The sequence below is a fragment of the Gemmatimonadota bacterium genome (genome assembly GCA_009692115.1).
Taxonomy (GTDB): Bacteria; Gemmatimonadota; Gemmatimonadetes; order Gemmatimonadales; family GWC2-71-9; genus SHZU01.
In genome coordinates this window covers 1-57671 of record SHZU01000002.1, presented here as the reverse complement: position 1 = coordinate 57671, position 57671 = coordinate 1, and the positions used below count along the sequence as shown (strand labels likewise).

General features: G+C 65.9%; 47 protein-coding genes and 1 pseudogene (1 of these 48 running past the window's edge). 22 read left to right on the top strand and 26 right to left on the bottom strand.

The features are described 5' to 3' along the window. The 6 genes from EXR94_02725 to EXR94_02700 all read right to left on the bottom strand — a co-directional run. Nucleotides 1-36 carry the 5' end (the start) of a translation initiation factor IF-1 gene (locus EXR94_02725; GenBank protein ID MSR01644.1) on the bottom strand. It extends 183 nt beyond the left edge of the window, so 36 of the gene's 219 nt are visible here — the first part of the coding sequence; it begins with the start codon at nt 34-36; its stop codon lies off the left edge, out of view. Between the two features lie 89 nt (nt 37-125). After that, on the bottom strand, nt 126-1817 hold the full coding sequence (locus tag EXR94_02720; protein ID MSR01643.1) for a M3 family oligoendopeptidase: 1692 nt from the start codon (nt 1815-1817) through the stop codon (nt 126-128). A gap of 7 nt (nt 1818-1824) precedes the next feature. After that, nucleotides 1825-3060 (bottom strand): MFS transporter, encoded by a 1236-nt coding sequence (locus EXR94_02715; protein ID MSR01642.1) that lies wholly within the window; start codon nt 3058-3060, stop codon nt 1825-1827. Nucleotides 3061-3063: 3 nt separating this feature from the next. After that, a complete protein-coding gene (locus EXR94_02710) occupies nt 3064-5511 on the bottom strand; it encodes a hypothetical protein (protein MSR01641.1) in 2448 nt (815 codons plus the stop codon). Beyond that, a complete protein-coding gene (locus EXR94_02705) occupies nt 5459-5770 on the bottom strand; it encodes a hypothetical protein (GenBank protein MSR01640.1) in 312 nt (103 codons plus the stop codon). The genes EXR94_02710 and EXR94_02705 overlap by 53 nt, the downstream gene beginning before the upstream one ends. After that, complete coding sequence (locus tag EXR94_02700) at nt 5767-6156, bottom strand: DUF971 domain-containing protein (protein MSR01639.1); 390 nt, start codon at nt 6154-6156, stop codon at nt 5767-5769. The genes EXR94_02705 and EXR94_02700 overlap by 4 nt, the downstream gene beginning before the upstream one ends. Nucleotides 6157-6180: 24 nt before the next feature. Between EXR94_02700 and acnA the strand changes: the two genes are divergently transcribed. Continuing rightward, nucleotides 6181-8847, top strand: coding sequence for an aconitate hydratase AcnA (acnA, locus tag EXR94_02695; GenBank protein ID MSR01638.1), 2667 nt, complete (start codon nt 6181-6183; stop codon nt 8845-8847). An 87-nt stretch (nt 8848-8934) separates the two neighbouring features. On the opposite strand, the gene EXR94_02690 is transcribed toward acnA, so the two are convergent. Together EXR94_02690 and EXR94_02685 are read right to left on the bottom strand one after the other, a co-directional pair. Next, nucleotides 8935-9825, bottom strand: coding sequence for a sigma-70 family RNA polymerase sigma factor (locus tag EXR94_02690; protein ID MSR01637.1), 891 nt, complete (start codon nt 9823-9825; stop codon nt 8935-8937). A 295-nt stretch (nt 9826-10120) separates the two neighbouring features. Continuing rightward, nucleotides 10121-11227, bottom strand: a complete 1107-nt coding sequence (locus EXR94_02685) for a Re/Si-specific NAD(P)(+) transhydrogenase subunit alpha (GenBank protein MSR01636.1) — start codon at nt 11225-11227, stop codon at nt 10121-10123. Nucleotides 11228-11367: 140 nt separating this feature from the next. Between EXR94_02685 and EXR94_02680 the strand changes: the two genes are divergently transcribed. Together EXR94_02680 and EXR94_02675 are read left to right on the top strand one after the other, a co-directional pair. After that, nucleotides 11368-12324: a homoserine kinase gene (locus EXR94_02680; protein MSR01635.1), complete on the top strand. Its 957-nt coding sequence runs from the start codon at nt 11368-11370 to the stop codon at nt 12322-12324. Next, on the top strand, nt 12321-13568 hold the full coding sequence (locus EXR94_02675) for a threonine synthase (GenBank protein MSR01634.1): 1248 nt from the start codon (nt 12321-12323) through the stop codon (nt 13566-13568). The genes EXR94_02680 and EXR94_02675 overlap by 4 nt, the downstream gene beginning before the upstream one ends. A 66-nt stretch (nt 13569-13634) precedes the next feature. On the opposite strand, the gene EXR94_02670 is transcribed toward EXR94_02675, so the two are convergent. Together EXR94_02670 and EXR94_02665 are read right to left on the bottom strand one after the other, a co-directional pair. Beyond that, entirely contained in the window at nt 13635-13970 is a 336-nt protein-coding gene (locus EXR94_02670; protein MSR01633.1) for a redoxin domain-containing protein, read from the bottom strand. Nucleotides 13971-13979: 9 nt separating this feature from the next. Further along, complete coding sequence (locus EXR94_02665) at nt 13980-14204, bottom strand: hypothetical protein (protein MSR01632.1); 225 nt, start codon at nt 14202-14204, stop codon at nt 13980-13982. Nucleotides 14205-14331: 127 nt separating this feature from the next. On the opposite strand from EXR94_02665, the gene ettA reads away from it, so the two are divergent. Further along, nucleotides 14332-16011, top strand: coding sequence for an energy-dependent translational throttle protein EttA (gene ettA / locus EXR94_02660; protein ID MSR01631.1), 1680 nt, complete (start codon nt 14332-14334; stop codon nt 16009-16011). Nucleotides 16012-16045: 34 nt separating this feature from the next. Then, nucleotides 16046-17176, top strand: a complete 1131-nt coding sequence (glgP, locus tag EXR94_02655; protein ID MSR01630.1) for an alpha-glucan family phosphorylase — start codon at nt 16046-16048, stop codon at nt 17174-17176. On the opposite strand, the gene EXR94_02650 is transcribed toward glgP, so the two are convergent. Both EXR94_02650 and EXR94_02645 read right to left on the bottom strand, forming a co-directional pair. After that, nucleotides 17107-19062 (bottom strand): hypothetical protein, encoded by a 1956-nt coding sequence (locus tag EXR94_02650; protein MSR01629.1) that lies wholly within the window; start codon nt 19060-19062, stop codon nt 17107-17109. The two genes, glgP and EXR94_02650, sit on opposite strands and share 70 nt — an antisense overlap. 9 nt (nt 19063-19071) lie before the next feature. Next, nucleotides 19072-20151, bottom strand: a complete 1080-nt coding sequence (locus tag EXR94_02645) for a hypothetical protein (protein MSR01628.1) — start codon at nt 20149-20151, stop codon at nt 19072-19074. 67 nt (nt 20152-20218) lie between these two features. Here EXR94_02645 and EXR94_02640 point away from each other — a divergent pair, with 67 nt between their 5' ends. The 4 genes and pseudogenes from EXR94_02640 (at nt 20219) to EXR94_02625 (ending at nt 23463) form a co-directional block, all read left to right on the top strand. Beyond that, nucleotides 20219-21106 carry a carbon-nitrogen hydrolase gene (locus EXR94_02640; protein ID MSR01627.1) on the top strand — a complete coding sequence of 296 codons (888 nt, stop codon included), beginning with the start codon at nt 20219-20221 and terminating at the stop codon, nt 21104-21106. A 52-nt stretch (nt 21107-21158) separates the two neighbouring features. Further along, entirely contained in the window at nt 21159-22169 is a 1011-nt protein-coding gene (locus EXR94_02635; protein MSR01626.1) for an agmatine deiminase family protein, read from the top strand. Further along, nucleotides 22157-23195 (top strand): annotated as a pseudogene (locus tag EXR94_02630) (proline racemase). The gene EXR94_02635 and the pseudogene EXR94_02630 overlap by 13 nt, the downstream one beginning before the upstream one ends. A gap of 10 nt (nt 23196-23205) precedes the next feature. Then, nucleotides 23206-23463: a CPXCG motif-containing cysteine-rich protein gene (locus EXR94_02625; GenBank protein MSR01625.1), complete on the top strand. Its 258-nt coding sequence runs from the start codon at nt 23206-23208 to the stop codon at nt 23461-23463. 10 nt (nt 23464-23473) lie between these two features. Here EXR94_02625 and EXR94_02620 read toward each other — a convergent pair whose 3' ends face one another. Further along, nucleotides 23474-25216, bottom strand: a complete 1743-nt coding sequence (locus EXR94_02620) for an amidase (protein ID MSR01624.1) — start codon at nt 25214-25216, stop codon at nt 23474-23476. Between the two features lie 49 nt (nt 25217-25265). On the opposite strand from EXR94_02620, the gene ftcD reads away from it, so the two are divergent. Next, nucleotides 25266-26891 (top strand): glutamate formimidoyltransferase, encoded by a 1626-nt coding sequence (gene ftcD / locus EXR94_02615; GenBank protein MSR01623.1) that lies wholly within the window; start codon nt 25266-25268, stop codon nt 26889-26891. A 102-nt stretch (nt 26892-26993) separates the two neighbouring features. Here ftcD and EXR94_02610 read toward each other — a convergent pair whose 3' ends face one another. The 3 genes from EXR94_02610 to EXR94_02600 all read right to left on the bottom strand — a co-directional run bounded on the left by EXR94_02610 (nt 26994) and on the right by EXR94_02600 (nt 32963). After that, the gene (locus tag EXR94_02610; protein ID MSR01622.1) at nt 26994-28421 is read right to left on the bottom strand and encodes a RagB/SusD family nutrient uptake outer membrane protein; all 1428 of its coding nucleotides are present in this window, start codon (nt 28419-28421) and stop codon (nt 26994-26996) included. Between the two features lie 18 nt (nt 28422-28439). Next, the gene (locus EXR94_02605) at nt 28440-31388 is read right to left on the bottom strand and encodes a SusC/RagA family TonB-linked outer membrane protein (GenBank protein MSR01621.1); all 2949 of its coding nucleotides are present in this window, start codon (nt 31386-31388) and stop codon (nt 28440-28442) included. 375 nt (nt 31389-31763) lie between these two features. Continuing rightward, entirely contained in the window at nt 31764-32963 is a 1200-nt protein-coding gene (locus tag EXR94_02600) for an imidazolonepropionase (protein ID MSR01620.1), read from the bottom strand. Nucleotides 32964-32990: 27 nt separating this feature from the next. Between EXR94_02600 and EXR94_02595 the strand changes: the two genes are divergently transcribed. Both EXR94_02595 and EXR94_02590 read left to right on the top strand, forming a co-directional pair. Then, nucleotides 32991-33566, top strand: a complete 576-nt coding sequence (locus EXR94_02595; protein MSR01619.1) for a hypothetical protein — start codon at nt 32991-32993, stop codon at nt 33564-33566. A 164-nt stretch (nt 33567-33730) separates the two neighbouring features. After that, nucleotides 33731-33985, top strand: a complete 255-nt coding sequence (locus EXR94_02590) for a hypothetical protein (protein MSR01618.1) — start codon at nt 33731-33733, stop codon at nt 33983-33985. Nucleotides 33986-34023: 38 nt separating this feature from the next. Here EXR94_02590 and EXR94_02585 read toward each other — a convergent pair whose 3' ends face one another. Next, nucleotides 34024-35688, bottom strand: coding sequence for a sodium:solute symporter (locus EXR94_02585; protein ID MSR01617.1), 1665 nt, complete (start codon nt 35686-35688; stop codon nt 34024-34026). A 224-nt stretch (nt 35689-35912) separates the two neighbouring features. Between EXR94_02585 and EXR94_02580 the strand changes: the two genes are divergently transcribed. After that, nucleotides 35913-38594 carry a peptidase gene (locus tag EXR94_02580; GenBank protein MSR01616.1) on the top strand — a complete coding sequence of 894 codons (2682 nt, stop codon included), beginning with the start codon at nt 35913-35915 and terminating at the stop codon, nt 38592-38594. Between the two features lie 2 nt (nt 38595-38596). After that, the gene (locus tag EXR94_02575; protein ID MSR01615.1) at nt 38597-38989 is read left to right on the top strand and encodes a carboxymuconolactone decarboxylase family protein; all 393 of its coding nucleotides are present in this window, start codon (nt 38597-38599) and stop codon (nt 38987-38989) included. 84 nt (nt 38990-39073) lie between these two features. On the opposite strand, the gene EXR94_02570 is transcribed toward EXR94_02575, so the two are convergent. After that, the gene (locus tag EXR94_02570) at nt 39074-39268 is read right to left on the bottom strand and encodes a hypothetical protein (protein ID MSR01614.1); all 195 of its coding nucleotides are present in this window, start codon (nt 39266-39268) and stop codon (nt 39074-39076) included. Between the two features lie 195 nt (nt 39269-39463). Between EXR94_02570 and EXR94_02565 the strand changes: the two genes are divergently transcribed. Continuing rightward, complete coding sequence (locus EXR94_02565) at nt 39464-40354, top strand: glycerophosphodiester phosphodiesterase (protein ID MSR01613.1); 891 nt, start codon at nt 39464-39466, stop codon at nt 40352-40354. A gap of 4 nt (nt 40355-40358) precedes the next feature. Next, a complete protein-coding gene (locus EXR94_02560) occupies nt 40359-41054 on the top strand; it encodes a hypothetical protein (protein MSR01612.1) in 696 nt (231 codons plus the stop codon). 92 nt (nt 41055-41146) lie between these two features. Here EXR94_02560 and EXR94_02555 read toward each other — a convergent pair whose 3' ends face one another. From EXR94_02555 to EXR94_02535, 5 genes are read right to left on the bottom strand one after another with little or no spacing between them, the layout of a single operon-like run. Then, nucleotides 41147-43246: a xanthine dehydrogenase family protein molybdopterin-binding subunit gene (locus tag EXR94_02555; GenBank protein ID MSR01611.1), complete on the bottom strand. Its 2100-nt coding sequence runs from the start codon at nt 43244-43246 to the stop codon at nt 41147-41149. Then, the gene (locus EXR94_02550; protein MSR01610.1) at nt 43243-44202 is read right to left on the bottom strand and encodes a xanthine dehydrogenase family protein subunit M; all 960 of its coding nucleotides are present in this window, start codon (nt 44200-44202) and stop codon (nt 43243-43245) included. Before EXR94_02550 ends, EXR94_02555 begins: the two co-directional genes overlap by 4 nt. Continuing rightward, nucleotides 44203-44664 carry a (2Fe-2S)-binding protein gene (locus EXR94_02545; protein ID MSR01609.1) on the bottom strand — a complete coding sequence of 154 codons (462 nt, stop codon included), beginning with the start codon at nt 44662-44664 and terminating at the stop codon, nt 44203-44205. 2 nt (nt 44665-44666) lie between these two features. Continuing rightward, the gene (locus tag EXR94_02540; GenBank protein ID MSR01608.1) at nt 44667-46856 is read right to left on the bottom strand and encodes a xanthine dehydrogenase family protein molybdopterin-binding subunit; all 2190 of its coding nucleotides are present in this window, start codon (nt 46854-46856) and stop codon (nt 44667-44669) included. Further along, the gene (locus EXR94_02535; GenBank protein MSR01607.1) at nt 46853-47320 is read right to left on the bottom strand and encodes a (2Fe-2S)-binding protein; all 468 of its coding nucleotides are present in this window, start codon (nt 47318-47320) and stop codon (nt 46853-46855) included. The genes EXR94_02540 and EXR94_02535 overlap by 4 nt, the downstream gene beginning before the upstream one ends. A gap of 157 nt (nt 47321-47477) precedes the next feature. Between EXR94_02535 and EXR94_02530 the strand changes: the two genes are divergently transcribed. Then, the gene (locus EXR94_02530) at nt 47478-47675 is read left to right on the top strand and encodes a hypothetical protein (GenBank protein ID MSR01606.1); all 198 of its coding nucleotides are present in this window, start codon (nt 47478-47480) and stop codon (nt 47673-47675) included. A gap of 6 nt (nt 47676-47681) precedes the next feature. On the opposite strand, the gene EXR94_02525 is transcribed toward EXR94_02530, so the two are convergent. Continuing rightward, nucleotides 47682-49418 (bottom strand): amidohydrolase, encoded by a 1737-nt coding sequence (locus tag EXR94_02525; protein ID MSR01605.1) that lies wholly within the window; start codon nt 49416-49418, stop codon nt 47682-47684. Nucleotides 49419-49512: 94 nt separating this feature from the next. Here EXR94_02525 and EXR94_02520 point away from each other — a divergent pair, with 94 nt between their 5' ends. Both EXR94_02520 and EXR94_02515 read left to right on the top strand, forming a co-directional pair. Then, on the top strand, nt 49513-50253 hold the full coding sequence (locus tag EXR94_02520; GenBank protein MSR01604.1) for a DUF1295 domain-containing protein: 741 nt from the start codon (nt 49513-49515) through the stop codon (nt 50251-50253). After that, a complete protein-coding gene (locus tag EXR94_02515; protein MSR01603.1) occupies nt 50237-50959 on the top strand; it encodes a phosphatase PAP2 family protein in 723 nt (240 codons plus the stop codon). Before EXR94_02520 ends, EXR94_02515 begins: the two co-directional genes overlap by 17 nt. On the opposite strand, the gene EXR94_02510 is transcribed toward EXR94_02515, so the two are convergent. Next, on the bottom strand, nt 50956-51468 hold the full coding sequence (locus EXR94_02510; protein MSR01602.1) for a prolyl-tRNA synthetase associated domain-containing protein: 513 nt from the start codon (nt 51466-51468) through the stop codon (nt 50956-50958). The genes EXR94_02515 and EXR94_02510 overlap by 4 nt on opposite strands. A 77-nt stretch (nt 51469-51545) precedes the next feature. Here EXR94_02510 and EXR94_02505 point away from each other — a divergent pair, with 77 nt between their 5' ends. From EXR94_02505 to EXR94_02495, 3 genes are all read left to right on the top strand, one after another. Continuing rightward, nucleotides 51546-53861 (top strand): CocE/NonD family hydrolase, encoded by a 2316-nt coding sequence (locus EXR94_02505; protein MSR01601.1) that lies wholly within the window; start codon nt 51546-51548, stop codon nt 53859-53861. 119 nt (nt 53862-53980) lie between these two features. After that, a complete protein-coding gene (locus EXR94_02500) occupies nt 53981-54982 on the top strand; it encodes an NAD-dependent epimerase/dehydratase family protein (GenBank protein MSR01600.1) in 1002 nt (333 codons plus the stop codon). Nucleotides 54983-55101: 119 nt separating this feature from the next. Further along, nucleotides 55102-56268: an MFS transporter gene (locus tag EXR94_02495; GenBank protein MSR01599.1), complete on the top strand. Its 1167-nt coding sequence runs from the start codon at nt 55102-55104 to the stop codon at nt 56266-56268. A 12-nt stretch (nt 56269-56280) separates the two neighbouring features. On the opposite strand, the gene EXR94_02490 is transcribed toward EXR94_02495, so the two are convergent. After that, nucleotides 56281-57671 (bottom strand): amidohydrolase (locus tag EXR94_02490; GenBank protein ID MSR01598.1); only part of this gene is annotated, 1391 nt, incomplete at its 5' end.

Sequence of the window (57671 nt, the reverse complement as noted above, 5' to 3'; positions counted from 1 at the left end):
CACGCCTTCCATCTCAATGCCTTCTTCCTTCGCCATCCGGGACGCCTAGCCCTTTCTTGTTCTTCGCCTGAGAAACCTACGAGATTGCCTGAAATGTGGCCCCGAAAGCCCTTTCGGGCAACAGCTTAGCCTACGACGGCCCGAAGTCGGGCCAGTTCCTCCTCGACGGCGGCCACCAGCGGCCGCATCCGATCGGCATCGAACATCAGTTCCGCCCCAGCGGCCCGGTACAACTCGGGCAGGCCGGCCGTGGCGCCAAGCGCGAGGAAATCCCGATACTGCCCCAGCGCGTCGGCCGGGTCGCGCTGGTAGTTCTGCCAGACTTGGAGGGCTCCGAGTTGGGCGATGCCGTACTCGATGTAGTAGAACGGATAAAGGAACACGTGGAGTTGCCGGTACCAGCGCCCAATCCGCTCGGCCTCGAGCCCCGTCCAGTCGACCGCCCGCTCGAACCGGGAACGAATCGTTAGCCAAGCCCGGTCGCGGGCCACTCCGTCTTGGCCCGCGGGATCGGTGTAGATCCAGGTTTGGAAGGCATCGATCGACGCCACGTGGGCAAGCGTGATCAACGCATCCTCCAGATGTTCGAGCCGGGCGATGGCCGCATCGCGGTGCGAAAGGAACGCCCCCGGGGAATCCAGGAGCGGCGCCGCGAGCAACTCCATCGACATCGAGGCCAATTCCGCCGCCTCCGCTGTCGGGTGGCGCTGCCAGATCAGGGGTTTGGCGTCCGAGGCAAACGCATGGAAAGCATGCCCGGCCTCATGGAGGAGAGTTTGCACATCCTCCATGACGCCGGCCGCGTTCATGAAAATGAAGGGCCGGCCCCGGAAGTGGAGCGTGTCGCAATACCCGCCCGGCGCTTTGCCCTTCCGGCTGTCGAGATCCAACAACCCTTCGCGGACCATGACGCCGAATTGATCAGCCAGCACCGGATCGAGCCGGTCAAAAAGCCGCCCCGCCTTGGCCGCCAACTCGGTCCCGGTTTGGAAGGGCCGGAGCGGCTCATCGCGGTACAACGTGACGTTCAGATCCCAGGGGCGGAGCCGGCCGAGACCCAACGTCGTCCGCCGTACGGCATGCAACCGCTCAATCGCCGGCATCACCACCTCGTCGACCGACCGGTGAAACTGGGTGCAATCGGCGGGGGTGTAGTCAAACCGGCATTTGGAAGCGAACGCGTACGCCTGGTAGTCCGCAAATCCGGCATTGGCGGCAACCCGTTGGCGGAGCGCATACTGGCGATCAAACAGCGCCGCCATCTGATCCCGGGCCGCCACGTAGGGGCCGACCATTCCATGAAAGGCGCGTTCCCGGACTGCCCGGTCCGGGCTCTGGAGAAAGGGAGCGAGGTGCGGCAGCGGTTTCTTCTCGCCGTCCCAATCCGCCATGAAGCCCCCGGTCAAACCCTGGTACTCGGTCCCGGCCTCCTCGAGGGCCGACGTCAGGGAGACGTTCTCCTCGCGGAAGATCTCGATCGCCCGGCGAAACCGGGCCGTCATCTGTTCGAGTCCCGGCCGAGTCCAGCCCAATCGGGCGAACTTGGCGGCGAGCGCCACGCTCTTCTCTTCGGCCTTTGGGGCAATCTCGATGACCAGCCGCCGCTGAATCGCCTGCTTCGCTGCGTCGGCCGTGTCCCGGGTGTATTCAATCATGGCGCTCGAAATCGCCTCGGACACGGCCTCCTCGAGCCGGGACCACGCCTCAAGCCAGGCCTCGACCGTGGTGGCGTCGATGGGGCGGGCCATCAGGTCGTCATAGCACGCCGCGATCTCTTCCCAGGTTGCCGCCGTCACGGCGGCGGGGGTCTCGAGCATGGGACTCCTAGTTCTTGGCCTGGGCTAGGCGCCCGGCCGATTCGGGGAGCCGAAAGGCCAGCAGGCCGACGCCCGCGACAATGCCGGCCGCCAAATAGAACGGCATTGAGGCGCCGTACCGTTGAAACACGGCTGTCGAGATCAAAGGCGCCAGAACCCGGGCCCCGCCCGCAAAGGACTGCGCGACCCCCATGGTCGTCCCGAGGATCAACGGATCGGACGCTTTCGAAATCATGGCCGTCGTGGACGGAAATATCAGGGCGGTCCCGATCGGAATCAGCGGCATGACCAACGGCAGGATGAGGAGGCTCGGAACCAGGGGGTACAAGACGAGACCCGTGACGAGCGCCACCGTGCCCAGCCGGATGGCTCCCACCTCGCCGAGACGCCTAACGATGGGACCCAAGGCCACCGCCCGCATCAGGAAATTGAGCGCGCCGGTGTAGGCGAAGAAGTACCCGACATTGGCCGACGTCACCCCGAAACGATCGCCAAGGAACAGGGCAAAGACCGACGTCATGGCCGAGAAGCCGAGCATCCCCGCGCCGTAGACCCACACCAGTCGCGAGACCAACGTCCGAGGGTGGGTGACCACCGACAGGAGCGCCCCGGCCACGGCCGGGCGCGGGCGCGGCACGCCGCTGGCCGGCGTGAACGACCGGGACTCCGGCAACCACCGCCAGGTAAACAAGAGATTGAGGAAGCAGAGCGCTGCCGCAACAACCCCCGGCACCGCCGTTCCAAATTTGAAGGCAAACGACCCGATGATCGGCCCCACCGCCACCCCGACGTTGGTGGCCGCGGAAATCCACCCCAGCGCCTGGGCCCGCCGCTCCGGTGGGATGGCGTCGCCGACATAGGCGTGGAGGACACCCGTGGTGCCCCCGCCGGCGCCCTGGATCACCCGCGACAGGAGTAGGACCCAGACCGAGGTGGCAAACCCAAAGACCAGAAAGGCGATCCCCGACGCGAACATCCCCACCAAGAGGGCAGGCCGGCGGCCCCGCCGGTCCGAGAACTTGCCCCAGATCGGCGCGGAGGCAATCTGCGCTAGTGAAAACGCCGCGATGATCCAACCAACCGCCACCGGCGGCGCCTTGAGCTGCAACGTATAGAACGGCAACAGCGGAAAGACGATCGCGAAGCCGAGCATATCGATCAGCGCGGTTGCGATCAGTACCGAGAGCTTCTTGAACTCCGGATCCCTGAGGGTGGTGAACCCCCGTCCCGAGGCCTCGCTCACCCGCTATGGAACGGCGGCACGCGACTCCACGGCCACGAGGTTGAGAAAGAGCCGCAAGGCCCCACTGACACCCGCGGTCAGCTGGCGGAAGAAGGCCAATCCGCTGTAGACATAGGTTCCCTTGCCCACTTGAGCCACCAGGAGCCCGCCGCGCAGCGGCACCTCGCCGGGATCGCCGGTCTCAATCAACGACTGATACCGAGCATCCCAGGTGCGCGGAAAATAAAGCCCCCGCTCTTGGACCCAGCCATCCCAATCCGCCGGCCCCAGGCGGTTCGGACCCCGAAAGATCGGATCGGCTGGCACCAGGACCCGCACCGGGGCCCGCTCGTCGGTCACCCGGTCGTGCTGGAGCGCCACGGTCATGGGATAGGGGGCGTACCCCCCGCTGAAGAAGGCGTGCTGCTGGTACTGAACGATCAAGTGGCCACCCAACCGGACATAGTCCAGGAGCCGGCCGTTGTTCAGAACCAACGCCGGATCGATCTCATAGGCCCGGCTCCCAACCACGATGGTGCGGAAGCGGCTGAGGTCCCCTTGCTCCAAGGCCGCGGCGTCCAGGATTTCAACCCCAACTCCGGCGCTCCGGAGGGCCTCCGGGACCTTGTCAGCCGCCCCCAGGACGTAGCCGATGAGTCGATCGGCTGGCAGCGATAACGCCTTGACTCGTATAGTCACTATGGCTGCCACCTGGAATGACCGAGCGCGAATGTGTGGATAAGTGACAGACACTGCACCCTCTTCATAGCGGTTGCCGGCCTGGTCCCGGACCACCGCCCGAACCACGTAGTCGCCCGGCTCGAGGGACGATGGGGCCTTGAGCAAAAAGGTGTAGGTTCGACGCTCTTCCGGGTGAACCAGACTGAACGATTGCGGCTCCACCGGTGGCCAGCCCAGCGGCAGGTCAAGGGCCACGGTGCCGAAGGTTGAATCAGCCCCGGCATGATGGAGTGCCACGGTCAGAGCCTGGGGACCGATCCGGTCGACCGGCCAAACCTTGATTGACGGCGCCACCTGGACGTCGACTCGGGGCACGACCCCAATCGGGCGCCGGACCTCGCCGATCGCTTGATCCCGAAACCGATGGAAGACCTCCCGGCGCAGGGTGATCTGCCGGCCGTCCTCAAGCACCAGGTCGAATTGGCCGACGAGGTCCGGCGGATCAAACGGATCCCCGAATCCCGTCGCCGGTCCAGCCCACCGATGCCAAGCCCCCAGCCGAGCTTCGCGGAGGAAGTACGGCGCCGTCGGAGGGGTGCCCAGGCCCACCACGAGGTCAATCGAGCAATGGCTCACCTGACCCGGCAGAATCGCCTGCTCCGCCCCGAGACACGGGCCGGTGGCCAACCATCCGGCCGGCGCCCGGAGCCCGGAGCGAACCCGAACCGGCCTAGTGCCAGCGTTCCACGTTGAGAGCCGGAGCCGAACCGACTGTCCCCCCACCAGGCGCGACTCCTCGGCAATCGCGTCGACCACCACCCCGGCGTTCGCGGCCGCGGCGACGGCGGCAAACGGTTCGAGCTCGCGGCTTTCTTGAGTTCCCGAGCGGGGAGGCAGCGTATCGATCCCGGCAAACAGCTCTGGGCCGGTTTTAGTGCGATCCTCAACCAAGGCCAGCCGGATCGGGCTCGGCCCAACTTCCTGGAGCACTCCCATGTCCTGGGAACGGTGGAGACTCCGCCCCCGCATCGCGATCTGATGGACCGACTGGCCGACCTCTGGGTCGAGGGTGCCCCCCTCGAGCATCAACGCGGTGCCGGTGGTGTCGAATCGGGCCGAGCGATAGAGCTTGAGAGGCCGCCAAGGGCGGAGCCCCTCGTGCTCGAGCTCGGGAAACCAGGTGGGGTCTGCGGCGGCCCTGAAGGCCTCCTGGGCCGCCCAGCCGGCTGCTTGATGTTGACCGTGGCCGTCCCTCTGAGTGCCCGAGAAGATCGAGACCATGATCTGAGGACGGAATCGACGAACGATCCGGACCACGTCCTTGAGCAGGCTATCCCGAGGCCAGAAGGTCAGCGCCTCGCCGAGGGTCTTCGAGTACCCGAAGTCGAAGGCCCGGGTGAAGTACTGGCGAGCCCCGTCAAGACCGCGGGCCGCCAAGAGTTCTTCCGAACGGAGCAAGCCCAACGCTTCCCCGAGCTCGGGACCGATCAGGTTCTGCCCGCCCTCGCCTCGGGTCAAGGAGAGGTAGGCGGCGACCGCCCCCTCCCGTCGGACCAGATAGGTGAGCAGCTCGGTGTCCTCATCGTCGGGGTGGGCCGCGATCATCAAGACCCGCTTGGTGTGGCCAAGCATTCGAACGGCCTGCGCCACGCCGGCGGTTCCCCCGGTCGAGGGGCCGACGATCTGAGCCGACGATGATTGGATCCAGCCGATGACCAGCAAGGCCAGGAGCGGCCCCTTACTCCGCATCTTCGTCGCCGCCGGGATTGTCTTCTGGGAGAGGAAGTTCACGACGACGGCCGACGATGAAGGCCAGCACGAAACTCACCAAGGCCGCCAGCAGCAGGGTCTGGGCAGCCCCGCCAGCCATTCGGTTGAGCAGGAGAAGCATACCCAGGGAAATCGTGGTCGTTCCGATGACCCAAAGAATCTCGTCGAGATTCTTGCCCCGGGTCCGGCGACCCCAATAGAGGGCGGCTAACAACCCGACCACGCCGAGGGTCAGGATGCCGTACCAGATCAAGATCCAGTAACTCCGGCCGATGTTCATGGGGTTGCCGCGGCGGCCTCCGGGTGACGACGGAGGAAGTCGAAGGTATAAATGCCGGTGGCGTGCCCGTCGCTCCAATTGATCCTGAGCCCATAGGCCCCCACCAAGGCCAGATGGACCGGCCGAACATCGTCGGGGACGACCGTGGGATCGAGGATCGGGCGACCGGACATTTCATCCACGCACTGCGCGCACGGGCACGCCAGCCGGAGCCCCCGGGCAGCGAGCCTGGCAACGGCGCCACCCCGTACCCATTGGAGCAGGATTCCATCATCACGCCGAGTGATCGCGGCGGGGACCGGCGTCGTTCCGCTCGTACGGCCCTCCTTGGCTATCTTTCGCTCGGACAGATATCGAGTACGGCCGGCTCCACTGTCCCTGACAATTGATCGCTACCACCAGGTTTCCAAATGACTAACGCCCATCCCAATCCGTTCGGCACCCGAAGCCAGCTTGACCTCGGACCGACTCGCGCCGTCATGTTCCGGCTCCAGGAACTCGCCCGACAAGGGCTGACCGACTTGGATCAACTGCCCTTTTCGATCCGCATCCTGGTGGAGAACGCCCTCCGCCACGCGGGTCGGGGTATCGTCACCGAAGACCATGTCCTTCAGATTGCCCGATGGACCGGCCAGCCGGCCAGCGGCGAGATCCCCTTCATGCCGGCCCGGGTCGTTCTCCAGGATTTTACCGGCGTGCCCTGTGTCGTCGACCTGGCGGCCATGCGGGACGCCATGGCCAGGATCGGGGGCGACCCTCAACGCATCAACCCGGTGGTACCCTGCGACCTGGTGATCGATCACTCGGTCCAAGTCGACCACTATGGAACGGCCGAGGCATACAAACAGAATGTAGCGCTAGAATTTGACCGAAATAAGGAGCGCTATCAACTTCTCAAGTTTGCCCAACGCGCCTTCCAGAACTTCCGGGTGGTCCCGCCCGGCACCGGCATCGTCCACCAGGTCAACCTCGAGTACCTCTCGCCGGCCGTGCAACTGCGGGACCAGCACGGTGATCTGACGGTCTATCCCGACAGCTTGGTCGGCACCGACTCCCATACGACCATGATCAACGGCCTCGGCGTCATGGGGTGGGGTGTCGGCGGCATCGAAGCCGAAGCGGTCATGCTCGGCCAGCCGTACTTCATGCTGATCCCCGAAGTCGTGGGAATGAAATTAGTCGGTGCCCTGCCCGTTGGCACTACGGCAACCGATCTGGTGCTTCAGGCCACCCAGATCCTTCGGAAGGCCGGCGTGGTCGACAAGTTCGTCGAGTTCTACGGCCCAGGCCTCTCAACCCTCGGCCTGGCTGACCGGGCCACCATCGCCAACATGGCCCCGGAATACGGCGCCACGATGGGTTTCTTCCCCGTCGACGCCGAAACCATCAACTATCTCCGCCGGACCGGCCGCCCCGCCGACGTCGTCGAGCGAGCCGAGCGGTACTGCAAGGAGAACGCGCTCTTTCGCACCGATGCCACGCCCGACCCGGTCTTTACCAGTACCCTGACCCTCGACCTGTCGACCGTGGCCCCAAGCCTCGCCGGGCCGAAGCGACCCCAAGACTTGGTACGACTGGTGGACATGGCCAAGAACTTCACCTCCAACCTGGCCAGCCTCCGGGCCGCCGGCGGCGCCGAAACGGCCCCGGCCTCGGGTGAGGTCCGGGATGGCTCGGTGGTCATCGCCGCGATTACCAGCTGCACCAACACCTCGAACCCGTCGGTGATGGTGGGGGCCGGCCTGTTGGCCAAAAAAGCCGTCGAGAAGGGCCTGACCACCAAGCCATGGGTCAAGACCAGCCTGGCGCCCGGCTCCCGGGTCGTGACCGACTATCTGAATGCGGCCGGCCTGAGCCCCTACCTCGACCAGCTCGGCTTCCAGACGGTTGGCTATGGCTGCACGACTTGTATCGGAAATAGCGGCCCCCTGCCCGACCCGATCGCCGAGGCCATCGAACAGCAGCGACTGGTGGCGGTGGCGGTGCTCTCGGGAAACCGGAATTTCGAGGCCCGGGTCCATCCGTTGGTCCGGGCCAACTACCTGGCCTCGCCGGTATTGGTCGTCGCCTACGCGCTGGCCGGCCGGGCCGACTTGGACCTGTCGACCGAACCGCTCGGCACCGACCGGTCCGGACAGCCGGTGTACCTGGCCGATATCTGGCCGAGCGCCAAGGAGATTTCGGCTGTCCTGGCCACCTCCCTGACCGCCCAGATGTTCCGCCAGAGCTACGCCCGGGTCTTCGAGGGCGACGCCGAATGGCAGCGGCTCGAAGTCCCCGGCGGAAGCCGGTTTGCCTGGGACCGGGCCTCCACCTACGTCCAGGAGCCCCCGTTCTTCCAGGACCTCCCGGTCACCCCGGGTGCCTTTCAAGACGTCGTTGCCGCGCGGGTGCTGGCCACCCTCGGCGATTCGGTGACCACGGACCACATCTCGCCGGCCGGTTCGATCCCGAAGAACGGTCCCGCCGCCCGATTCCTGCTCGAGAAAGGCGTGGCCGCGGCGGATTGGAACACCTTCGGCGCCCGCCGCGGCAATCATGAGGTCATGATGCGCGGCACCTTCGGCAACGTCCGGATCAAGAATGGACTGGTGCCCGAGAAAGAGGGCAACTGGACTTTGGACTTCAAGACCGGCGAGGTCGTTTCGATCTACGATGCCGCGATGCGCTACCTCGAGCGCGGCACCCCGCTCGTCCTCTTGGTGGGCAAGGAGTACGGCACCGGCTCGAGCCGGGACTGGGCCGCCAAGGGCACTACTCTGCTCGGCGTGAAAGCGGTGATCGCCGAGAGCTACGAACGGATCCATCGGAGCAACTTGGTGGGGATGGGCGTGCTGCCCCTCTGTTACGAGCCGGGCCAGACCCGCGAGTCACTGGGCCTGACGGGACGGGAGAGTTTCACGATTACCGGGATCGCGAGCGGCCCAGTGCCTGGGGGACGGGTCGATGTGACGGCAACGGCCGAAGACGGCACCGTGAAGAAGTTCAGGGCTGTGGTACGGCTCAACTCAAACGTTGAGGTCGACTACTACCGGCATGGGGGCATTCTGCCGCGGGTGCTTCGGATGTTTAGCTAGAGCTCGGCACTCGGCACTCGGCGGAAAGACAGTGAGGGGAGCGTTTCGGCTCCCCTCACTGTCTTTTGCTTGATGGACTCGGGTCGGTTAGGCGACGAGGTCCTTGAGGCGGTCTCCGGTTTCGCCTTCGCGAAGCCGTTGGAGGGCCCGGTCGCGGAGTTGACGAATCCGCTCGCGAGTGACTCCCATCATCCGACCGATTTCCTCGAGGGTCCGGCTGTTGCCGTCTTCGAGGCCGAAATAGAGCCGCAGTACTTTGGCATCGCGCGGTGGCAACGTCGCCAAGGCCGCCTCGATGTCGTTGCTCTGGCTGTTGGCCAACGTGGAGCTGTCAGTGCCTTCCTGATCGGTGGCCGCGAACCGCTCCATCCGCTCGTTGCCATCGCCGTCCCGGGTGGGGTGGTCGAGGCGAACGGCTTCGGAATTGAGCGCGCTCAGGCTCCGAACCGCTTCCGGCGTCAAGCCGGTGGCGCGGGCCAATTCTTCGGTGGTCGGCATCCGGCCGAGACGTTCCTTGAGGAGCGTCGTGGTCCGGCCGAGCCGCGAGAGATCCGCGGTTCGGTTGAGCGGCACCCGAACCGGCCGCCCATGACGGGCGATCGCGGCTTGGACCGCCTGACGAATCCACCACACCGCATACGAAATGAACTTGACGCCGCGATCCGGATCGAACTTCCGGGCCGCAGTCATCAGCCCGAGGTTGCCCTCGCCGATCAAGTCGACGAGCGGAACTCCCCGGTTCTGGAATTTTTTAGCGACCGACACGACGAACCGCACGTTATGACGAGCCAACTTTTCCTGGGCGACGATATTACCCCGAAACGCCTTGCGAGCGAGTTCCATTTCCTCGTCTCGGCTGAGCAGCGGTACTCGGGAAATTTCGTCCAGGTAGAGGTCGAGGCTCTCGCGGCCCTCGTCCACCGCACGGGCGATCTGAGCAGGACGAGCCGCTCGGCGCTTCGCACGAGGAAGAGTCACTAGGTCCTCCACACAGTAAAAGGAAACTGCCCCCGAAGATCCCGAAAACCATCCGAAAACGTTCGTCCTCTTCGGCGCGCCAATATACTACCTAAAGCCAAAAAATTCAATCACTTAGGTAAACCGTCCAGGGACATGGGGTTGCAGAAAGGCCCGGCAACTCAGAATATCTTAGTCGGCATTGCCAAATGGCCGCCCGACCCTCCCAACTACGCCGTGACCCCGCCCGGGATTCGACGAAAAGGAGACGTCGGCTGGCCGGGCGGTAACCCACGCTCCAGTCTGGGGGCCAGGCTTAGCGGCCCCCATAGCGCACGGCGCCCGCGTGGGTCACGCACATGGGGCCGACGATGGTGTCCTCGAGATCGACGGTGAGACCGCCGTCCTTAATGGCATATTCGAGGAGGGACTGGATGTTCTTGCTGAACATGAAACTGGCGTGATTCGGCAACATGCCGGCGACGTTTTTCGGTCCAAGAATGGTAACGCCGTGAACCGACACCTTCTCGCCCAGTCGAGTCAATTCACAGTTCCCCCCGCTTTCCGCCGACAGATCGACGATGACCGACCCCGGCTTCATCGACTCCACCATGGCCCTGGTGATCAAGCGCGGCGCCGGCTTGCCCGGAATGGCCGCGGTGGCGATGACCAAGTCCATGCTCGTGATGTGCCCACCGATGGTTGCCAAAACGAGGGCCTGCTGGTCGGCGGCCAGCTCTTTGGCGTACCCGCCGGCTCCCTCCGCCTTGGCCTCGGTCTCGACGAAACTGGCACCCAAGCTCTGGACTTGCTCTTTGACGACGGCCCGGACGTCAAAGGCGGAGACCACCGCACCCAATCGCCGGGCCGTCGCGATGGCCTGCAGGCCGGCCACGCCGGCTCCGAGCACAAAGGCCTTGCCGGGGGTCAGCGTCCCAGCGGCGGTGGTCAGCATGGGCAGCATCCGGCCCATGCGGGAGGCTCCGATCAGGACGGCCTGATACCCGGCCACCGTTGCCTGCGAGGACAGGACGTCCATGGATTGGGCTTTGGTGGTCCGCGGGACCAACTCGAGACAGAGGGCCGACACCCCGGCAACCGCAAGTTGATCGAGCAGCGGCCCGTTCGCATGGGGTGCCAGGAGCGAGATCAGGACCGATCCGCTTCGGAAACCCTTGACCTGATCGGCGGTCGGGGGCTGGACCTTGATGACGAGATCGGCCCCGTCTGATGCGGCACTGGGACCATCGGCGATGGTGGCGCCCGCCTCGCGATACAACTGATCGGGAAAGAAGGCAGCCGATCCGGCCTCGCGTTCGACCACGACGTCATGCTGCCACTGAACGAGCTTCTGAACCGTTGCGGGAATCAGGGCCACGCGCCGCTCACTGCCGGCCGTTTCCCGGAGGACACCAATTCGCATCAGACCTCACTCGACGTCGGTGCAACGGAGCCCCGGTCTTTGCATGCTGGGGCCGGGGTAGACCTTCGGTCGCGAATGTACACTCCAAGCGGCCCGCCCGAAAGTGGACTTTCCGCTGGCCGATCCATTAACATCGGGCGGTGCGAACCTCCTCCCGATTGCGGCCTCCACCGACCCGCGTGCGCGTCTTCGTCCCCGGTTCGATCGGCAACGTCGGGCCCGGGTTGGACATTCTCGGCTTGGCGGTTCGCGGGCTGGGCGACACCGTCCGGGCAGAACGAATCCCCGGCCGGCGAGTCGAGATTCGCGACCCGGGCCACCCCGACCTCCCGAAGGCCGCCAGTCACCACGCCTCGGCGATTGCGGCCCGGGCGGCGATCCGGTTGGCCGGACAGGGGGGCGAGGTCGGGATGGCCATTTGGCTCGAGAAGGGCCTGCCGCTTTCCGGAGGCCAGGGAGGCAGCGCGGCGTCAGCGGTGGCGGGGGCGGTCGCCGCCAACGTCCTGATGGGATCGCCGCTCGGAGCTGACGGCCTGCTGCTGGCCGCGTTGGCGGCCGAATCGAAACTGGCCGGCCGGCACCTCGACAACATCGCCCCGGCCCTGCTGGGTGGTTTAGTTCTGATTCGGGCGCTCGACCCGCTCGATGTCGTGTGCCTTCCCACTCCCACCCGGATGCACATCGTGCTGGCCAAGCCCGACTACCAACTCGCCACCAAACGGGGGCGGGCCTTGCTGCCTAACGACATTGACCGGGCCACGGCGCTCCATCAGGCGGCCACGGTGGCGGCGATGGTCGCCGCCGCCTACCGAAACGACCTCCCGTTGTTCGGCCGCTCGATCGACGACCGGATCGCCGAACCAGCCCGGGCCCCGTCGCTCCCCGGTTTCGTCGCGGCCAAGCGGGCCGCCCTCCGGGCCGGGGCCCTTGGGTGTTCGATCTCGGGGAGCGGGCCGACGTTGTTCGCCATCGCATCGAGCCGCCGGACAGCCGCGGCCGTGGGCGTCGCGATCCGGGGTGCCTACGCCAGGGCCGGGTACCGGACCGAGATCCGGCTGACGGTGCCCGACTTGGCCGGCGCCCGGGTGCTTCGATGAGCGGCTGGCTCCAGTGTGACGACTGCGACGCCCGGTTCGATCTGTTCGCTCCGATCACCCGATGCGACCGGTGTCAGGGACTGCTGGCCGTCGGGCGGGACGATGAATCGGACGACGTGGCGGCCCGATTTGCCGATGGACGCCGGCATCCGGGTCCCCTCAGCCGGTCCGGGGTGTGGCGGTTTCGCGAGTTGGTGTTCCCCGAGATGCGGGACGAAGATGTCGTCTCATTTCCCGAGGGGAATACGCCGCTGGTGTCCCGCGAGCGGGTGGCGGAGTGGGCCGGTTGTCGGCGGCTGGTCCTCAAGCATGAGGGCATGAACCCGACCGGGTCCTTCAAGGACCGCGGCATGACGGTTGCCGTCAGCCACGCCCGCCGGCTCGGAATGCAGGGGGTGGCTTGTGCCTCGACCGGCAATACCTCGGCCTCCTTGGCCGCCTATGCCGCCCAGGCCGGGATGACTGGCGTCGTGTTGATCCCGGCCGGGAAGACGGCGCTAGGCAAGCTGGCCCAGACGGTAGCCTATGGCGCCACGATCCTGGCGGTCCGGGACGATTTCGATGCTTGCCTAACGCTGATCGATCAGGCCAGCCGGCGGCTCGGGCTCTACTTGGTCAACAGCATCAACCCATTCCGGCTGGCCGGTCAGAAATCGATCGTCTTCGAGCTGCTCGAGGACCTCGGGTGGCGGGCCCCGGATTGGATCGTCCTCCCGGCCGGCAACCTCGGGAATACCTCAGCGTTCGGGGCCGCCCTCGTGCAGGCCAAGGCCCTGGGGCTGATCGACCGGATTCCGCGGCTCGCGGCAATCCAGGCCGAGGGGGCAGCGCCGTTTGCGGAGAGTTTCCGGGGCGACTTTGCCACTCGGTACCAGGTCGAGGCGGAAACCGTTGCCACGGCGATTCGGATCGGGAACCCCGCCTCGCATTTCCGGGCGGTGGCGGCCATGCGGGCCACCCGGGGGGTGGTCGCCACCGTCAGCGACGAGGAGATTCTCGCGGCCAAACGGGTCATCGATCGGGCCGGGGTCGGGTGCGAACCGGCCAGTGCCGCCTCGGTGGCCGGGGTCCAGCGGCTGGTAGCCGAAGGGGTAATCGGAGCCAACGACGAGGTGGCCGCCGTCCTCACAGGTAACATCCTCAAGGACCCGGAAATCCTGCTCAAGAACCAGCAAACCGATATCCGGGAGGTCGAGCCGACTCTGTCGAGCATCGAGGCAGCCCTCGCGGAGCGCGGCGGATAGGCCGGTCGGAAACGAAGAAGGGCGGGCTCTCGCCCGCCCTTCCGGTCTCACCGCGGCCCCTGGTCGCTACCGGCGACCGCCGCTTGCCGTCGCGACCGCCTGCCCCAACTCGGTATACTGGGTCGGATCGGTTTCCCGAAACGGCGATATCACGTGGGCAATCTTGCCGGTTCCGTCAATCACGTACACGGTCCGATGATCCAACATGCCAATCCGCGTCTGGATCGCCACGCCGTACTTCTTCCCGACCTCGGCACCAAGATCGCTCAAGAAGGTCACCGGGTAATTCTTGTCCTTGGCCCAACTCGCCAGCGCCGTATCGGCATCGACACTGACCCCAAAAACCTTCACGCCTTTGCCATCTTTGAAGAGCGTCGCGTACTGATCACGGTACGCGTCCATTTGAGCTGTTCAGCCACCGGTCCGGGCTTTGTAAAAGAAAGCCAGCACGACGGTTTGGCCCCGGAAATCCAACAAACTCACGGCTTTCGGCGAGACACCGTCCTTGGTGGCGGCGCTCAGGGTAAATTCCGGGGCAGCAGCGCCGATCGCCAGCGGCGTCGGTTTGTCTTGGGCGCCTGACGCCGACGCGACTCCAACGGCGAGCGCGGCGGCCCAGACCAGGGTACTCCTCAAGGCGACCTCCTTCGGGGGGGGTTCGAGGTGAGCGGACCCCGGCAATATCGCCGGGCCGGAAGGTTCCGCGAAACCCCGAGGGAACGGCCTACCCTCCCAGGTGGTCCGGGCCTAAGTTGCCCGGGCTATGGCTAACTATCAATACATCTTTACGATGACGAACCTCCGGAAGGTGGTTCCCCCAAGCCGTGAGATCCTCAAGGGGATCTACATCTCGATGTACCCCGGCGTCAAGATCGGGGTCCTGGGCTCCAACGGGGCCGGGAAATCGACCCTGCTCAAGATCATGGCGGGGGTCGACCACGACTTCCTCGGCCAGGCCAAGCCGGCGGACGGGGTTCGGATCGGCTACCTGTCGCAGGAGCCCTCCCTCGATCCCACCAAGGACGTCCGGGGCAACGTCGAAGTGGCGGTGAGCCACACCCGGGCGTTGCTGACTCAGTTTGAAGAAATCAGCCTGAAATTCGCTGAGCCGATGTCCGACGACGCCATGAACGCGTTGCTCGAGAAACAGGGCGATCTGCAAACCACGATCGACGCCCTGGGGGCCTGGGAGCTCGACCGCAAGCTCGACATTGCGATGGACGCGTTGCGCTGCCCGCCGGGGGACGCCGACGTGACCAAGCTGTCCGGGGGCGAACGGCGCCGGGTGGCGCTCTGCCGCGTCCTGCTCGAGCAGCCGGACCTCTTGTTACTGGACGAGCCGACCAACCATCTCGACGCCGAGTCGGTGGCTTGGCTGGAGCGGCACTTGGCGGAGTTCCCTGGCACTGTGGTTGCGGTCACTCACGACCGATACTTCCTCGATAACGTGGCCGGGTGGATCCTCGAGCTCGACCGCGGCGAGGGGATCCCGTGGGAAGGCAACTACTCGAGCTGGCTCAGCCAGAAGCAGAAGCGGCTTCAGCACGAAGAACGGGCGGCGTCGGCGCGGCAACGAACCTTGGCCCGGGAACTCGAGTGGATCAACCTCTCGCCCAAGGCCAGGCAATCGAAAGGCAAGGCCCGGCTCAACGCCTATGAGACGTTGCTGGCCGAAGGGGAAAAAGAGCAAGAGGGCGTGGCCGAAATTTCGATCCCGGTGCCGCCGCGGCTTGGCGATGAGGTGGTGATTGCCAAGGGTGTCAAGAAGGGCTTCGGCGACACGCTGTTGTTCGACAACCTCAACTTTGCCTTGCCGAAGGGCGGCATCGTCGGGGTGATCGGGCCGAACGGCGCGGGTAAAACGACGTTATTCCGGATGATCACGGGCCAGGAGCAGCCCGATGGCGGCGAACTGGTGGTCGGCTCGACGGTCAAGGTGGCGTACGTCGACCAATCGCGCGATTCGCTGGATCCGAACAAGTCGGTGTATGAGGAGATTTCGGGGGGTCAGGACCAGCTCGACTTCGGGAGGCGTCAGGTGAACGCCCGAGCTTATTGCGCCGGCTTCAACTTCAAGGGCGCCGACCAGCAGAAGAAGGTGGGCTTGTTGTCGGGCGGCGAACGCAACCGGGTCCATCTGGCGAAGGTGATCAAGAGGGGCGGGAATCTCCTGCTCCTCGACGAGCCGACCAACGATCTCGACGTCGACACCCTCCGAGCGCTGGAGGACGCACTGCTTCGGTTTGCCGGCTGCGCCGTGGTCATCAGCCACGATCGGTGGTTCCTCGACCGGGTCGCGACCCATATTCTGGCGTTCGAAGGGGAAAGCGAAGCGTACTGGTACGAGGGCAACTACCAGGACTACGCGGCGGACTACAAGAAGCGGAAGGGCGTGGCCGTCGATCAGCCGCACCGGATTCGGTATCGGAAGTTGGTACACTAGCTCGGTACTCGGCGCTCGGCATTTGGGGAAAGGGATGGGGGGGCGACAGAAGGTTTCGGTATTGCCTCCGCGGCTTGAGGGGCTTTCGGCGGTTGCGACCAATCTCTCCTGGAGTTGGAATCGGGACGCGCGGGAGTTGCTTCGGATGATCGACCCGCCGTTGTGGCGGGAGACTCGGAACAATCCGATCGCGATGTTGCGCGAGGTGTCGCACACCCGGCTCGAGCGGTTGGCCAAAGATCCCGATTTCCTGGCCCGGTACGACCGGGTCATGGAGTGGGTTTCGAGCGATCAGCAGCCGGACCGGACCTGGTTTGCCCGGCGACACCCCGACCTGAGGACTCGGCCGGTGGCGTATTTCTGCGCCGAATTCGGCCTCCATAGCTCAGTACCGATCTCCAGCGGCGGCCTCGGGATTCTGGCCGGCGATCATTGCAAGACCGCGTCGGATCTTGGCCTGCCGTTCGTCGGCGTCGGACTGTCGTACATGAAGAGCTACTTCGACCAGCGGTTGCGGGCCGACGGGTGGCAGGAGGATAGCGACGAGTGCGTTGACCCCGGGCTGACCCCATTGATGCCGCTCCGGAGCGCGAAGGGTGAGCCCTACTTTGCGGTGGTCGACACCTTTGGGCGGCCGGTCCACGTCCAGGTGTGGACCATGAAAGTCGGCCGGATCCCCTTGTACCTGCTCGACACCAACCTCGAGGAAAATCACCCCGACGATCGGACGCTCCTCAACAAGCTGTACGCGGGCGGGCCGGATCTCCGGCTTCGCCAGGAGTGGCTGTTAGGCGTGGGCGGGGTCCGGGTGCTGCGGGCGGTTGGCCTCGATCCCGGCGTCTGGCATGCGAACGAGGGCCATGCGTCATTCATGTTGGTTGAGCGGCTTCGCGAGCCGACCAAGCCGGCGGGGCGGCCGCCGGGCGCCTCGCGTTGGCCATCGAGGATTTGCCGATCTCCTTCGACGCCCAGACCCGGTTCTTCCGTTTCATGTCGACCGCGCCCCTGGCGGCCACCCAACCCTACCGGACCTTGGGGGTCCGATTCGGCTTCGCGCGCGACGCCTTCGACCCCGCGTCGCGCGAATGACGCCGGTCAGGGGATCGGGCGTTCCTTTTTCTCCAACCGAGTAATCCAGAGGCCGGTGTTGATGTCGTTGAAATAGATCAGGCCGTCTTTGACCACCGCACCCCAGGTGAAGGTGGCGCGCGGCCGATTACCAACCGAGTCGGCGGTGAACAACCACGCCATTTCCCGGCCCTGGCGGAGGAGATCGCCCTTGAGCTCACCGGAGATGTCCACCACCCGTCCCCCGCCCTGATACGCCCCCATGTATAGTGAGTCGCCCTCGACCCAGAGATTGTGGACCCCGCCGTCGGTCGGCTCGTACCACGCCACGATCTTGGGTTTCAGGATGTCGGCGACATCGACGACCTGGAGCCGGCCCCACGTCAGATCGTTCCCCTGATCGTGGCCCTTGGCGGCCTTGGCGGCATACACTTCATCGGCGATGAAGATGTAATTCTTGTGGCGCCAGGCCGTGTGGGTACCCCGGGCGCCCAGACCGTACATATCGTCGACTCGCCGATAGAGGTGGTCGAGGTCGTACTTGAGTTGGGACACGAAGACCGGCTTTTCCGGGGTGCCGCCCTTGATGCCGTTGCCGACATCGAGAATAATGAGACCGTCATTCCAGTAGGAGAGGTACGCCATCCCGCCCCGGACGTCGATGTCGTGCACATACCGGCCGGCTTCGGTCTGGGTGGTCTGCCAGCGGCCAACCTCGCGCGGTTTGTAAGGATCCTTGATGCTGATGACCCGCATCGAACCGGTGGCGTCATCGGTCAAGTAGACGTGACCCTCCGACACGTAGGCCGAGTGGACCCCGCCAGACACGGTCTCGGTGTAGTCCGAAATGACCCTGGGATGACAGGCATCACTGGCATCAAAGATGGCGATGCCGTTCTTCCGGTTCGATGCGTTTTCCCTGGAGAACACGCCGTACTTTCCGTCCTCGGTTGTCATGACGTCGTTGATGTGGCGGGCGTCGATCATCACCGAATCGACGATCTTTGGATCGCTCGGCGTCGTCACGTCGATGGCGTAGAAGCGGTCGCCGATCGTCGTGTAATAGACGCACTTCCCGTTCGGATGGGCCCAGACTTCACCGCCGCGGAAGTTGACCGGCACCCGGCCCACCACTTCGATGCCCCGCCCAACCGCCCGGGGGGCCGCATGCACGGCGGCGTCGGCCGAGGCGGTCCCCACGGTGGCGGACACGGTATAGCTGCCGCGCTCCTCGGCGACAAACGCGCCATCGGAGTCGATTTGACCAACCCCGTCGGCCGTCAGCGCGGCCACGGACCATCGGGGTGTCAGCCCCTCGATCGCCTTGCCGAGCCGGTCCTTGACCGCCACCGTGAACCGAACGACGTCACCGGTGCGGACCGAGGTCGTTCCCGGCGTAATCGAGATCGTGGCGGGGACGGCGGCCACGACCTCCACCGAGACCGAGGCCCGGGCATTCCCGGCGCTGGCCGTTACCACCGCGGTGCCGGCCTTGAGTGCCTGCAACCGGCCATCGGGGGTCGTCGCGACGACCCTCGGGCTGCTCGAGGCGAACGTGATGGTGTCGTACCGAATGTCATTCTCCGCGCTCTTCGGAGTGCCGGTAATCGTGACCCGGGATCCGACCGCGAGTTTGACCGAACTCGCGCTCAGTTCGAGCTTGGCCGCGGGAGCTGGGGTAACCCGGATTCGCATCTCCTGCGTCACCCGCTTGGCCCCCGGAGCGGTCGCCATCGCGACGACCTGGATGTAGCCTCGGAACCCGCCGCGAACTACCCCGGTCGAGTCGACGCTGCCATCACCGCCGCCGAACCACATCACCCGCGCGTTCGGGACGGGCGTGCCTGCGGCATCCAGGACCTTGGCCGATAACTTGATCGTCTGTCCGACCTGAATTTCAGCCTGGGGCGGGGAGATCTCGACCCTGGCGATCTGGGGAGCCTGTTGCTGCACTAGCGCGACCATCAGCCATCCGAAAACCATACCTGCTCCTTAGGAACGATCGAGTGAGCGCAAGACAAATTGAAACGGGGTCCGCACGACGAGCCGGTACGAGTACTCCCACGAGGTGCCACGAATCGCGATGCTCGGCTCGGCATCGATCCGGTGAAAGCGGAGTTCGGCGTCGAGTTCGACGCCGCCGTCGAGGCGCCCCCGCCGGAGGAGGCCGAGTTCCAAGTAGCGACGGTCGGATCGGTAGACATCGCGGAGCCAGCCGACGGAGTTATAGTTGTTGTCGCCCTCTTGCGACAGGAAGTCCTTCCCCCGCCAATAGATCCCAAAGAGTTCGAGGCCCCGGCGAGGAGCCAGCCCGCCCCGCACCCAGGTCCCCCGCCCTCGTCTGGGCCGATTGGCCGGGGGGTCGGGATCGATGTTCCCCGAGCTGGTGAGCCGGTACAACTGAATTGAGCCGAATCCGAGCTTCGGGATCGTATCCGACAGCGTAACCCCGAACCCGCCGCCGGCATTGTTGGTGACCGGTACCCCGGCGGAGAAAAGTTGGCCTCCGTGGTGGAGCCCATGGAACTGGGCCTCCAACGAAACCTGCCGCACGGGCCGGGCCCGGAGAACCCACCCATAGTCAAACACTTCGCGCTGAGTGGGGGTATTGAGCGCCTGCCAGTTGATGAAGACCTCGGCGTCCCAATGAGGCCGCTGTTCCCTCCACTGGAGGCCGTACTCGATCGGCCGGGTGAGTTCGAGGGTGCTGACCGCCAGGGGCTCGAGCAGTCCGTGACGCCGGGAGGTTTCGAGAGTGCCGATGACTCCGAGGGAATGGCCGGTTTGGTAGCGGAACGCGAGTACCGGGCGGACTCGGTCGAGAAACTCAGCCGAACCCCACCGAACGTCCCCGAACACCCCGACTTGAATGGTGTATGGCCGCGCCGGTCTGACCGCCAGGGTTGAGAAGAATTGACCGCCGAGAATCGTCTCACCCTCGCGATAGGGCGTGAAAAACTCGGTGTTGTCCCCGTAGACGGTGACGAGATTCTTCCACATGACCTCTTGACCGGCCAGGGTTCCAGGGCACCAGAGAAGCGACAACAGCACGAAGAGCGGGCGGGCCGGCATGGCGACGATGATACACGGGTGCGATGGGCACTGGGAGGGCAGGAGCCCACCCTTTTAGATTCCAGCCATGACAACTCCAAGCCGAACCGTCACGGTGGGCCTCCCCCAGATGACCTGTGGTAACGATGCCCAAGCCAACCTGAAGACGGCCATCGACCGAACCCGTGACGCCGCCGCCCGGGGCGCCCAGGTCGTGTGCCTCCAGGAGCTCTTCATGGGGCCGTACTTCTGCCAGGTCGAAGACCATCGCTTCTTCCAGTTGGCGGAGACGATTCCCGGCCCGACCACCCAGATCCTGTCGGACCTGGCCCGCGATCTCGGGATCGTGCTGGTGGCCTCGCTCTTCGAGAAACGGGCCGAGGGGCTCTACCACAATACCGCGGCGATCATCGACGCCGATGGAACCTATCTCGGGAAGTACCGGAAGATGCACATTCCGGACGACCCGCAGTACTACGAGAAGTTCTACTTCACACCAGGAGATCTCGGTTTCAAAACTTGGCCCACCCGCTTCGGCAAGATCGGGGTCTTGATCTGCTGGGATCAGTGGTATCCCGAAGCCGCCCGACTGACCGCCATGTCCGGCGCCGAGATCCTGTTCTATCCGACCGCGATCGGCTGGCTGCCGCCGGAAAAAGCCGAGTATGGAGAGCGGCAGCAGGCGGCTTGGGAAACAATCCAGCGATCCCATGCGGTCGCCAATGGCGCGTTCGTGGCCTCCGTCAACCGGATCGGGCTCGAGCAGGCGGGGACCGACGGGATCGAGTTTTGGGGTGGAAGCTTCGTGGCCGACCCGAACGGCCGGATCCTGGCCAAGGCCGGCCAAACCGAGGAGACGCTGATCGTCCCGTGCGACCTGGCCCAGGTCGATATTGTCCGGACCCATTGGCCGTTCCTTCGGGACCGGCGGATCGATGCCTACGGCGATTTGACGAAGCGGTATCTCGATGACTGATCTCGGCACTCGGCGCTCGGCGCTCGGTGCTCGGGGGGAGGCGGGGTTTCGGATGCCGGCGGAGTGGGAGCGGCACCGGGGGACTTGGCTCAGTTGGCCGCATCGGGAGTCGTCGTGGCCGGGGAAATTTGGGCCGGTGCCGGGGGTGTTTGCGGCGATCGTGGGGCATCTGGCCCGGGGCGAGGAGGTCCATATCAACGTTGGGAGCGCGGAGCTTCACGAGTCCGCGCGGGCGGTGTTGGAGCAGGCGGGGGTCGCGATGGCAACCGTGTTCTTTCATCGCCATGTCACCAACGACGCGTGGTGCCGGGATCACGGGCCGATTTTCGTTCAGCGGGAGCGGAACGGGCGGCGGGACAGCTTGATCCTCGATTGGGGCTACAACGCCTGGGGCGGCAAGTATCCGCCATTTGAGGATGACGACCGGATTCCGACGTTGGTGGGCCAGGCGTTCGACATCCCGGTGGTCCATCCCGGCATCGTGATGGAGGGCGGGTCGATCGAGGTGAATGGCGCCGGGACGGTGCTGACGACCGAGGCCTGCCTGCTCAACCCGAACCGGAATCCCACGCTGTCTCGGGAGGAGATCGAGCAGTACCTCACGAGCTATCTCGGGGTCACCAAGGTGCTCTGGCTCGGCGAGGGGATCGAGGGCGACGACACCGACGGGCATGTCGACGACCTGACCCGGTTCGTCAACCCGACGACGGTGGTCACGGTGGTCGAGGAAGACGCCCGCGACAACAACTACGCCCCGTTGCGCGAGAACCTCGAGCGCCTGCGGCACATGACCGACCAAGACGGCCGGCCCCTCGACGTGGTCACTCTTCCGATGCCGCGGCCAATGTATCAGGACGCTCAACGGCTTCCGGCCAGTTACGCGAATTTCTACGTGGCCAACGGAGTCGTCTTGATGCCGGCCTACGACCCCGAGCGAGACGAGATCGCCCGGGCCACCCTGTCCCGCTGCTTTCCGGATCGGGTCGTCGTTCCCATCGACTGCACCGACCTGGTGTGGGGGCTCGGCGCCCTCCACTGCGTGACCCAACAATGGCCGGCATGATCCCCCCGCCCCTCACGGTGGTCGAGTCGCACACCGGCGGCGAGCCCTTTCGGGTCGTGACCGGCGGGGCGCCTCCGATACCCGGCGCGACAATGATCGCCAAGCGAGCCTATGCCGAGGCTCATCTCGATGACGTCCGCCGGCTGTTGATGCTTGAGCCGAGGGGCCATGCCGACATGTACGGGTGCTTCGTGACCGAGCCGGTTTCGCCCGGAGCGGACCTCGGTGTGCTGTTCATGCACAACGCCGGGTTCAGCACGATGTGCGGGCACGGGATCATCGCGCTGGCCACGGTGGCCGTCGAAACCGGCATGGTCAAGGCCTCCGAACCGGTCACCCAGATCGGCATCGACTCGCCGGCCGGGCTGATTCGGGCGTCCGTCCAGGTGGTGTCCGGGCGGGTGGAATCGGTGTCCTTTCCTCAACGTCCCGTCGTTTGCGCTGGCCCTCGACCAAACCATCACCGTGCCCGGCATCGGCCCGGTGAGCTACGATCTTGGTTTCGGCGGAGCCTTCTATGCCTACGTCGACGCCCCGTCGCTCGGGCCCGCATTGATTCCGGCCCTGGTGGACGACCTGATTCAAGCCGGGCAAGCGATCAAGGTGGCCGTGGCCCGGGCCCGGCCGATTCCCCACCCGTTTGAACCCGCGTTGAGCTTCCTCTACGGGACCATCCTGACCGGCCCGGCGGAGGGCCCGGGGGGACATAGCCGGCACGTGTGTGTCTTTGCGGACGGGGAGGTCGACCGGTCGCCGACCGGCACCGGGGTGGCCGGCCGACTGGCAATCCTCTCCGCCCGAGGGCAACTTGCCGAGAGCGAGCGAATCCTGATCGAGAGCATTGTGGGCAGCGTTTTCGGCGGATCAATCGTCGAACGGACCAGATTCGGCCCTCATGCCGCGGTCATCCCGCGGGTTGACGGTCGAGCCTTTGTGACGGGGCGGGCGGAGTATTGGCTGGATCCGGATGATTCGTTGGGTAAAGGATTCGTGCTCGGGGCACGAATGGCTGAACGAACCGACTGAAAGGCGTTGGATGGCAAAGAAGGAAGATGATTCCGAAGGCGATTGGAGGCCGCGGGAAAATGACGACCCCGAGGACCAGTCACATGACACCGAGGCCGAGGTGACGTGCCCCTATTGCGGCGAAACCATGTCGATCACGATCGATCCGGACGGTGGCAACGACCAGGAGTACGTCGAGGACTGCCAAGTCTGTTGCCGGCCCTGGAAGGTCCAGGTGCAGTACGACGACCAAGGCCAAGCGCGAGTTTGGGCCGAGGGAGGCGACTGACCCCGGACCCTCAGACCTTGAAGGCGTCGGGGTGTTTCCGGTGGAACCCCGTCGCGTCCTGAAAGGCCTTGCCCACCGCCAACAGGTCCGCCTCGCCGAAGAGCTTCCCGACGAACGAAATACTGACCGGAGTGCCATCGTCACGCCAGCCGTTCGGCACCGTCAGGGACGGATGCCCGGTCAGGTTGGTGGCCATCAGCATGTTTCCGCCGAAGCTCGGCATCACGAACACATCCAGCGGTTCCATGAACCGGTCCATATCGCGCATCAGGATCGTCCGGGCCCGGTTGGCGTTGATGTATTCGACGGCCGGAATGAAGCGGGATGCCCGGAAGTTGCCGGGCCAGCTGCCCCGCCCCTGCCGGGTCATCAGGTCATCGCGATTGGAACGGGTGAGATCGTCGAAGGCGGCCGCCGACTCAGCCTGGAGGATGATCCGGAGGGAGCCGACTGGAATTTCGGTGACCAATTCGACCGGCACGAGCTCGATCCCGAGGGCACGAAGGGCGGTGAGCGCCTCGGTATCCCACCGTTTGGTGGGATGCTCTGCGTCGAACGCCGATTTCAAATAGCCGATTCGGAGGCCGGCGATCTTCCGGTCCGCCCGCCACCCATAGGGCCGGTCGACGGCGCTCGGGTCCTTGCCATCGGCCCCGTGAATCGCGTCGAGCACCAAGCCGCAGTCTTCCGCCGAGCGGCACATCGGGCCGGCCTTGTCCATGGTCCAGGAGAGCGCCATCGCCCCGTGCCGGCTGACCCGGCCGTAGGTTGGCCGGAGCCCGGCAACGCCGTTCCGGTCCGAGGGTGACACGATCGAGCCTAACGTTTCGGTCCCGACGCTGAAACCGACCAGCCCGGCGGCGGTGGCCGACCCGGGACCGGCTGACGAACCACTGGCGCCCTGATCGAGCTTCCACGGATTCTTGGTGGTGCCGCCGAACCAGACATCGCCCATCGCCAACTCGCCCAACGTCAACTTGGCCACCAAGATCGCCCCGGCCCGATCAAGGCGTTCGACCACGGTGGCGGTGTCACCCAAGACCTGATCGCGGAACGGTCCCGTGCCCCAGGTGGTGGGGTAGCCCGGGACGGAAAAAAGGTCCTTGGCGCCCCAGGGAATCCCGTGCAGCGGGCCCCGATACCGGCCGGCCTTGATCTCCTCATCGGCCTGACGGGCCTGGCTCACGGCGCGATCCTCCGTCAGCGTCACGACGCATTGGAGGGTGGGCCCGTGGCGCCGAAGCCGGCCGAGGTAGAGCTGGGTCAACTCCGTAGCCGTCAGTTGGCGGGACCGAACCAGATCGGCCAGTTCGGTGACGGTGAGAAACGCCAGATCCGGATCGGCGGCGGGCCGGGTTGCCGGAGGAGCCCGCCGTTTGTCATCGGCTACCCGGAGTCTCGGCGTGGACTTGACCGCCTTTCCGGGGAGTTCGGGATCGAACCGAAGGGCCGGCCCCACCGAGTTCGGGAGGGTGACGGTCCGCGATTGGACCACCAAGCCCAGGGTTCCCCCAAGGGTCTGCACCAATTCGTCTTTCTCGGCGTCGGAGAACTCGAGCCCGATCATGGCGGCGGCGGCCGTCACCATGTCCTTCGTGACTACGATGCCCTGCCCTGGCGATCCGGTCGGGGGCAACCCCGCGGCCTCGGCCTTCCGCCAGAGCGCCTCGGCGAACACCGGATGGCCAACGCCCGCCACCGAGCAGAAGGCGAGAAAGGAGCGGCGGTCAACGCCGAGATCAGCGCGGTTCATCATGACGGGTTCCAGAGGTAGATTTAGGGAAACAAGCCACCCACGGTCTATGCGTCAACTGATCGAATGCGTTCCCAATTTCAGCGAAGGCCGAGACCTCGGCATTATCCGGCAGATCACCGACGAGATCGAGCGAGTCGAGGGGGTGTCCCTGCTCCACGTTGACCCGGGCAAGTCGACCAACCGAACCGTGGTCACCCTGGCAGGGGCGCCGGACCGGGTGACCGAGGCCGCGTTCCGGGCCATCAAGCTCGCCGGCCAGCTGATCGACATGCGCCGCCACACGGGGGAGCATCCGCGAATGGGAGCCACCGACGTCTGCCCGTTGATTCCGATTGCCGGGATCTCGATGGAGGAGACGGCGCGCCACGCGGTGGCGTTGGCCCGGCGGGTCGGGACCGAACTCGGGATCCCGGTCTACCTCTACGAGGATGCCCAGACCAACCCGGCGCGAAAGAACCTGGCGGCGATCCGGGCCGGCGAATACGAGGGGTTCTTCAAGAAAATCCAGGATCCGGCCTGGCAACCCGATTTCGGCCCCGCCGTGTTCAACCCCCACACCGGGGCGACGGTCATCGGGGCCCGCGATTTTCTGGTGGCGTTCAACCTCAATCTCAGCACCACGTCGACTCGGCGGGCCAACGCCATTGCGTTCGATGTCCGGGAAGCCGGGCGCCCGGGCTTGCCCGGGACCCTGAAAGCAGTCAAGGCCATCGGGTGGTACATCGACGAGTACGGGGTGGCGCAGGTCTCGATGAACCTGACCAACCTGGCGGTCACGCCGTTGCACGTGGCGTTTGACGAGGTGTGCCGGGCGGCCGGGCAGCGGGGCATCCGGGTGACCGGTTCCGAGTTGGTAGGACTGGTCCCGCTCGAGACGATGCTCGCGGCCGGGCGCTACTTCCTCCGGAAGCAGCAACGCTCGTTGGGGGTGTCGGAATCCGATTTGATCCACATCGCGGTCAAATCTCTGGGTCTCGACGAGCTCGGGCCGTTCCTGCCCGAGAAGCGGATCATCGAGTACAAGCTCCGAGCCACCACCGCCACCAAACGGCTGATTGACCGGTCCGTTACCGGGTTCGTCAACGAGACGGCCAGTGAATCCGTCGCCCCAGGCGGCGGGTCGGTTGCGGCGCTCCTGGGCGCCCTTGGCGCCGGCCTAGGCACTATGGTGGCCAATCTTTCCTCCCACAAGCGGGGCTGGGATGCCCGGTGGGAGGAGTTTTCGGAGTGGGCCGTCCGCGGCCAGGCCCTGAAGGACGAACTACTTCGGTTGGTCGACGAGGATACCCAGGCCTTCAACCGGGTCATGGCGGCGCTCGGCCTGCCAAAGGGGACGTCAGAGGAACAAGCGACGCGGGCGGAGGCGCTCGAGACGGCCAATCGGGGAGCCATTGAGGTCCCCTACCGAGTCATGGAGGCCGCCTTTGCCAGCTTCCCGCTGCTCAAAGCCATGGCGGAGCACGGCAATCCGGCCTCGGCCTCCGACGCGGGCGTGGGTGCCCTTTGTGCCCGGAGCGCCGTCCTGGGGGCCTGGCTCAACGTGCGGACCAATCTTGCCGGGCTCAAGGATCCTGAAGCGGTTGAGGCGTGGGTTCGAGCGGGTGAGGGAATGGCGGCTGAGGTGGGCGGGTTGGAGCAGGAGATTCGGGTGCTGGTGGATTTGAGGATCTAGAACTCGGCACTCGGGGCTCGGCGCTCGGCTGGGGGGGGAAGGAAAAGGAGGCCGGGGCGTGAGCCCCGACCTCCTTTTTTCGTTCAGGTACCGCCGGGTTGGTTACTGAACCGGCGGGGTGCACGGGACGGCGAGGCCGCGAGCATCGCACTCGGCGGCCAGGATCAGCATGTTCGGGAAGATCACGTCGCCGGCCCGGTCGATTGGGAGCGTGGCGTTCTTGCCGAACCGGCGGGCATCAACCCACCGGGTTCCCTGTTCCCACAACAACGAGTAGAGCCGCTCGTACATCAACGCGGCGACGAACTGATCGTTGGTGCTGGCGGGGGTCAACGACACCGGTCCAAGGCCACCGGCCCGGGTCCGAATGGTGTTGATGTCATCGATAGCCGACTGCTTCGAACCCGCAAACCAGTTGGCTTCGGCGCGAAGGAGGATCAACTCCTCGTTCCGGATGATGGCCACGTCGGCTCCCAAGTCAGGATTGCCCGCGGACGTGTTGTACGTCGTGGGCTTATGAGTTCCGGTCAGCCCGCCGGTCACCCGGTTGGCGCCGGCGCCGATGGCAAGGGCCGTCTTCGAAGTCAGCCGGTTGTCCGGCTGGCCGTTGTCCTTCAACTGGGCGCCCGTGAGGATCGACGGGTGGACGTAAAACCGCTGGGCGGCCAGACCTTCGGTGATCGGATTGTTCGGCTCACCGGAAGCCGTGGAGAAGGCGTAGTAGGCTCCGTCGTTCAAACTACCCGCCGAGTTGACGAATGACTCGCCAAGAGCGGTGAGGGCAGCGGTGTAGGACGAGTTTCCGGCGTTGGCCAGGGTGGCCCGATGAACGTGGACCTTGGCCGCCAATGCCCGATTGAACTTGAGGAAGTTCGCCGGGGTTTGGGTCGTTTCGAAGCCCGGAGGGGTACCAAACGGGAAGGCCGAGCCGCCGGCCAACAAGTTGGTCTTGGCGGAGTCGAGCAAGGCCACCAGATAGGCGTAGGTGTTGGCTTGACTCACGAACGGAGCCGGGGCCGCGTCGAGGTCGGCATCGACCCGGATCGGCGTACCCAGCGACCCATTGCGGACGATCAAGCGGTGGAACAGCACCGCCTTCAACGTCTGCCCGAAGCCCTTGGAGGCGGCCTTTTCCGCCGCAGTCATGTCGGCGGCCGCGTCGATCGAGGCCAAATACGTGTTGATGGTTCGCAGGGCAATGAACTTGCCCTGCCAATTGGCTCCGCCAAACCCGCCGGCCTCGAGCGGACCCCGGAGCATCTCCTGGGTCAACCGGGGATCGTTCCCGAGGAGATTGTAGCCCTCCCGGCCAAAGATCGCGTAGAACGACATTTCGCCGCCGAGGTCCCCATTGATCCGCGCAACGGCCCCTAACGCGGCCCGGGCCAGAATAGCCTTGCTCGGGGCGCCGGTCAGCTGTTCGACCGTCGGGGCGTTGGTGTTGAGGATGTCGTAGTGCTTGTCGGAGCAGGCCGCCGTGAACACCAGCGCACCGAAACCCAACGTCGTCACAATTCGAGTGTTAGTCATGGCTCGTTAGGTTCCCCGTTAGAAGCTGATGGCAACGTTGAAAAACACGCTGCGGCTGGGCGGGTATGGAGTGACGTCCACGGCGCTTCGGATCGCGGCGGAGCCGAAGTTCGACACCTCCGGATCCAGGCCCGTGTACGGGGTAGACCAGAACAGATCACGGCCCGTGAGACCCAACCGGGCCTCCCGTGCGCCGATACCCAGCGCCTGGGCCACGCTCTTGGGCAAGCCCCAGTTGACCGACAGTTCCCGCAGCTTCAGGAAGCTGGCCGATTCAATGTAGGGCCCCACGGAGCCGGCGCCCGCGAAGCTCCGCGGACCAGTCCACCGGTCGACGTACGCCGGAGTCCCGAAGTCGCTGGCCGTCTGACCGTCGTCATAGAGCAACTGGGACAGGTTGGTCACCACGCCGCCGGACTGCCAGTCGACGGTCATCGCGAAGTTGACGCTCTTGTACGTCACGCTGTTCGTGAAGCCGAGGCGGAAGTCGGGGTTGGTGTCGCCGAGATCGGTCTGCTCCAGGACGCCAGCCTCGTTGAACGTCGGGCCGAACTTCCGGGTGAGCGACTTGCCCTGCTCGATGAACAACACGCCCAAGCCGCCGAACCCGGAGCCCGGCGGACGGAACGGAGGCACCGGGAGCGAATCGACATTGGACCGGACGACGCTCAGTGAAGTCGACGACGTCCAGCTCAGGTTGCGCCCCTGAATCGGCACCAAGCCAAGCACCACCTCGATGCCCTTGTTGCTGATCTGGCCACCGTTGATGATCTGGCTGGTGAAACCGGTCGAAGGGGCCGGTGTCCGCGACAGCAGCAGGTTCGTGGTCCGGCGGCGGAAGGCCGTCACGTCCAAGTTGACCCGGCCACTGGCGAGGTTGAGGTCAAACCCGGCCTCGACCTCTTTGACCCGTTCCGGCTCGATGGTCGGATCGCCGGCCACGGTGCCGACGGCAAACCCGTTCTGGCCGCCGAACTGCGGCGTCCCAAGCACCGTGAACTTGTTGCCGAAGTTCGGCTGGTTCCCAAGCTCACCGTAGCTGGCGCGGAGCTTGAACTCGCTGCCCGCTCCCACCAGGTCGCGGAAGCTGTACTTACCGGACACCCTGGGGTACACGAAGTACTTCCCGATGTCACCGTTGGCGCTCGACCGCTCGGCCCGGGCCCCGAAGGTGACCAAGAGCCGGTCATCGAACATCTGAATGTCTTCTTGACCGTAGAACGCGAAGGTCCGTTCCGGGGTCAGGGTCTGTCCGACGACGACGTTGGTGCCTTGGTTCACGTTCTGCTGGCCGGGAACCAAGTTGTCGGTTGTGATCCGGCTGGTGAGCAACCGGCGGTCTTCATACTGGATGCCGGCCGAGGTGGTGAGGCCGAGTCCGCCGGAGCGGAAGTTGTGAATGCCGCTCACGTTCCAGTTCATTTGTCGGCTCTTGCCGTTGTTCTGGATCGAAGTGCCGGGGCGCGACTGGGACGCCTCGTAGAACAGATCGTTCGGCGACCACAACTCGTCGTTCTGGTTGAACAAGTCGGCACCGCCCGAGGCGATGAACCGGAGGCTTTGCTTCTCGTTCGTGAACGCCTTATAGGTGATCGTGGTGCCGCCCGTGAACCGATACGTTTCCGCCTGGTTCCGGGAGAACTCGGCCGTCTGGAGCGGATTCGACGCGACGCCGCCGCCGGTGGACGGGTTGACGTAGCTGCCGTCGGCCCGCTTCCGGAGGTCGATGAAGCTCGGAATGTAGGCCAGCGCATAGCCGTAGCACGCGTAGTTGTTGCAGTTGTTGCCCCAACCGCGGGCGTGATCGGCGCGGTTGAACACGCTCGACACCGAGATCTCGACCTTCGAACCCAGGCTCTGGTCGATGTTGACCCGGAGCGCCTGACGGCTGAAGCCGGTGCCCGGCTCGATCGCGTTGTCGCGCTTGGTGGTGGCAGACATGAAGTACTTAGTGGTTTCGGTCCCGCCGCTCACGTCCGCAACGGTTTCGTACGACACCCGCTTTTTGCCCCAGACCTGCTCGTAGTGGTTGTAGGGGGTCAAGGGGTTGCTCGCGATGTAGGTGCCCGCGTTGGCGCCGTGTGAGGTGACCGCCGCCGCGACATTGGCGTACACCCGGGCCTCATACTTCCGCATCAGATCGAACGTGCCCAGGCGCTGCGACACGTTGACCCGGGTAGCCCCCGCGGCACCGCGGATCGTCTTGATGATGACCACGCCGCTCGCAGCCTTGGCACCGTAGATCGACGCGGCCGCGGCGCCTTTCAGCACCTCGATGCTCGCAATGTCGGCTGGGTTGATGTCGGCCAAGCGGTTCGCCGGGTCGTCCTCAAGCACACTGGCCCCGTCGTCGACGGTCGAACGGCCGCCGAGAATTCGGGCGTTGGAGTAGATGACCCCGTCGACGACGAACAGCGGATCGAAGGCACCCAGAATGGTGTTGTTGCCCCGGATCTGCATCTGCATCCCGCCGCCCGGCGCGCCACCGTTGCCCTGGATGTTCACGCCGGCCAGCTTGCCGTAGAGGGCACCTTCGATGGTGGGCGAGGCGACTTTGGTCAGGTCTTCACCCGAAACGTAGCCGATCGAGGTGGTCGAGTTCCGGCGCTCGACGGTGGTCACCTGACCCGACACAACCACTTCGTCGAGTTTGAAGACGTCCTGGTCGAGCGAGAAGTTGACGGTGGCCTGCGAGCCCGAGACGAGGGCGTCCGACCGGGTGAAACCGATGGCCCGAACCGTGAGCCGAACTTGGCCGGCCGGTGCTTCGACCGTGAATTTGCCCTGCGCATCGGTCCGCGTACTGTTGGCCGTCCCTACGACGGAGACGACGGCCTCATTGATCGGCCCTCCGCCCGCCTTCCGCGTGACGGTGCCCGAGATCTGGCGTCCCTGGGCGTTTACGACGCCGGGCAGGGCAAACAACGCCACCAGTCCAAGCCCCAAAATCCTGCGATAAATACCCATCGATTCCCCCAGTTGGTGTGACTGGGAAGGACTGGAACGCAACCGCGGGCCGCCACGAGGGCGGTCCCGACCGTTGGGTTGTTCCTTGGTGATGTCAGATGCCGACGCCGGTTGGTCGCCTTCCCAAAGCCAACCGGAACTACGACGGCCCCACTCTCACGCTGTGCTCACAATCGCGGGGAGACAACCCCAGCCTGCCCCGGTTCCACGTCGCCTCTCCGGCGGTGCAAATTATGGACCGGCCTAAACTAGCCCGGCAACTCGTTGACCGATAGATGAATAGGTTCCAAAACGTCGCGGCACCGCGTCATTTTGACACTAACCCGGAATCAGGCCCGTTGTCGAAACGATACAGGTGACCCTTTCACCGAACCACTACCGGCCGGCCACGACCGTCAACTGACACGCATTGGCCTGGAAGTGGTAGAGCCACTCCTCGACCGAATCGGCCGCCATCACCGCAAAGTCTGCGCGCTTCCCAGGCTCCAGCGAGCCGAGTTCCGATTCGAGCCCGATGGCTCGGGCCGCGTAAATCGTGGCACCCTTGAGCACCTCGGCGGGGGTCATCCGCTGGAGCGTGCAGGCCAGCATCATGGCCAACGGCAAATGGCAGCTGGGCGCGGACCCGGGATTGAAATCCGTGGCGACCGCGACCGCAACACCGGCGTCGATCAGCGGGCGGGCCCGGACCGGGGGTTGATTGAGATAGAGCGAGGCAAGCGGCAGGGTGACCGCCACCACTCCGGTCCGGGCCAAGGCGGTGATCCCGGCCGGACTGATCCGTTCGAGATGATCGGCCGAGGCGGCGCCCACTTCGGCGGCCAGCTCGGCGCCTCCGGTCCAGGTGATCTGATCGGCGTGGACTTTCGGGACCATCCCGTACCGCGCTCCGGTCTCGAGGATCCGCCGCCCCTCGGCAATCGAGAACGCGGTCTCCTCGACAAACACGTCACAAAACCGGGCCGCCCCCGCCGCCGCCGGGATGATTACGTCGCAAACCAAGTCCACATAGTCGCCGGTCCGCCCCCGAAACTCCGGCGGCACGGTGTGGGCGGCCAACAGGGTCGGCACCAGCCGCTGGGGGGTCGATGCCGCCACTTGGCGGTAGACGTCGAGCAGCCGAAGCTCGTGGGTCAGGTCGAGCCCGTAGCCGGACTTAGCCTCGACCGCCGTCACGCCTAACGCGAGCATGGCCGCGAGGTGATCCCGACACCGCGCCACCAGCGTCTCGGTCGAGGTGGCGCGGGTTCGGGCCACGGTGGACAGGATCCCGCCGCCGGCCTTGGCGATGTCGAGATAGCCGGCGCCCCGGATCTTCTGCTCGAACTCTTCGGCTCGCCATCCCGCAAAGGCCAAATGGGTGTGGCAGTCCACCAACCCGGGGACGACGATTCGCCCGCCCGCGTCCTCGGGAGCCACCGACCGAAACTCGGCCGGCAGGGCCGCGGCCGGGCCGACCCACCGAATCGTGTCACCCTGCCACGCCAGGGCGGCGGCGGCAATCGGGTGAACGGCGGCCTGCCCTCCCTCCGCCCGGCATTGATAGAGCCGGGCAATATTTCTGAGCACCCGCATCGGGGCCGCGCTCACACCGCCGCCGGCATGGCGGTCACGGCCGCCCCGGTGAGGAGGCCGATGAGGCTGAGAGTGCGGGCTTGCGATATCGGCATTGGGCGCGAGCGGAGAAAGTACCCCCACTCACCGATCTTGGGAACGGACAGCCGGCCGTTCCAGACGGCCCGCGGGGCGGATTACATTGGGCCCATGGCCATGGCATTTTCGGACCCGTGGGCGCAGGCGTGGGGCGCTGCTCTCAACGCGAGTTCCGTCTACCGGGAGGCCGCGGCCACTTGGGAAGGCTCGATCGCGGTGGTCGTCAGCGAGGCTTTCGGCCGAGCGGGCCCCGCCGTGTTCCTCGACGTCTGGCATGGGCAATGCCGGGCCGCACGTGAGGCCACCGCCGCCGATGTGGCCGATGCGGCCTTCGTCTTGGAAGCCGCGCCGGCCGCGTGGAAGCAGGTGCTTGCCTCTCAGATTTCCCCCGTCATGGCCCTTTTGACCGGCCAGATCCGGCTGGCCCGCGGCGACCTGACGCGCCTGCTCCCGTACACCGCAGCGGCCAAAGAACTGGTTCACCTTGCCGGCACCATCGAAACCGAGTTTCCGCCCAACTGGTAGCCACCACGGGTTCCGACCGGTCCGGACTGTGTCGAAGCAACACGCGCAACCGGTCCATGGCCGCGTAACTGTCATCTTCGCAAGCACTTAGGTTACCCAACTGCACGGCAACGTTCCTGGCCACGCTCAACGAGGTCCGGGCCACCAAGCCCGGATTGGCTCCGTTGACCGATCCCGGCACGGCAGACGAGCGGGTCAATCTGTTGTTCCGGGAGCGGGCGTTCTGGACGTTCGGCACCGGCCACCGGCACAGCGACCTGCGCCGGCTGATCCGGCAGTACAACCGCAGCGCCAACTCGGTATTCCCAACCGGGAACTGGTTCAATGGCGGGCCCTACGGGAGTGACATCAACTTCCCGATCCCATTCGAGGAAGCCAACAACCCGAACTTTACGACCTGCACCGACCGGAACGCATAACGACCTCGGTCAGCCGGGATGGAACGAGGGGCGGGCCGCTATGCCCGCCCCTTTTCCGTTTGGGGCATCAAACTGTGGAGCAGCCCGACGGCCACGACGGCGGCGACCCCAACGACGTTATGCCAGAGGAACGAGACCGACGGCGCCCCGAAGGTGACCAGCGCCACGGCTCCCATCCCAGCCAACAACCCGGCGAAGGCGCCGAACGGCCGGACCCTCGGGACCATGGCCAGCAAAAACACCCCCAAGATCGAGCCGTAGAAGAACGACCCGAACCGGTTCACCACTTCGATCAGGGAACCGAGCCCGGCCGCGAAGGTCGCGACAAGACAGGCAAAAAGGCCCCAGGCCCCGGTCGCGAGCTTCGAGACCCGCAAGAAGTGAGCATCCGAAGCCTCGGGACGAACCCACCGGCGATAAAAATCGATGACCGTGGCGGTCGAGAGCGAGTTCAACTCGGCGGCAATACTGGACATGGCGGCCGCCAGGATCGCGGCCAGGAACGCGCCCGCCAGGCCTAACGGGAGCTGATCGAGGACGAATCGGGGCATGATGTAGTTGACGTCTTTGGCCGGTTCGCCCGTCACCCGCTCGGCCAACGCCAACGCCTCGGTCCGAATCGCGCCGACCTCGAGGTCGGCCGCGCGGAACGCCTCCCGTGGCGCCACGCCGTCCTCGGTGGCGATGGCCTTGGCCGCCGAGCGCCGGACCTCATTCCGATCGGCGTAGCGCGCCTCCAGTTGCTCGAACTCCGCCGGGGCCGCGGTCCGGACGGTGGCCTCCTGGGCCGGATTGAACAGCAACGGCGGAGCCTGAAACAGATAGAATACGAACACCAGCACGCCGATCAGGAGCACCAAGGCCTGGAGCGGGATCTTCCAGTAAGCGCTCATCAAGAGCGAGCTCCGGGCCTCCGGCACCGACCGGGCCGTGAGATAGCGCTGGACCTGGCTCTGGTCGGTTCCGAAGTACGACAGCATCAGAAAGGTGCCGCCCAAGATCCCGGACCAGAACGTGTAGGTCTTGCTCAGGTCGAATGAAAAGTCGAAGACCTGGAGCCGGCCGGCGGCCCCGGCAATCCGAAGGGCGGCGTCAGGCCCGACCGGGAGCCGGACCAGCAGCACAACCACGACCGCGAGCAGGGCAAACACGATCAGCACCATCTGTTTCACGTCGGCCCACGTTACCGCTTGGACCCCGCCGACCATCGTGTAGATGACCGTCGGAATCCCGATGACCGCCACCGACCATCCGAGCTGCCAACCGAAGATGGCGGAAAACACCACCGCCGGCGCGGCGATGATGGTCCCGCACGACATCCCTCGCGACACCAGAAACAAGAAGCTGGTGAGTGAGCGGGTCCGGGCGTCGAACCGCCGCTCCAAAAACTCATAGGCGGTGAAGACCCGGGCTCGATGGAGAAAGGGCACCAGGGTCACCCCGAGGATGACCATGGCCACCGGGAGTCCGAAATAGAACTGGACGAACCGCATCCCGTCGGTTGCGCCTTGGCCGGTGGTGCCGATCATGGTGACGGCGGAAAGTTGGGTGGCCATGACGGAAAGTCCCACCGCCCACCACGGGAGGCTCCGGTTGGCCAGGAAGTACCCTTCGATCTCCGTCGTCCCCTTGGAACGACGAAGGCCGTCGACCACGATGTAGACGAGGTAGCCGACGACGATGACCCAGTTCAGCGGATGCATGTTTAGCGGCCGTACCGCGCCTGAAGGAGCCACAACATCAGCAAGGTCAGGACTTGGACGGTCATGACCCGGAGCAGGTTCCGCCGGAAGGACGGTTCGGGAGCCTCGGTCACCATGGGGGCAAAGATCAACACACCCTCGACTTCGGGCAACCCGGCCGCCGGAGTTGCCGGGCGCTGCCCGGTGCGACACCTTTCCCGAGCCCAACACCTTGGACCTCTCGCATGCGCCTCTTTGTCACCCGAGTATTCGGACTCGTGGTTCTCGGGTCCGCCCCGGTCTGGGCTCAACCCTCGACCAAGCCGACCGCTCCAGCCGAGCAGTTCGGCTTTGCCATCGGCGACGACTACCAACTCGCCACCTACACCCAGTTGACGGACTACTGGAAAAAGCTCGACGCGGAATCCGACCGGATGAAGCTGGTGTCGATCGGTAAAACGGCCGAGGGGCGCGACCAATGGATGGCGATTATTACGTCCCCCGCCAACCACGCCAAGCTCGACCGGATTCGCGAGATCTCGGTGCGGCTGTCCCGGGCGGAGGGCCTGTCCGACGAGCAAGCGCGGAGCCTGGCGAAGGAAGGCAAGTCGGTGATCTGGATCGACGGCGGCCTCCACGCCACCGAGGTGCTGGGCGCGCACCAACTGATCGAGCACGTGTATCAGATGGTCAGCCGGACCGACGAGGAGACCCTCCGGCTGCTCGACGACGTCGTCCAACTGGTCGTCCACGCCAACCCGGACGGGATGGAACTGGTGTCGAGTTGGTATATGCGACGGGCCGACCCCGCCACCCGAAGTACCGGCGGATTGCCCCGGCTCTACCAGAAGTACATCGGGCACGACAACAACCGCGACTTCTACATGAACGCCATGCCGGAGTCGAAGAACATCAGCCGGGCGATGTACCGCGAGTGGTACCCGCAGATCATGTACAACCACCACCAGACCGGGCCGGCGGGCGCGGTGATGTTCGCGCCCCCGTTTCGCGATCCGCACAATTACAATATCGACCCAATCTTGATCAATTCCCTCAACATGGTGGGGAACGCCATGCACACCCGGTTTGCGGTGGAAGGGAAGCCGGGGGTGGTCCAGCGGGAAGCCGCGAGCTACCAGACCTGGTGGAACGGCGGCCTCCGAACGACCGCCTACTTCCACAATCAAATCGGGATCCTGACCGAGACCATCGGAAGCCCGACCCCGATGTCGATCCCGGTCGTGCCGGGACGGTTGGTGGCCGACGGCAACGGTCCGTTCCCGATCATGCCCCAACCGTGGAAGTTCCGCCAATCGATCGACTACTCGATCACGGCCAACCGGGCCATCTTGGACTACGCCTCCCGCTACCGGGAGCACCTGCTGTACAACGTCTACCTGATGGGCAAATCAGCCATCCGGAGGGGCGGCGAGGACACCTGGACCCTGATTCCAAAACGGGTCGAGGCCATGCGGACCGAAGCGGCCAAGGACAACCGATCCGCCGCGACCCTCGACCTCAAGTACTTTGCCCTGCTCCGGAAGCCCGCTGATCGTGACCCCCGGGGCTACGTGATTCCGGCCAACCAGCCGGATTTCCTGACCGCCACCAAGTTCGTCAATGCCCTGATTGAGTCCGGCGTGGACGTTCAGGTCGCCAACGGCCCCTTTTCGGCCGGCGGGATGGCGTACCCGGCCGGTTCCTTTGTCATCAAATCGGCGCAGGCGTTCCGGGCTCACGTACTCGATTTGATGGAGCCGCAGGATTATCCGAACGACATCCCCTACCCCGGCGGGCCGCCGAAGGCACCCTACGACAACGCCGGCTACACCCTGGCCCTCCAGATGGGGGTGCGTTTCGACCGGCACCTCGACGGGTTTGACTGCCCCTGCACGAAGATTCCCGACGTCCTGACGAAGCCCCCGGTCCTCGCGGCGTTGCCAAGTGGCGGGAGCTACCTGATTTCCCGGTCGGTCAACGACGCCTATTTGGCGGTCAATCGGCTGTTGGCGGCCAAGCAGGCAGTCCAAGCCAACCGCACCGATTTCATCGCCGCTGCCAATCCGACCACCACCAAAGTACTCCGGGAGCTGGTGGAGACCCGTGGCCTTCCGGTGCGTACCGGCCAAGGGAGCGGCGCGGCCCTCAAGCCGGTTCGGGTGGGCCTCTGGGATCAATACGGCGGCTCGATGCCATCGGGGTGGGTCAGGTTCATTCTCGAGCAGTTCGAGTTTCCCTTCGAAGTGGTGTACGCCAAACGACTCGACGACGGTAACCTGAACCAGCGGTTCGATGCCCTGCTGTTCGTGGACGGCGCCATCCCGGCGGCGGCGAGCGGTGGGGCCGTCCCTGGCTTCCGTCCCGACGACGCGCCGGACGACATCCCGGCCGAGTTCCGGGACCGGACCGGCCGACTCAGCGTGGCCAAGACGGTCCCGGCCCTGAAGGCGTTTCTCGACAACGGCGGCCGAATCGTGACCATCGGGAGTTCCACCTCCCTGGCCACCCATCTCAATCTTCCGATCGAGACCCATTTGGTGGAGCGGACCCCGACCGGGGTGGTTCGCCCGCTGCCCCGGGAACGGTTCTTCGTGCCCGCTTCCCTGCTGGAGGTGGCGGTCGATACCTCCGCGCCGAGTGCCGCCGGGATGGCGTCCTCGGCCATCGTCATGTTCGACCAGAGTCCGGTGTTCCGGCTGCTGCCCGACGCCCCGGCCCAGGGTGTCCGGCCGGTAATGTGGTTTCCAAACGCCAGTCCGCTCCGCAGCGGGTGGGCCTGGGGCCAGACCTATCTCGAGGGTGGGATCGCGGCGGTGGAAGCCAAGGTCGGCAAAGGACTGCTCTACCTGTTTGGTCCGGAGATGATGTTCCGGTCCCAGCCGCACGGGACCTATCGGATGGTGTTCAACGGCCTCCTGGGGATGTGATCATGCCAGCCTTACCGCCAATCGAGTACGCCGACGCGTCCCCCCGAGTGCGGGCCGTCTACGATGACATCATGACCAGCCGGAAGGTGGACTGGATCAACAACTTCTGGAAAGCCATGGCCAACGACCCAGCCGCCCTCGAGCGCACCTGGGAGAGCGTCAAGCAGGTGATGGCACCCGGAGCCCTCGACGCCTTGACCAAGGAGTTGATCTACGTGGCCGTGAGCACCACCAACGGCTGCGAATACTGCATCGCCTCCCATACCGCGGCCGCCCGAAAGAAAGGGATGACCGGTGCCATGCTCGGCGAATTGATGAGTGTCATCGGGATGGCCAACGAAACGAACGCGTTGGTGAATGGCTACCGAGTCGAAGTCGACGCGGCGTTTAAGTAGCGGTGCAAAAACTGCAGACCCGGGAAAGACAAAGCCCCCGGCCATAAGGTGGCCGGGGGCTCGACGCCGCAGAGGATTTGTGATCTAGATCACAGCGAGATCGGCTTGGCCGGGGTCTTCATCGCCTTCGTCCTCGCAGGCCTCGGAGCCCATCAGCCGGGCAGCGAGCAGCGGCAGCGCCGCGGGAAACACCAGCTCCGGATCGAGCTGCATCAACTGGGCAAAGTACTGGGCCGACTGCTTCGCCTGATGCAGGTGATGGAACACGGGATCGAGCATCTCGCTACCCTCCGACCGTTCAGACGGTCTCCTTGGCACGACACCGCCGGCATCGCGTTGCCGATGGTTGAACGGTATGCAGCAAAAAGGGTTCCACGTGCTTTCTACCCCTCAAAACTGGCGCCTCAAGGTCACGGCCGAGGGTCGGCGGGGTAACACCTCAGTATTGGCGACGGCGCATTGTGTCGATTCGTCATGGCCGCTGATGTCGAAACGTCACGTGCAAAGCTCGGCGCCGAGCCTAACTACGCCTGGCAGTGGCCTGACGAGCGGGACGTGATCGCCGACCTCCTCCTCGACCCGGGGGGACACCCCATCATTGGCCACCGGGGGGCTTCAGGTCTTGCGCCGGAAAACACCCTGGCCGCGTTCGATCTGGCCCGGTCGGTGGGGGCTGACGGATTCGAATTCGATATTCGGCTGACCGCCGACGGCATCCCGGTCGTGGTCCACGACGCCACCCTGGACCGGACCACCGACGGAACTGGTCCGGTCGCCGCCCTGACGTGGTCGGAGCTGCAGCGGTTTGACGCCGGGGCTCGGTTCACCCGGGACGGGATCTCGTTTCCATTCCGCGGGCAAGGCATCCGGATTCCAACCCTGGCCGAGGTGTTGGCTCGGTACCCCGAGATCCCGATGCTGGTCGAGCTCAAACTGGTTGCCGCGGGTGGACCGGTCCGGGAAGTCCTCCTCGCAGCCAAGGCACCCGATCGGGTGGTCATTGCGTCGTTTCAGCCGGCAGCCGTCGATCCGTTCCGCGAGCCCCCATTTCTACCGGGCGCCTCCCGCCGGGAAATCGCCGACTTGGCGATTCGGTCGTGGCTCGGGTTCCCGCCGGTTGACCGGGGCGTCCGGCTCTACTCTGTCCCCGACCGATACCGCGGCTGGATCCCGGTGCCGACCCGCCGGTTCGTGCGAAATGCGAAGACCCTTGGCCGGCCGGTCCATGTCTGGACCGTCAATGATGTGCCCACCGCGGAGGGGTTGTGGTCGATCGGCTGCGCCGGGATGATCACCAACTTCCCGGGACTGCTACGGGAGGCCCGCGATCGTCTCAAGGCCCGGCACCGGTCCGCCGATACTTAGGGCTATGTCGACCCCAACGATTCTGAGCCGGTACACCCAGGACCTCGGGTTCGACTCCCGGCTCGTCGCGCGGTATATCGGGAATCTGGAGCGGGGCCGGACCAACGTGTCGGTCAACAGTTCGCTGGCGGTCGGGGACCCCGCCGATCACTTCCGATTCCGGGTGACCTCCGACCAGTTCGCCCGGATCACGACGGGAGAGTTGGTCCGCCGCGGAGGCGGGGAGCCCGAACTAGCCGAAGCGGGGATTCGCTCCCAGCTCCTCAGCCCGTCCGGCCAGGTCCGCGCCGACTCGGATCCGAATGCCGGGGCCGCGTACGAGGCCTGGCGAGGCCTGGGTTCCGAGTCCAACCTGAAGCTCGCGAAGGGGACCTACACTCTGCGGGTGGCCCGGGATCGCGAGGCCATTTCCGCCAGTGAATACATCTACTCCTTCACGATTCGAGGCGGCGTCGAGGCCATCGACAACGACCAGACGGATACCGCTTCACGGGAGTTCCTGACGACCGAACGACCCGCGGCCGAGGGAGCAAGCTTCGACCAATACGCCAACGTGACCGCCGTCCTCGGAGGGACTCGCCAATCACACCGACGTACCACTCACCGTCGGGCGGTACCCGGTGGCGGAGGATGGGACCGTGTCGTTCCTGAGCGGGAGTGCCGATGCCAAGTCGTGGGAACACGGAACGGCCAACGGTGAGGAGCTCGAGAGCCTCGGCCGCCGGCTCCTCCGGCATGACGGCTCGATGCGAACCCAGGGCAGCTGACCCCTCGAGGCGCCGCCGAAAGCGTCTAAATACGGATTGGAACGTCCCGAGGTCTGACGCCGGTGGCATGGTACACCGCGTTGGCCACGGCGGCGCCCACGCCGATGGTCCCGATCTCTCCCACGCCGCGAGCGCCGAGCGTGCTGGCGTGCCGGTCGAACTCCTCCGCAAACAGCACCTCGATATCCGGTACGTCGGCGTTGGCGGGCAGGTGGTAGCCACCGAACCCCTTGGCCACGAACCGTCCAGTCTTGGGATCGACCCGCGATTCTTCGAGCAGCGCTTGGCCGATTCCCCAAATGATGCCCCCGATGGCCTGGCTCCGCGCGGTCCGCGGGTTGATGATCCGCCCAACACTGTACGCCCCAACCGAGCGGGTGACTCGCGGCATCATGATGACCGGATCGAGACGAACTTCGACGAAGATGGCGCCATAGGCGTTCATCCCGTAGGCGCTCTCTTCCGGCTTGGGCGCCCACGAGCCGTCTTCGGTCAGATGGTCGAGCTGCCGGAGCTTCAGCACCTCGGAGTACTCCGCCGGTTCAAGGCCCGGCTCGCCTGCCAGGGTTTCCAGGGCGGCCCGGAGCTTGGTCGCGGCGGCATGGACCGCCGACCCGACGCCGATCGTGGTGGCCGACCCGAACGTCCCCCCGGCCTCGGCCAGGTTGGTGTCGCCTAACGCCACCTCGACCCGGGACGGATCGACCCCGAGGATGTCGGCCGCAATCTGGGGGAGAATCGTCGAGACGCCGGTACCGATCTCATGGGAGCCGGTTTCGATCCGGACGCTGCCATCGCGGCAGATCGTGATCCGCGCCGAGCCGCCGAACCGGAAGGTCGACATCAGACAGCTGGCCATGCCCCACCCAACCAGGGTTGACCCGTCGTGCATCGACCCCGGCGGGCTGGTTCGCCGGCTCCACCCGAAACGCTCGGCCGCCAACTGGTAGCAGGCTCGAAGCTCCTTACTTGAAAACGGCTTCCCGGAGGTGGGGTCGGCGTCGGCATAATTTCGAAGCCGGAGCTCCACGGGATCGATCCCGAGCCGTTCAGCCAATTCATCCATGGCGATTTCGAGCGCCGTCATGCCCGGCCCCTCGTGCGGCGCCCGCATGAAAGTCGGCTGGGGCCGGTGGAGCCGGACGATCCGGTCCCGGGTGGCGATGTTGGGGCACCGGTACATGGTTCGGCTGCCGAGGCTTCCGTGCTCGACATAGTCATCGGCCATGGCCGCCGCATTCACACTCTCGTGCCGGATGGCGACCAGGGTGCCGTCCGGCGCCGCGCCCAGCGTCACATCCTGGATCGTAGCCGGCTGATAGCCGTGGGCCACGAACGTCTCGGCCCGGCTGAGCCGGATCCGGACCGGGCGGCCCAATTGCCGGGCGGCCGCGGCGGCGAGGATTTCGTGCGGCCAGGTCGAGCCCTTGGCCCCAAACCCGCCGCCCACGACCCCGGTCCGGACCCGGATCCGCGCCCCGGGAATGCCTAACGCCTGGGCCAAGGCCGCCCGAACCCCAAAGACCCATTGGGTCGAGGTCCAGATCGTCAGGTCGTCGCCGAGCCACTCCGCAATGACCACCGAGGGTTCGAGCGCGGCATGGTGGCGGTCGGCGGTCCGGTAGCGCCCGGACACGACCACCGGCGCACTCGCCAACGCCCCGGTCACATCGCCGGTCGAGGAATTGGTCGCGGCCCAGTCCTTGATTTCGACGGCCTCCTCCAGGAGCGCCTCCAACCCGACCCGCGGCGGCTCGGCATCGATCCGGACTCGGACCCGGGCGGCTGCTTCCAAGGCGGCCGTCCGGGTGGTCGCGACCACCAGCGCCACCGGTTGGCCTTCGTGGTGGATCCGGTCGTCGGTGAGTGGAATGGTGCTTTGGCCGGCGGCCCAGTGTTCGAGGGGCCCGGCGACGCCCAGTTGGCCCGGCTCGAAGATCCGCACCACGCCGGGCGTTCCGAGTGCCGCCGCAAGATCCAAAGACCCGATCCGTCCGGCGCTCAGATCGCTGCGGACGAAGACGGCGTCGAGGACCCCGGCCACGGCACGGTCTCCAGCATACTCGGCGGCGCCGGTCACTTTGCCGACCGCATCCTGGCGAACCAACGGCAAGCCGATGCTCACAGCAAGACCTTGGTTGCGGCCCGGACCATGAGTTGAGGCTTGAACCGCGCCTCTGGGAGGATCATGGCGCCGGCCAGCTCGCTCGCGACGGCTTGCGCCACGGTATCAGGCACCGGGCGCCGTCCGATCAGCTGGGCTTCGGCCGTTCGAGCCCGCCACGGCCGAGCCGCGACGCCCCCGAACGCCAGTCGGGCGTCGGCAATGACGCCGTCCTCGACGATCAGATACCCTGCCGCGGCCACCAAGGAAAAATCGAAGGATGCCCGGTCCCGGATCTTCACGAACCGGGTCTGACTCGCGGCCCGGCCGAGGGGGACTCGAACGCCGGTGATCAACTCGCCCCGGATCAGGGTGTGCTCAACGGCCGGGTCGGCCGTGGCGGGATAGAGCGATTCGACCGTCAGCGACCGGCGGCCCGCCTCGCCCTGCACCACGAGCTCGGCCTCGAGCACCGTGAGCACCACCGCGAGGTCCGACGGATGGGTGGCCACGCACCCGGGCGAAGCGCCGAGAATGGCAGTGGCTCGTTGATCGCCGGCGGCGGCGCTGCAGCCCGACCCCGGATCGCGCCGGTTGCAGGGACCGGCCGAACGGAAGTAGGGGCAGCGGGTTCGCTGCAGCAGGTTGCCCGCGATGGTGCCCATGGAGCGAATGGCAGGGCTGGCCGTCTGTTCAATGGCTTCGGCGAGGGCGGGCACCCTAGGCCGGACCTCGGGGTGCTCGGCCACGGCGGCCAGGGAAGCCAACCCGCCGACCGAGAGGGTATCGCCGTCCATTGCGATCCCGCCAAGTGCACAGGGCGACAGGTCGATGATCAGCGCTGGCGCGACGATCCCCTGCTTCAGCCAATTGACGAGTTCCGTCCCGCCGGCCAGATACATCGCGTCGCGCCGTTCGGACGCGAGGCCGATGGCCTCCGCGGCCGTGGTCACCCGCCGATACTCGAACGGCCGCATCTACCGCCCGGCCGCGGCCGCCGCGATCGCGGCTCGAATCTGAGGATAGGCGGCGCAGCGGCAGAGATTCCCGCTCATCCACTCCCGGATCGTAGCATCGGTCGAGGCCTTACCGGCCTCGATGCAGGCGACCGCCGACATGATCTGGCCGGGCGTGCAGAAGCCGCATTGGAGCGCGTCGTGGTCGACAAACGCCTGCTGAACCGGATGGAGGGCCCCGCCCGCCCCGGCCAGCCCCTCGATCGTGGTGACCGCCCGACCATCGGTTGCGGCCGCGAGGACCAAACACGCCAACGCGGGTCGGCCCTCAAGTAGCACGGTGCAGGCGCCGCACTCGCCCCGATCACACCCCTCTTTGGTCCCGGTCAGGCGGAGCTGGTCGCGGAGAACGGCCAGCAGGGTGGTGCGGGCATCGAGGTCGAGGACCTCGGCCCGCCCGTTGACCGTAACCCGCACGACCATCGTTAGGCCATCCTGAGGCCTAGCGGCAGGGTCCGAACTCGGGTGCCGGTGGCGCGGTAGATGGCGTTGGCTAGCCCCGCGGCCACCGGCGGCACGGCGGGTTCGCCAAAGCCGGTCGGGTGGGTGTCGGTTTCGACGAAATAGACTTCGATGACGGCCGGGGCCTCGTTGATCCGGAGCATCGAATAGGTGTCGAAGTTCCGTTGCTTGACCGCGCCGCCGGTAATCGTGATCCGTTCCTTGATGGCCGCCGACAGTCCTTGAATGACCCCGCCCTCCAGCTGCGACCGGGCCCCGTTCGGGTTGAGCACCGGTCCGCTGTCCGCGGCCACGACGACCCGGTGAATCCGAAGCCGGCCCGCGATCACCGAGACTTCGAAGACCTCGGCGGCATAGCCGAGATGATCGAACCCGCAGGAGATCCCCATGCCGTGCCCCGGCGGGAGTTGCCGGCCCCAACCGGCCTTGGCGGCCGCCGTCTGGAGGACGCCCTTCAGCCGCTCGGGATTGAAGGGGAAGGTCTTGGAATCGGCCGGCTGCTGCCACCACACCTTGTCGATCAGGCCGAGCCGATACTCGTACGGGTCCGTTCCGGCGGCCTCGGCGAGCTCGTCGATCATGCTCTCGACGGCAAACGTCCCATGGGTGGTACTGACCGCCCGCCACCAGCCGCGCGGGACCCCCGACTCGAGCAGGGTGTACTCGCAGGACCGGTTCGGAATCCGATACGACATGTTGGCCGAGCCGTCCGATTCGTTAGGACCCCACCCGGGCGCGGGCTTGGGTCCGTAAAACACATCGATGGACGGCGTGCTGATCCGGTGCCGCCACGCCTCGGGCAACCCGTCGGCGCCTAACGACGCCTCGATCCGGTGGGTCGAGCAGGGACGGTAGAAATCGTGGGTCAGGTCGTCTTCTCGGGTCCAGACCACCTTGACGGGCTGCTTGATCCGCTGTGACAACAGGGCCGCTTCCACGGTGAAGTCCGGATTGATCCGCCGCCCGAACCCGCCCCCCATCAGGGTGACATGGACCCGGACGTTCTTGATGTCGGTCTTGAGCGCCAGTGCCAAGGCCTGGGCTCCCCAATCAGGAAACTGGGTGGGCGACCAGACTTCGACTTGGTCGCCGGTGACGCTGGCCGTGCAATTCATCGGTTCCATCGTCGCGTGCGACAGGAACGGCGTCTCGAAGGTTTGCGAGAACACCTGAGTGGCCTTGGCCAGAATGCCGTCGGGATCCCCCTGTTTGTTGACGGTCTCATCGCCGGTGCGGGCCACCGCCGCGGTCATGAACTCCTGGTACGACTCCGTCGACTCCGCGGCCCGCGGCCCCTGGTCCCAGTCGATCACCAACAGCCGGCGGCCTTGCAACGCCGCCCAAGTGTTGGTGGCCACCACGGCCACGCCCGCATGGATGTTGATCCCATCCGCCAGGGCCGGAATCTCCACTACCTGTTTGACGCCCGGCACGGCCAGAGCCTTGGCGGAGTCGACCGACTTCACCCGGCCCCCGAAGGTCGGGGTCCGCTCGATGGCGGCGTACAACATGCCCGGCACCTTGACGTCGAGCCCATACACCGCCTTGCCATGGATCACGTCGGCGCTGATGATGCTCACCCGGTCCTTGCCCAGGAGCTTCCAGTCCGCCTTCGGCTTGAGGACGACGGTCTTCGGCAACGGCAGTGCGGCCGCCTTCTCGGCGACGGCACCGAAATGAATCCGCCGGCCGCTTGCCGCATGGATGACGAACGAGTTCTCGGTCTGGCAGTCCTTGGGGTCCACCCCCCACTCCTTCACCGCCGCGGCCACCAGCAGACTCCGAAGCGCGGCGCCGGCCTCGCGCATCGGCTTCCAGTTACTCAGCACGCTGCTGCTTCCCCCCGTCCCCATCTCGCCGTACTTCGGGTCAAAGGAGGCTTGTTCGACCCGGACCTGATTCCAGTCGGCGTCGAGTTCTTCGGCCACCAGCATGGCCAATGAGGTGCGAACCCCCTGCCCCATTTCCGACTTGGCCACCGTAATCACGATCGAGTTGTCGGGATTGATCCGCACGAAGACGCTCGGATCGATCGGTCCGGCCGCCGGCGCCGATCCGGCTTTGGGCTTGCATCCGGGGAGCGAGATGGTCAGCACCAAGCCGCCGCCGACCGCGGCGACCTTGAGGAAGTCACGCCGGGTGAAGGCGGTCATCGGGCACCTCCAGACTTGATGTCAGCCGCGAGTTTGATGGCCTGGCGAATCCGAACGTAGGTCCCGCACCGGCAGAGATTGCCCGCCATGGCGGCGTCGATGTCGGCGTCGGTCGGTTGGGGTTTTTTTTCGAGCAAGGCCGCCGCACTCATCAGTTGGCCGGCTTGGCAGTATCCGCATTGCGGCACATTGAGCTGTTGCCACGCTTGTTGAACGGCGTGGTCGGCGTCGGTACCGGCCAGCCCTTCGATCGTCGTGACGGCTTGGGTCCCGACCGCCGACACCGGAACACTGCAGGAGCGGACCGGGTTGCCATTGAGATGGACCGTACAGGCGCCGCACGCCGCGATCCCACAGCCGAACTTGGTGCCGGTCAGGCCGACGAGGTCCCGGAGCGCCCAGAGCAGGGGCATGTCAGGCGGGGCATCGATCTCGTGGGTGGTGCCGTTGACGAGGAGCTTCATTGGATGTTCCAGACTCGGAGCGGGATCCCAAATGATACATCGGTAGCTGGGTTAACGCCCCCCAAACCCGGCACAGCAATTCCAGCCGGGCACGACTACCTTGGGCGGGTTCCCTCGCGCCGCGACGGAACCGGCAAACCACGTCGCAGGGGGTCGATTGGCCAGACATAACTACTCATTCGAAAAGCGCCAGCGTGATCTGGCGAAGAAACAGAAGAAAGAAGAGAAGCGCCAGCGCAAGCTCGAGCGGGTCGACGAGCCGGGGGCCGAGGGGCTGGCCGAGGACACCAATGCGGAAGGCGCCGAGACCGGCGACGAGACCGACCCGCCCGCTCCTGGCGAACCCACGCCGTAGCCGCGCCTACCGCTGGTAAACCACTCGTCCGTTCACGACCGTGAGCAGCACCCGACCCGATAGCAGCCGGGCGGGTTCTGATTCGGCTACCCGAAGCGGGTCGATGTCCACCACCGTCAGATCCGCCCAGCGGCCGGCCGCGATGATCCCCGTCACACCTTCGGAAAACCCCGCATAGGCGGACCAACTGGTGTACCCCCGGAGGGCCTCTTCCACTGAGAGGCGCTGCTCCGGATACCACCCGCCGGGCGGAGACCCGGCTTTGTCTTGCCGGCTCACGGCGGCGTGGAACCCATAGAAGAAATCGAAGTCCGAGCCCGGCAAGTCGGAGTTGAGGGTCACGGGAATTCGGTTCCGTCGCATGGTCCGCCAGGCGTACGCCCCCTGGATTCGCGCGGGCCCGAGCCGGGCTTCCGCCCAGGTCTTGTCTTCAACGGCATGGGGTGGCTCCATCGAGGCCATCAGACCGGCGCCGGCAATCCGGGCAAAGTCGTCGGGATGGATGACCTGCGCGTGCTCGATCCGGTGGCGGAGCAACCGGGTGGTCGGGGCGACCCGAAACATCGAGTCAAAGAAAGCCACGACCTCGCGGTTGCCCGCGTCCCCGATGGCATGGACCGCCACCTGGAAGCCCGCCCGCATCAATCCGGCCACCACCGGCCGATCGAACCCATACTGCGATCCGCTGACGCCCCGGTGACCGGCGCTGTCCGCGTAGTCCGCCAGTAGGCGAGCCCCTCGGCTGCCTAACGCTCCGTCATAATACGCTTTCGCGGCTCGGACCTGGACCATCCGGGTCGAATCGCGGAGCGGACCCCGAGCGGTCCAGGCCCGGGCGAGCGCGGTATCGCGAACCGACAGCATCGGATAGATCCGGACCGGCAACCGGCCCTGCCGGTCGAGCGACAACAGCGCCGCGATGGTCGGGCCGTCGGCGCCGGCCTCGTGGACCCCGACGTAGCCGTGGGCCGCCATCGTGTCGAGCGCCTGGACGAGGCTCCGTTCCAACCGCTCGCCGGTCAGGGCAGGAACCGCCTGGTCGAGGATCTCGACGGCTCGGTTGAGCACCACGCCGGTCGGCTGCCCCGCGCCATCTTTGAGGATGGTGCCCCCATCGCCCGCCGTCGTGGCGGCGGAAATGCCCGCCCGCTCGAAGGCGAGCCGGTTGCCCCACCCCGCAAAGCCGTGCAGACTCCGGAGGTACACCGGATGATTCGGCACTCGCTCAGTCAAAAGCCGCATCGTGGGGTAGCGGCCGGCCCAGGCGCCTTCGTCCCACCCGTAGCCGAGAATCCATTCGCCCGCGGGAACCGCCGCCGCCCGCGCGGCCACCCGGTCGACGGCCTCGGCCTCGGTGGCCACACCCGTCAGGTCAATCCGCTCGAGGTTGCCGCCGAGTTCGACGACGTGGGTATGGGAGTCGATCAGTCCGGGAACCACGGTGGCGCCGCCGAGATCGTGCACCGTGGTTGCATCGCCCTGAAAGCGGGCCGCGTCGTTTGCCGTCCCGACAAACACAATGCGACCGCCCTGGATCCCCACCGCCTCGGCGTCAGGTCTCCAGCCGGCCGAGTCACGCGGGGCATCCGCGGCCGGGCGTCCCTCGGCATCGGGCTCGCTCCATCGAAGGGTGTAGACCCGCCCATTGGTCAGGATCAGGTCGGCCGGGGCGGGACGGCCACCGCAGCCTCCGAGTCCGGCGCCCACCAGCGCGAACGCCGCGGCCCGACGCATTCCGGCCATGGGAGACTCCTCCACTTATCTTAGGCTTCGATGAACTGGCGCCGTACGTTATCGGGACGGGGCGGGCCGCGCTACCTCCAGGGGCCGATCGGGCATGCCACTCGGTGAAGAATTCGAGCAATCGGGCGCGTGGCTGTTCCAGCGCCGGAGCTACGTCCCGCCGCTGCTATTGATCGGGGTGGCGGTCGCCGCGTCCGAGCGACCGGGCCGCGACGACATCCCCGGACTCGAAGCCCCCGTGGCGTTGGCCGGCTTGGCGGTCGCGCTGGTCGGACTCGTGATCCGGGCCGTCGTGGTCGGCTCCGCCCCGGGGGGCACCTCCGGGAAAAACCGCGGCGCCCAGATCGCGACCACGCTGAGCACCACGGGGCTCTATTCGGTCGTCCGCCATCCGCTCTACCTCGGCAATCTCTGCCTCTGGCTTGGACCGGCGATCGCAACGGGGACGTGGTGGGGCGGCGTCATCGTGGCCCTGGTTTTCAGTCTCTACTACGAACGGATCATGTACGCGGAGGAGGCGTTTCTAGGCCGAGCGTTCGGGGCGGAGTATCAGGCGTGGGCCACCGTGACCCCCGCGTTCTTGCCGGCCCTATCCCGGTGGCGGCGGGCGGCCCTGCCGTTTTCGTTCCGGACGGTGCTCCGTCAGGAGTATTATGCCTTGTTCTCGACCGTCACCATGTTCGTGGTGCTCGAACTGGTGACGGTTTGGCTCGAGAGCGGGCGGCCCGGCCTCTCGCGACCCTGGCTTGGCCTTTCGCTCATCGTCTTCGTGCTGGCGGGCGCGTTGCGGTTCCTTCAACGGCAGACCCGGATTCTCCATGTCGATGGCCGGTAATCACCTCCGCCACTGGGCTCTGGTGGCGCTCGTTGCTCCGCTCGGCCTTCTAGCGCAGGCCGCGCCGCGAGACTCCACCCGCTCGCCGGTGATTCGAACCGGCGAACTGATCGGCGTGACTGCCGCCCTCGGGCTCAGCTTTGCGCTCGATGGCACAATCCGGAGCGAGGCCCAGGCCGGCCGCTCCGACGCTACCAACACCCTGGCTTCGATCGGCAACGGGATTGGGAACCTGGTCTACTTGGGCCCGGTCCTCGGGGCAACCTGGGCAGTCGGGGTCGTCACCCACAATCGGGGCATTCGGATCGCCTCGGAGGATGCCCTGGCCGCCGGGGTAATTGCCGGCGGCATCACCGGACTTCTCAAACTCGGTTTTGGTCGGGTGCGCCCCCGAGACGGCGGCCCCCCGGATCGCTTCCGGCCCTTTTCGAGCCATACGTCATTTCCCTCAGGGCACACCACCTTGGCAATGGCCGTGGCGTCGAGCCTGGCGCATTCAACCAAGGATCACTGGTCGGATGTGTTCTTCTACAGCGCCGCGCTGGTGACCGGATACGCCCGGATCAACGACAACAAGCACTGGCTCTCGGATGTGATCGCGGGCGGGGCGATCGGGTTCTTGGTCGGCAGGCAACTTCACTTCAGGGGAACCAAAATCACCCCGTTTGTGGGGAATGGCGGATTCGGCGGGTCGCTGGCGTTCTAGGCGCGTTCCGGCACCACAACTACCCTCGGCTGGTGCCCGGTGGCCGCCAGAAACCGATCGATATCCTGGCGTCCCACCACCAGGGTGGCCGTGTTGGTCAGCGGGTGACACCGCCAAGCCGCGGCCTCCCAGACCGCGCGGTCCACCGCCAACTCGACCTCATGCCCCGGGTCGTTCGCCAACCCGAACACCGTCACCGACCCGGGCGTCACCCCGAGGTACCGCGCCAACCGGTCGGGTGACGCCAGACTCAATCGATCGGCCCCGAGCGCGGGCGCCAAGGCCCGGAGATCGACCTGTTTGGCGCAGTCCGTCACCAGCAACCAATGGCGTCGGCCCTTGGCGTCCCGGAGAAAGAGGTTTTTGGTGTGCGCCCCGCCGACGGTGGCGGGGACGGCCAAGTCGGCCTGGTCGCAGGTGAAGACCGCCGGGTGGTCGATCCTCGTGTAAGACACGCCGAGGCCGGCCAAGGTCTCGAGCAATCGGGCCACGGGTTCTTCGTTATGCATCTCCGAACGGATCTCCTCCCATACCGGGAATTCAGCAAAGCGGATACAATATAGCGACCCACTTCCGGAGCCCCCGTTTGCGCTTTCCGACCCTCTGGTGCCTTGGCGTGCTCGTCGGCGTCGGCTCGGCGGCCGCCCAACCCGGCCCAATCCGATACGATGTCTACGTGTTCGGAGTTCGCTCCGCGGAACTCACGATCACGGGCCCGGTGAAGACGCCGACCTATTCGATCCGAAAGAAAGGGTTCGCCTCCAATACTTGGTCCGCCGTTCGGTCGGTCCCGGTAGCGGCGGTCGCCGCCGACACCGGTTTTATCCTCTGGGGATCGATCCGGGAACTCCCGGCCCGGATCGCGGGGCTCGCGCGGGTTGACTGGAAGTCACTCGAACTGGTCGGTTGGCCAGACCGGACCACGCTCTATGAGCGGACCCGGGAGCTCGAAGCGACCGTGGCCGGTGTCACCCGCCGAGGCACCCGATGGAATAAACGGAACGCCAGCCGACCGATGGATTTCGTGTTCGGTCCGGCCAACGAGCTGATCGCGGGGATCGATCCTCGATCCGATGTCGTGATGGTGCGCCGTGGTTTCGAGGAATTCACCACGATTGCCGCGTGGAACGATCCCACAATGTCGCCGGCCAAGTACGGTTTTGAAGGCCTCGGCAAACAGATGGTGCCGGTAGCGGAGGGAATCCGGTTGGCCACCTTGGTCTACCTACCCACCGGCAGCGCCAAGGGCCCTTTCCCAACGGTATTCATCCGCACACCCTACGGAATCACCGGCCTGATTGACACCTATTGGCATTACGCCGCCCGCGGCTATGCGGTCGTGCTCCAGGCGGCCCGCGGCACCAGCTTTGGCGACCCCGACGCCCGTTCGGAAGGTGAACTCGAGTTGATGGTCAACGAACCCGCCGACGGCAAGGCGGCGCTCGAGTGGATCACCAAACAGCCCTGGTCCGACGGCAAGATCTGCATGCAGGGCGGATCCTACGTCGGGTACACCCAGTGGACCGCGGCGATGGCCCGGAACCCGGCGCTCAAGTGCCTGGTGCCCGAGGTATCGATGGGGACCGCCTTTGCCGACCAGCCCTTCGTCGGCGGCGGGATGCTGGTCGGGATGGCGTACTACACGTTCTTCATGCACGACCGGACGTTGCTCCCGGGTCGAACCTGGACCGCTGTGCTGGCCCACCGCCCGCTGGTGGCGCTCGACGATTTCGGATCGGGTCAGAACATTCCGAATTGGGACAGCCAGGTCCTGAACGCCACCAATGGGCCGTTCTGGAAAAACCAGGATTGGCATCAGGCCGGGGTCCGCCCCGAACTCGGCACCTTCCAAATCAGCGGGTGGTTCGACGACGACTTGCCGGGCACCCTCAGCAATTGGGCCCTGATGGAGCGGATCGGGACGGCCCCGCAACGCCTGCTCCTTGGTCCGTGGAAGCATGGCTACAACCTGGATCGAGCCCTGAACGGCTACAGCTATGGACTCGACGCCCTGCGAGATGATCTCTGGGTGCTGAAGCAGCAGTGGTACGACCACTTTCTGAAGGGCATCGACAACGGGGTTACCAAGAAACAAGTCGAGTACTTCGTCTTGGGCGACAACGAGTGGCGCACCGCAACGGCGTGGCCACCGAAGGAAGTCGACCGCCAAAATTGGTACTTCCACAGCGACGGCCGCGCCAACCGGCTGTTTACCGCGGGCACGTTGACCCGCGAAGCGCCGACCGGCCATCAACCGGCGGAGCGGTACCAGTATGATCCAAAGAACCCGGTGCCCAACTGGATGAGCTTCGAACAGATGCAACGATGGGAGGACGTCCAGACCTTCCAGTGGGATATGAAAGATCTCGAAGCCCGGCACGACGTCGTGACCTTCACCTCCGCCCCGCTCGAGAAGGATTTGACGATCGCCGGCGACATCCTGGCCGTCGTGCACGCATCCACCGACGTCAAAGACACCGACTGGTGGGTGCATGTCTCCGACGTCGACCCCGCCGGCCGGTCGAACCGGCTGACACTCGGATCGGTCCGGGCCCGGTTCCGGAACCTGGATGACCCGAGGCTCCGGAGCCAAGGTTCGAACTACGCCCGCGAGGAGTTGCTATCCGGCAACCCCGCCGACATCGTGAAATATCAGATCGGGGTGAAGGGCGTGGCCAATACGTTCAAGAAGGGGCATCGGATCCGGGTGGCCATCATGAACGCGCTCGACAACTATACCTTTCCGAACTCCAACACCGGGGGCGACGAGGCGCGGGTGACGGAGACCACGATCGGGAACATGGCAATTCATCATACGAAGGTGTATCCGAGTCATGTGGTGTTGCCGGTGCTCGGCACTCGGGCCGGCGATGGGACAACATCCAAAGGAGAATTGAAATGATGGGTTCGCGGCGGTCATTTGTGCAGGCGGTGGCGGTCACGGGTGGGGCGCTTTCACTCGGGTGGCACCGCCGCCTCTTTGCGGCGGAGGAACGGCCTCGGAATGGCGCGCCGCTCGACATCCTGATTCTCGGGGGCACTGGGTTTACCGGTCCCCATCAAATTGCCTATGCGGTGGCGCGTGGGCACCGGGTGACGGTGTTCAACCGGGGGCGGCGCCAGGCGGATCTACCACAGGGCGTCAAGCACTTAGTGGGCGACCGGAACGACAACTTGTCGGCGCTCAAGGGCACGGCCAAGTGGGACGTCATCATCGACAACCCGACCACCTTCCCCCGATGGGTCAAGAGCGCCGGCGAAGTCCTCCAGGGCCGAGCCGAGCAGTACGTGTTCATCTCGACCCTGTCGGTCTATGACAAGTGGAACGTGGCCAATATGGACGAGAACGCCCCCCTCTCCACGATGCCCGATCCGACCAGCGAGAGCATGCAGTACTACGGCGCCATGAAGGTCTTAGCCGAAAAGGAAGCCGAGAAGTGGTATCCCGACCGGGTCACGGTGATCCGCCCCGGCTTGATCGTCGGGCCGCGCGACGAAACCGACCGGTTCACCTACTGGCCGGTTCGGATTGCCCGGGGCGGCGAGGTGCTCTGCCCGCCCGGGGCCGACGCCGCCCAGATCATCGACGCCCGCGACTTGGCGGAGTGGACCATTCGAATGTGCGAGGACCGAAAGTACGGCGTGTTCAACGCCACCGGCCCGCGATCGGCCCTCTCGCAACTCGAAATGCTCGCCGGCATTCGGGCCGCTATGCCCGGGAGCCTCGACATCCGACTGACCTCCACCGACACCGCCTTCCTCGAGGAGCAGAAGGTCCGGCCCTGGGCCGATCTCCCGGTCTGGATTCCGAACCAGGGCGACACGCTGTATTTGGGCCGGGCCAACATCGAGAAGGCCGTGGCGGCGGGCCTCACGTTTCGTCCGCTCGCGGTTACCGCGGCCGAGACCCTTGCCTGGCACCGGACCCGCCCGGTGGAGCAGCAAGCCAAGATGCGGGCCGGCTTGACGGCCGAGCGAGAGGCCGAGGTCCTCAAGGCCTGGCACGCGAGGCCGACCCGCTGAGATCGAGCCGTCCGCTGACCCGCCTGCTGCAGCGGGCCGTCGACGTCCGGGAGGAGGAGGTTTCGGCCCTCCTCCTTGCCTGCGGGTATTTCTTCTGCCTCTTGGCGGCCTGGTACATCATGCGGCCGCTCCGAGAGCAGATGGGCGTCGCGGGCGGGACCCGGAATCTGCCGTGGCTCTATACCGGAACCCTGCTGGCCACCTTGGCGCTCCACCCGCCCTTCGCGGCTCTGGTGGCCCGGCTTCCCCGGCGGACGTTCATCACCATCTCGAATCGGTTCTTCGTCGCCAACATCCTGGGATTCTTTGCCCTGTTCGAGTTGCTCCCGCCGACCAGCCTAGTCTGGGCCGGGCGGGCGTTCTTCGTGTGGACCAGCGTCTTCAATCTGTTCGTCGTCTCGGTATTCTGGGCCTTCATGGTGGACGTGTTCCGGACCGAACAAGCGAAGCGCCTGTTCGGGTTCATCGGCGTCGGCGGGACGTTAGGCGGCATTGTCGGCGCCTCGGTCACGGCGGTGCTCGCCGAACCGCTGGGCCCGACCCGTCTGTTCCTGGTTTCGGCCGTGATGCTCGAGGTGGCGGTCCAATGCGTCCGGCGGCTGAACGCCAACCGGGCCGCGGCCGAGTCCTCGGGGCCCAATCGATCCGAAGCCGAGCAGGTCATCGGAGGCCGGACCCTGGCCGGCATCACTCACGTCATCAAGAGTCCGTATCTACTGGCCATCTGTGCCTACATGTTGCTCTTCACGATCGGCTCCACCGTCCTCTACTTCCAACAGGCCAGAATCGCCGAGCAAAGCTTCGCGGATCGGGCCACCCAGACCGCATTCTTTGCCCGGATCGACCTCGCGGTCAGCCTGCTGACCCTCCTGACCCAGTTGTTCCTGACCGGCCGTCTCATCAAGGTCCTCGGCGTCGGCGTGACCCTCGCCCTGATGCCGGCCTTGTCCGTCATTGGGTTCCTGACCCTCGGTACGGCGCCGGTGTTGGCGGTGTTCGTCGTCTTCCAAGTCCTTCGCCGGGCCGGCGAATATGCCGTGGCCCGGCCCTCTCGGGAGGTGCTCTATACTGTTTTGTGCCGCGAGGACAAGTACAAAGCCAAGCACTTCATCGACACCTTCATCTATCGAGGCGGCGATCAGGTCGGGGCCTGGAGTATGGCGTTGATGACGACCCTCGGCCTCGGACTCGCGGGCACCGCCTACGTCGCGGCTCCGCTCGCCGCCCTCTGGCTCGCGATCTCGATCTTTCTTGGCCGGCAACAAACCCAGGGCGAGCGGGGCTGACCCGAGGACCTTTCAGGGCGCCTGGTACACCGCCAGGCCCGCCCGGTAGGTGGCCCAGAGCGAGCCCATGTCGGCGCCGTCGTCAGTCAACGGATCCCGATCGAGCACGACGAAGTCGGCTGCGCGCCCCACAGAGAGCATCCCGAGCGACGCCGACCACCCGCCCACGTCCGCGGCCCCGGTCACGTGGCACCGGATGCCCTCCGCCACCGACACCCGCTCGAGCGGAGCGATCGGGGGTTCACCGGCTCCGGCCCGGGCCACGGCGGCGCGGACACACCGGAGCGGATCGAGGTTCCTGACCACGGGCGCGTCGGAGGAGAACGCCGTCGGAATGCCCCGGTCGAGGAGCGATCGCACCGGATAACACTGCTCCAGATAGGCGGTGTCGAGCGCCGACCGAAAGTTACGGCCCAGCTCATCGAGAAAAATCGGCTGGGTGGCCACCGCAACACCCAAATCGCGAATCCGGTCCTTCTGGGCCTCGGTGGGGAGACCGAGATGCTCGATCCGGTGACGGGGCCCGTCCGGCACCTCGCTCGCGAACCTCTGGTAGCCGTTCAGCACCAAATCGATGGCCCGGTCACCAATGGCGTGGGTGGCGATCCGAAACCCGCTCCGAACCGCCCAGGCCCCCGCCGACTCGAACAGTTCGGCATTCAGTCGAAGCACCCCGCGATAGTCGGTGCCAAGATAGGGACGGCTGAGGGCGGCCGTTCCGCCCGAGAGGCCGCCGTCGGCAAAAAACTTGATGGTGTCGATCACCAGACTCTCCGACCGGTACGGCTCCGGAAGCGGGAGCGCCTCAGTGGCCCCATCCGGAATCCCGATCGCGAACGCGTTGACCCGAATCGGCAGCCCGCCCTCGGCGTCGAGCGCTCGATAGCACCGCATCAGCTCAGGGCCGACGGCGGGATCGGAGACCGCCGTAATACCATGGCGGAGCATCTCCCCGGCCGCCCGCCGGATCATGGTCTGGTATTCCGCGGCGGTGATCCGGCTGGCCAGCCCCGCCACCAGACCTAACGCCGTTTCGGCAAATACCCCAGTGAGCCGGCCCCGAGCGTCCCGGCGGACCTCCCCGCCCGGCGGGGCGCTGACCCGGTCGTCGAGGGCGCATGCGGCGAGCCCCGCGGAATTGACGACCGCGATATGGGCGCAGGTCCGAAGGGCATGGATCGGCCGGCTCGAGTCGACCTGGTCGAGATCCTCCCGGGTCAGCATCCGGCCCTCGGCCAGCGAGGCCTCGTTGAAGCCGCGGGCCCGAATCACCGGCAGGTCCCCCCGGGTGGCCGCGAACTCGGCAATCCGGCGCTGGACCTCGCCGATCGAGCGACTGCCCCTGAGGTCGACGGTGAAGTCGAGCAGGTCGCCGACCTTCCAGAGGTGGATGTGGGCGTCGA

Coding starts and splice junctions, on each gene's coding strand:
- EXR94_02495 (MSR01599.1), top strand. CDS start 55,102: ATGCGGCCGCTCCGAGAGCAGATGGGCGTCGCGGGCGGGACCCGGAAT.
- EXR94_02720 (MSR01643.1), bottom strand. CDS start 1,817: ATGCTCGAGACCCCCGCCGCCGTGACGGCGGCAACCTGGGAAGAGATC.
- EXR94_02685 (MSR01636.1), bottom strand. CDS start 11,227: ATGCGAATTGGTGTCCTCCGGGAAACGGCCGGCAGTGAGCGGCGCGTG.
- ftcD (MSR01623.1), top strand. CDS start 25,266: ATGCGTCAACTGATCGAATGCGTTCCCAATTTCAGCGAAGGCCGAGAC.
- EXR94_02575 (MSR01615.1), top strand. CDS start 38,597: ATGCCAGCCTTACCGCCAATCGAGTACGCCGACGCGTCCCCCCGAGTG.
- EXR94_02705 (MSR01640.1), bottom strand. CDS start 5,770: ATGAACATCGGCCGGAGTTACTGGATCTTGATCTGGTACGGCATCCTG.
- EXR94_02605 (MSR01621.1), bottom strand. CDS start 31,388: ATGGGTATTTATCGCAGGATTTTGGGGCTTGGACTGGTGGCGTTGTTT.
- ettA (MSR01631.1), top strand. CDS start 14,332: ATGGCTAACTATCAATACATCTTTACGATGACGAACCTCCGGAAGGTG.
- EXR94_02580 (MSR01616.1), top strand. CDS start 35,913: ATGCGCCTCTTTGTCACCCGAGTATTCGGACTCGTGGTTCTCGGGTCC.
- EXR94_02565 (MSR01613.1), top strand. CDS start 39,464: ATGGCCGCTGATGTCGAAACGTCACGTGCAAAGCTCGGCGCCGAGCCT.
- EXR94_02675 (MSR01634.1), top strand. CDS start 12,321: ATGAGCGGCTGGCTCCAGTGTGACGACTGCGACGCCCGGTTCGATCTG.
- EXR94_02635 (MSR01626.1), top strand. CDS start 21,159: ATGCCGGCGGAGTGGGAGCGGCACCGGGGGACTTGGCTCAGTTGGCCG.
- EXR94_02570 (MSR01614.1), bottom strand. CDS start 39,268: ATGCTCGATCCCGTGTTCCATCACCTGCATCAGGCGAAGCAGTCGGCC.
- EXR94_02595 (MSR01619.1), top strand. CDS start 32,991: ATGGCGGTCACGGCCGCCCCGGTGAGGAGGCCGATGAGGCTGAGAGTG.
- EXR94_02525 (MSR01605.1), bottom strand. CDS start 49,418: ATGGCCGGAATGCGTCGGGCCGCGGCGTTCGCGCTGGTGGGCGCCGGA.
- EXR94_02670 (MSR01633.1), bottom strand. CDS start 13,970: ATGGACGCGTACCGTGATCAGTACGCGACGCTCTTCAAAGATGGCAAA.
- EXR94_02610 (MSR01622.1), bottom strand. CDS start 28,421: ATGACTAACACTCGAATTGTGACGACGTTGGGTTTCGGTGCGCTGGTG.
- EXR94_02550 (MSR01610.1), bottom strand. CDS start 44,202: ATGCGGCCGTTCGAGTATCGGCGGGTGACCACGGCCGCGGAGGCCATC.
- EXR94_02510 (MSR01602.1), bottom strand. CDS start 51,468: ATGCATAACGAAGAACCCGTGGCCCGATTGCTCGAGACCTTGGCCGGC.
- EXR94_02600 (MSR01620.1), bottom strand. CDS start 32,963: ATGCGGGTGCTCAGAAATATTGCCCGGCTCTATCAATGCCGGGCGGAG.
- EXR94_02540 (MSR01608.1), bottom strand. CDS start 46,856: ATGACCGCCTTCACCCGGCGTGACTTCCTCAAGGTCGCCGCGGTCGGC.
- EXR94_02520 (MSR01604.1), top strand. CDS start 49,513: ATGCCACTCGGTGAAGAATTCGAGCAATCGGGCGCGTGGCTGTTCCAG.
- glgP (MSR01630.1), top strand. CDS start 16,046: ATGGGGGGGCGACAGAAGGTTTCGGTATTGCCTCCGCGGCTTGAGGGG.
- EXR94_02645 (MSR01628.1), bottom strand. CDS start 20,151: ATGCCGGCCCGCCCGCTCTTCGTGCTGTTGTCGCTTCTCTGGTGCCCT.
- EXR94_02620 (MSR01624.1), bottom strand. CDS start 25,216: ATGAACCGCGCTGATCTCGGCGTTGACCGCCGCTCCTTTCTCGCCTTC.
- EXR94_02560 (MSR01612.1), top strand. CDS start 40,359: ATGTCGACCCCAACGATTCTGAGCCGGTACACCCAGGACCTCGGGTTC.
- EXR94_02640 (MSR01627.1), top strand. CDS start 20,219: ATGACAACTCCAAGCCGAACCGTCACGGTGGGCCTCCCCCAGATGACC.
- EXR94_02545 (MSR01609.1), bottom strand. CDS start 44,664: ATGGTCGTGCGGGTTACGGTCAACGGGCGGGCCGAGGTCCTCGACCTC.
- EXR94_02535 (MSR01607.1), bottom strand. CDS start 47,320: ATGAAGCTCCTCGTCAACGGCACCACCCACGAGATCGATGCCCCGCCT.
- EXR94_02625 (MSR01625.1), top strand. CDS start 23,206: ATGGCAAAGAAGGAAGATGATTCCGAAGGCGATTGGAGGCCGCGGGAA.
- EXR94_02515 (MSR01603.1), top strand. CDS start 50,237: ATGTCGATGGCCGGTAATCACCTCCGCCACTGGGCTCTGGTGGCGCTC.
- acnA (MSR01638.1), top strand. CDS start 6,181: ATGACTAACGCCCATCCCAATCCGTTCGGCACCCGAAGCCAGCTTGAC.
- EXR94_02585 (MSR01617.1), bottom strand. CDS start 35,688: ATGCATCCGCTGAACTGGGTCATCGTCGTCGGCTACCTCGTCTACATC.
- EXR94_02650 (MSR01629.1), bottom strand. CDS start 19,062: ATGGTTTTCGGATGGCTGATGGTCGCGCTAGTGCAGCAACAGGCTCCC.